General features: G+C 63.8%; 55 protein-coding genes and 2 pseudogenes. 38 read left to right on the top strand and 19 right to left on the bottom strand.

Annotated features, from left to right (window positions below; translation table 11 throughout):
- Positions 1 to 525 (top strand): annotated as a pseudogene (locus AC0V2Y_RS24555) (hypothetical protein); the annotation flags it as partial.
- 427 nt (positions 526 to 952) lie between these two features.
- On the opposite strand, the gene AC0V2Y_RS24560 reads toward AC0V2Y_RS24555, so the two are convergent.
- Both AC0V2Y_RS24560 and AC0V2Y_RS24565 read right to left on the bottom strand, forming a co-directional pair.
- Positions 953 to 1,249, bottom strand: coding sequence for a flagellar protein FliT (locus tag AC0V2Y_RS24560; protein ID WP_475417442.1), 297 nt, complete (start codon positions 1,247 to 1,249; stop codon positions 953 to 955).
- Between the two features lie 179 nt (positions 1,250 to 1,428).
- Positions 1,429 to 2,256 (bottom strand): HDOD domain-containing protein, encoded by an 828-nt coding sequence (locus AC0V2Y_RS24565; protein ID WP_475417443.1) that lies wholly within the window; start codon positions 2,254 to 2,256, stop codon positions 1,429 to 1,431.
- 155 nt (positions 2,257 to 2,411) lie between these two features.
- Here AC0V2Y_RS24565 and AC0V2Y_RS24570 point away from each other — a divergent pair, with 155 nt between their 5' ends.
- The 3 genes from AC0V2Y_RS24570 to AC0V2Y_RS24580 all read left to right on the top strand — a co-directional run bounded on the left by AC0V2Y_RS24570 (position 2,412) and on the right by AC0V2Y_RS24580 (position 5,540).
- A complete protein-coding gene (locus AC0V2Y_RS24570) occupies positions 2,412 to 4,481 on the top strand; it encodes a M13 family metallopeptidase (RefSeq protein WP_475417444.1) in 2,070 nt (689 codons plus the stop codon).
- Between the two features lie 68 nt (positions 4,482 to 4,549).
- On the top strand, positions 4,550 to 5,200 hold the full coding sequence (locus tag AC0V2Y_RS24575; RefSeq protein WP_475417445.1) for a class I SAM-dependent methyltransferase: 651 nt from the start codon (positions 4,550 to 4,552) through the stop codon (positions 5,198 to 5,200).
- A gap of 154 nt (positions 5,201 to 5,354) precedes the next feature.
- Positions 5,355 to 5,540, top strand: coding sequence for a CsbD family protein (locus tag AC0V2Y_RS24580; protein ID WP_116743435.1), 186 nt, complete (start codon positions 5,355 to 5,357; stop codon positions 5,538 to 5,540).
- Positions 5,541 to 5,615: 75 nt separating this feature from the next.
- On the opposite strand, the gene AC0V2Y_RS24585 is transcribed toward AC0V2Y_RS24580, so the two are convergent.
- The 3 genes from AC0V2Y_RS24585 to AC0V2Y_RS24595 all read right to left on the bottom strand — a co-directional run bounded on the left by AC0V2Y_RS24585 (position 5,616) and on the right by AC0V2Y_RS24595 (position 10,263).
- Positions 5,616 to 7,826: a S9 family peptidase gene (locus AC0V2Y_RS24585; RefSeq protein ID WP_475417446.1), complete on the bottom strand. Its 2,211-nt coding sequence runs from the start codon at positions 7,824 to 7,826 to the stop codon at positions 5,616 to 5,618.
- A 190-nt stretch (positions 7,827 to 8,016) separates the two neighbouring features.
- Positions 8,017 to 8,856, bottom strand: a complete 840-nt coding sequence (locus AC0V2Y_RS24590; protein WP_475417447.1) for a PhzF family phenazine biosynthesis protein — start codon at positions 8,854 to 8,856, stop codon at positions 8,017 to 8,019.
- A gap of 15 nt (positions 8,857 to 8,871) precedes the next feature.
- On the bottom strand, positions 8,872 to 10,263 hold the full coding sequence (locus tag AC0V2Y_RS24595; protein WP_475417448.1) for an MATE family efflux transporter: 1,392 nt from the start codon (positions 10,261 to 10,263) through the stop codon (positions 8,872 to 8,874).
- A gap of 192 nt (positions 10,264 to 10,455) precedes the next feature.
- Between AC0V2Y_RS24595 and AC0V2Y_RS24600 the strand changes: the two genes are divergently transcribed.
- The 6 genes from AC0V2Y_RS24600 (at position 10,456) to AC0V2Y_RS24625 (ending at position 15,454) form a co-directional block, all read left to right on the top strand.
- Positions 10,456 to 11,133 carry a beta/gamma crystallin family protein gene (locus AC0V2Y_RS24600; protein ID WP_475417449.1) on the top strand — a complete coding sequence of 226 codons (678 nt, stop codon included), beginning with the start codon at positions 10,456 to 10,458 and terminating at the stop codon, positions 11,131 to 11,133.
- A gap of 178 nt (positions 11,134 to 11,311) precedes the next feature.
- On the top strand, positions 11,312 to 12,187 hold the full coding sequence (locus AC0V2Y_RS24605; protein ID WP_475417450.1) for a beta/gamma crystallin-related protein: 876 nt from the start codon (positions 11,312 to 11,314) through the stop codon (positions 12,185 to 12,187).
- Positions 12,188 to 12,289: 102 nt separating this feature from the next.
- Entirely contained in the window at positions 12,290 to 13,282 is a 993-nt protein-coding gene (locus tag AC0V2Y_RS24610; RefSeq protein WP_475417451.1) for a beta/gamma crystallin-related protein, read from the top strand.
- Between the two features lie 159 nt (positions 13,283 to 13,441).
- On the top strand, positions 13,442 to 14,122 hold the full coding sequence (locus AC0V2Y_RS24615) for a beta/gamma crystallin-related protein (protein ID WP_475417452.1): 681 nt from the start codon (positions 13,442 to 13,444) through the stop codon (positions 14,120 to 14,122).
- Positions 14,123 to 14,218: 96 nt separating this feature from the next.
- Complete coding sequence (locus AC0V2Y_RS24620; protein ID WP_475417453.1) at positions 14,219 to 15,139, top strand: DnaJ C-terminal domain-containing protein; 921 nt, start codon at positions 14,219 to 14,221, stop codon at positions 15,137 to 15,139.
- A gap of 3 nt (positions 15,140 to 15,142) precedes the next feature.
- Complete coding sequence (locus tag AC0V2Y_RS24625; RefSeq protein WP_034759737.1) at positions 15,143 to 15,454, top strand: chaperone modulator CbpM; 312 nt, start codon at positions 15,143 to 15,145, stop codon at positions 15,452 to 15,454.
- A 3-nt stretch (positions 15,455 to 15,457) separates the two neighbouring features.
- Here AC0V2Y_RS24625 and AC0V2Y_RS24630 read toward each other — a convergent pair whose 3' ends face one another.
- Positions 15,458 to 15,685 (bottom strand): hypothetical protein, encoded by a 228-nt coding sequence (locus AC0V2Y_RS24630; RefSeq protein ID WP_475417454.1) that lies wholly within the window; start codon positions 15,683 to 15,685, stop codon positions 15,458 to 15,460.
- A gap of 169 nt (positions 15,686 to 15,854) precedes the next feature.
- Complete coding sequence (locus tag AC0V2Y_RS24635; RefSeq protein WP_099410583.1) at positions 15,855 to 16,772, bottom strand: LysR family transcriptional regulator; 918 nt, start codon at positions 16,770 to 16,772, stop codon at positions 15,855 to 15,857.
- Positions 16,773 to 16,906: 134 nt separating this feature from the next.
- Here AC0V2Y_RS24635 and AC0V2Y_RS24640 point away from each other — a divergent pair, with 134 nt between their 5' ends.
- The 3 genes from AC0V2Y_RS24640 to AC0V2Y_RS24650 all read left to right on the top strand — a co-directional run bounded on the left by AC0V2Y_RS24640 (position 16,907) and on the right by AC0V2Y_RS24650 (position 18,727).
- Entirely contained in the window at positions 16,907 to 17,512 is a 606-nt protein-coding gene (locus AC0V2Y_RS24640) for an FMN-dependent NADH-azoreductase (RefSeq protein WP_475417455.1), read from the top strand.
- Positions 17,513 to 17,626: 114 nt separating this feature from the next.
- Positions 17,627 to 18,181: a nuclear transport factor 2 family protein gene (locus AC0V2Y_RS24645; RefSeq protein ID WP_475417456.1), complete on the top strand. Its 555-nt coding sequence runs from the start codon at positions 17,627 to 17,629 to the stop codon at positions 18,179 to 18,181.
- 321 nt (positions 18,182 to 18,502) lie between these two features.
- The gene (locus AC0V2Y_RS24650; protein ID WP_475417457.1) at positions 18,503 to 18,727 is read left to right on the top strand and encodes a hypothetical protein; all 225 of its coding nucleotides are present in this window, start codon (positions 18,503 to 18,505) and stop codon (positions 18,725 to 18,727) included.
- Here AC0V2Y_RS24650 and AC0V2Y_RS24655 read toward each other — a convergent pair.
- The gene (locus AC0V2Y_RS24655) at positions 18,709 to 18,948 is read right to left on the bottom strand and encodes a TIGR02450 family Trp-rich protein (RefSeq protein WP_475417458.1); all 240 of its coding nucleotides are present in this window, start codon (positions 18,946 to 18,948) and stop codon (positions 18,709 to 18,711) included. The two genes, AC0V2Y_RS24650 and AC0V2Y_RS24655, sit on opposite strands and share 19 nt — an antisense overlap.
- Positions 18,949 to 19,020: 72 nt before the next feature.
- Here AC0V2Y_RS24655 and AC0V2Y_RS24660 point away from each other — a divergent pair, with 72 nt between their 5' ends.
- Positions 19,021 to 19,884 carry a cysteine hydrolase family protein gene (locus tag AC0V2Y_RS24660; protein ID WP_475417459.1) on the top strand — a complete coding sequence of 288 codons (864 nt, stop codon included), beginning with the start codon at positions 19,021 to 19,023 and terminating at the stop codon, positions 19,882 to 19,884.
- A gap of 79 nt (positions 19,885 to 19,963) precedes the next feature.
- Entirely contained in the window at positions 19,964 to 21,154 is a 1,191-nt protein-coding gene (pncB, locus tag AC0V2Y_RS24665; protein WP_070221805.1) for a nicotinate phosphoribosyltransferase, read from the top strand.
- Between the two features lie 167 nt (positions 21,155 to 21,321).
- Here pncB and AC0V2Y_RS24670 read toward each other — a convergent pair whose 3' ends face one another.
- On the bottom strand, positions 21,322 to 21,621 hold the full coding sequence (locus tag AC0V2Y_RS24670; RefSeq protein ID WP_070221804.1) for an antibiotic biosynthesis monooxygenase family protein: 300 nt from the start codon (positions 21,619 to 21,621) through the stop codon (positions 21,322 to 21,324).
- 66 nt (positions 21,622 to 21,687) lie between these two features.
- Positions 21,688 to 22,035 (bottom strand): hypothetical protein, encoded by a 348-nt coding sequence (locus tag AC0V2Y_RS24675; protein WP_475417460.1) that lies wholly within the window; start codon positions 22,033 to 22,035, stop codon positions 21,688 to 21,690.
- Between the two features lie 194 nt (positions 22,036 to 22,229).
- Between AC0V2Y_RS24675 and AC0V2Y_RS24680 the strand changes: the two genes are divergently transcribed.
- From AC0V2Y_RS24680 to AC0V2Y_RS24695, 4 genes are all read left to right on the top strand, one after another.
- Positions 22,230 to 22,811 (top strand): DJ-1/PfpI family protein, encoded by a 582-nt coding sequence (locus AC0V2Y_RS24680; RefSeq protein ID WP_287777691.1) that lies wholly within the window; start codon positions 22,230 to 22,232, stop codon positions 22,809 to 22,811.
- Positions 22,812 to 22,875: 64 nt separating this feature from the next.
- Entirely contained in the window at positions 22,876 to 24,108 is a 1,233-nt protein-coding gene (locus tag AC0V2Y_RS24685) for a GAF domain-containing sensor histidine kinase (protein WP_475417461.1), read from the top strand.
- 3 nt (positions 24,109 to 24,111) lie between these two features.
- Positions 24,112 to 24,789 carry a response regulator gene (locus tag AC0V2Y_RS24690; RefSeq protein ID WP_475417462.1) on the top strand — a complete coding sequence of 226 codons (678 nt, stop codon included), beginning with the start codon at positions 24,112 to 24,114 and terminating at the stop codon, positions 24,787 to 24,789.
- Positions 24,790 to 24,955: 166 nt separating this feature from the next.
- Positions 24,956 to 25,651 carry a Crp/Fnr family transcriptional regulator gene (locus tag AC0V2Y_RS24695; protein WP_070221800.1) on the top strand — a complete coding sequence of 232 codons (696 nt, stop codon included), beginning with the start codon at positions 24,956 to 24,958 and terminating at the stop codon, positions 25,649 to 25,651.
- Here AC0V2Y_RS24695 and AC0V2Y_RS24700 read toward each other — a convergent pair.
- On the bottom strand, positions 25,644 to 26,837 hold the full coding sequence (locus AC0V2Y_RS24700) for an MFS transporter (protein ID WP_475417463.1): 1,194 nt from the start codon (positions 26,835 to 26,837) through the stop codon (positions 25,644 to 25,646). The two genes, AC0V2Y_RS24695 and AC0V2Y_RS24700, sit on opposite strands and share 8 nt — an antisense overlap.
- A gap of 91 nt (positions 26,838 to 26,928) precedes the next feature.
- Here AC0V2Y_RS24700 and AC0V2Y_RS24705 point away from each other — a divergent pair, with 91 nt between their 5' ends.
- Positions 26,929 to 27,381, top strand: a complete 453-nt coding sequence (locus tag AC0V2Y_RS24705; RefSeq protein WP_475417464.1) for a winged helix-turn-helix transcriptional regulator — start codon at positions 26,929 to 26,931, stop codon at positions 27,379 to 27,381.
- Positions 27,378 to 28,598 carry a D-amino acid dehydrogenase gene (locus AC0V2Y_RS24710; protein WP_475417465.1) on the top strand — a complete coding sequence of 407 codons (1,221 nt, stop codon included), beginning with the start codon at positions 27,378 to 27,380 and terminating at the stop codon, positions 28,596 to 28,598. Before AC0V2Y_RS24705 ends, AC0V2Y_RS24710 begins: the two co-directional genes overlap by 4 nt.
- Here the strand turns inward: AC0V2Y_RS24710 and AC0V2Y_RS24715 are convergent.
- Together AC0V2Y_RS24715 and AC0V2Y_RS24720 are read right to left on the bottom strand one after the other, a co-directional pair.
- Positions 28,573 to 29,652, bottom strand: a complete 1,080-nt coding sequence (locus AC0V2Y_RS24715; RefSeq protein WP_475417466.1) for a hypothetical protein — start codon at positions 29,650 to 29,652, stop codon at positions 28,573 to 28,575. The two genes, AC0V2Y_RS24710 and AC0V2Y_RS24715, sit on opposite strands and share 26 nt — an antisense overlap.
- A 66-nt stretch (positions 29,653 to 29,718) precedes the next feature.
- Positions 29,719 to 30,753: a MerR family transcriptional regulator gene (locus AC0V2Y_RS24720; RefSeq protein WP_475417485.1), complete on the bottom strand. Its 1,035-nt coding sequence runs from the start codon at positions 30,751 to 30,753 to the stop codon at positions 29,719 to 29,721.
- Between the two features lie 340 nt (positions 30,754 to 31,093).
- Between AC0V2Y_RS24720 and AC0V2Y_RS24725 the strand changes: the two genes are divergently transcribed.
- The 13 genes from AC0V2Y_RS24725 to AC0V2Y_RS24785 all read left to right on the top strand — a co-directional run bounded on the left by AC0V2Y_RS24725 (position 31,094) and on the right by AC0V2Y_RS24785 (position 43,661).
- Entirely contained in the window at positions 31,094 to 32,104 is a 1,011-nt protein-coding gene (locus tag AC0V2Y_RS24725) for a zinc-binding alcohol dehydrogenase family protein (RefSeq protein ID WP_475417486.1), read from the top strand.
- Between the two features lies 1 nt (position 32,105).
- Positions 32,106 to 33,242, top strand: coding sequence for a mannitol dehydrogenase family protein (locus AC0V2Y_RS24730; RefSeq protein ID WP_475417467.1), 1,137 nt, complete (start codon positions 32,106 to 32,108; stop codon positions 33,240 to 33,242).
- Between the two features lie 114 nt (positions 33,243 to 33,356).
- Positions 33,357 to 34,274 (top strand): GntR family transcriptional regulator, encoded by a 918-nt coding sequence (locus tag AC0V2Y_RS24735; protein WP_475417468.1) that lies wholly within the window; start codon positions 33,357 to 33,359, stop codon positions 34,272 to 34,274.
- Between the two features lie 25 nt (positions 34,275 to 34,299).
- Positions 34,300 to 34,635, top strand: a complete 336-nt coding sequence (locus AC0V2Y_RS24740; protein ID WP_475417469.1) for a UxaA family hydrolase — start codon at positions 34,300 to 34,302, stop codon at positions 34,633 to 34,635.
- Positions 34,632 to 35,855, top strand: a complete 1,224-nt coding sequence (locus AC0V2Y_RS24745; RefSeq protein WP_475417470.1) for a UxaA family hydrolase — start codon at positions 34,632 to 34,634, stop codon at positions 35,853 to 35,855. Before AC0V2Y_RS24740 ends, AC0V2Y_RS24745 begins: the two co-directional genes overlap by 4 nt.
- Positions 35,856 to 35,866: 11 nt before the next feature.
- Positions 35,867 to 36,883 carry an aldo/keto reductase gene (locus AC0V2Y_RS24750; RefSeq protein WP_475417471.1) on the top strand — a complete coding sequence of 339 codons (1,017 nt, stop codon included), beginning with the start codon at positions 35,867 to 35,869 and terminating at the stop codon, positions 36,881 to 36,883.
- Positions 36,880 to 37,710: an amidohydrolase family protein gene (locus AC0V2Y_RS24755; RefSeq protein ID WP_475417472.1), complete on the top strand. Its 831-nt coding sequence runs from the start codon at positions 36,880 to 36,882 to the stop codon at positions 37,708 to 37,710. The genes AC0V2Y_RS24750 and AC0V2Y_RS24755 overlap by 4 nt, the downstream gene beginning before the upstream one ends.
- 113 nt (positions 37,711 to 37,823) lie before the next feature.
- Complete coding sequence (locus tag AC0V2Y_RS24760; protein WP_475417473.1) at positions 37,824 to 38,153, top strand: L-rhamnose mutarotase; 330 nt, start codon at positions 37,824 to 37,826, stop codon at positions 38,151 to 38,153.
- Positions 38,154 to 38,228: 75 nt separating this feature from the next.
- The gene (locus tag AC0V2Y_RS24765) at positions 38,229 to 38,984 is read left to right on the top strand and encodes an SDR family oxidoreductase (RefSeq protein WP_475417474.1); all 756 of its coding nucleotides are present in this window, start codon (positions 38,229 to 38,231) and stop codon (positions 38,982 to 38,984) included.
- A 188-nt stretch (positions 38,985 to 39,172) separates the two neighbouring features.
- Positions 39,173 to 40,039 carry a fumarylacetoacetate hydrolase family protein gene (locus AC0V2Y_RS24770; RefSeq protein WP_475417475.1) on the top strand — a complete coding sequence of 289 codons (867 nt, stop codon included), beginning with the start codon at positions 39,173 to 39,175 and terminating at the stop codon, positions 40,037 to 40,039.
- A gap of 81 nt (positions 40,040 to 40,120) precedes the next feature.
- Positions 40,121 to 41,653 carry a sugar ABC transporter ATP-binding protein gene (locus AC0V2Y_RS24775; protein WP_475417476.1) on the top strand — a complete coding sequence of 511 codons (1,533 nt, stop codon included), beginning with the start codon at positions 40,121 to 40,123 and terminating at the stop codon, positions 41,651 to 41,653.
- A 19-nt stretch (positions 41,654 to 41,672) separates the two neighbouring features.
- Positions 41,673 to 42,647: an ABC transporter permease gene (locus AC0V2Y_RS24780; RefSeq protein WP_034759656.1), complete on the top strand. Its 975-nt coding sequence runs from the start codon at positions 41,673 to 41,675 to the stop codon at positions 42,645 to 42,647.
- Between the two features lie 78 nt (positions 42,648 to 42,725).
- Positions 42,726 to 43,661, top strand: a complete 936-nt coding sequence (locus AC0V2Y_RS24785) for a substrate-binding domain-containing protein (RefSeq protein WP_475417487.1) — start codon at positions 42,726 to 42,728, stop codon at positions 43,659 to 43,661.
- Between the two features lie 342 nt (positions 43,662 to 44,003).
- Here AC0V2Y_RS24785 and AC0V2Y_RS24790 read toward each other — a convergent pair whose 3' ends face one another.
- From AC0V2Y_RS24790 to AC0V2Y_RS24800, 3 genes are all read right to left on the bottom strand, one after another.
- Positions 44,004 to 44,948 (bottom strand): SMP-30/gluconolactonase/LRE family protein, encoded by a 945-nt coding sequence (locus AC0V2Y_RS24790; RefSeq protein ID WP_475417477.1) that lies wholly within the window; start codon positions 44,946 to 44,948, stop codon positions 44,004 to 44,006.
- A gap of 75 nt (positions 44,949 to 45,023) precedes the next feature.
- The gene (locus tag AC0V2Y_RS24795) at positions 45,024 to 45,266 is read right to left on the bottom strand and encodes an Imm32 family immunity protein (protein WP_475417478.1); all 243 of its coding nucleotides are present in this window, start codon (positions 45,264 to 45,266) and stop codon (positions 45,024 to 45,026) included.
- Positions 45,263 to 46,021 carry a hypothetical protein gene (locus AC0V2Y_RS24800; RefSeq protein ID WP_475417479.1) on the bottom strand — a complete coding sequence of 253 codons (759 nt, stop codon included), beginning with the start codon at positions 46,019 to 46,021 and terminating at the stop codon, positions 45,263 to 45,265. Before AC0V2Y_RS24800 ends, AC0V2Y_RS24795 begins: the two co-directional genes overlap by 4 nt.
- A 249-nt stretch (positions 46,022 to 46,270) precedes the next feature.
- On the opposite strand from AC0V2Y_RS24800, the gene AC0V2Y_RS24805 reads away from it, so the two are divergent.
- Positions 46,271 to 46,513, top strand: coding sequence for a hypothetical protein (locus AC0V2Y_RS24805; protein WP_034781982.1), 243 nt, complete (start codon positions 46,271 to 46,273; stop codon positions 46,511 to 46,513).
- A 441-nt stretch (positions 46,514 to 46,954) separates the two neighbouring features.
- On the opposite strand, the gene AC0V2Y_RS24810 is transcribed toward AC0V2Y_RS24805, so the two are convergent.
- Positions 46,955 to 47,194, bottom strand: a complete 240-nt coding sequence (locus AC0V2Y_RS24810; RefSeq protein WP_475417480.1) for a hypothetical protein — start codon at positions 47,192 to 47,194, stop codon at positions 46,955 to 46,957.
- 77 nt (positions 47,195 to 47,271) lie between these two features.
- Here AC0V2Y_RS24810 and AC0V2Y_RS24815 point away from each other — a divergent pair, with 77 nt between their 5' ends.
- From AC0V2Y_RS24815 to AC0V2Y_RS24825, 3 genes are all read left to right on the top strand, one after another.
- The gene (locus AC0V2Y_RS24815; RefSeq protein WP_475417481.1) at positions 47,272 to 48,873 is read left to right on the top strand and encodes a diguanylate cyclase; all 1,602 of its coding nucleotides are present in this window, start codon (positions 47,272 to 47,274) and stop codon (positions 48,871 to 48,873) included.
- A 129-nt stretch (positions 48,874 to 49,002) separates the two neighbouring features.
- Positions 49,003 to 49,842: a hypothetical protein gene (locus AC0V2Y_RS24820; protein WP_475417482.1), complete on the top strand. Its 840-nt coding sequence runs from the start codon at positions 49,003 to 49,005 to the stop codon at positions 49,840 to 49,842.
- A 13-nt stretch (positions 49,843 to 49,855) separates the two neighbouring features.
- Positions 49,856 to 50,305, top strand: coding sequence for a hypothetical protein (locus AC0V2Y_RS24825; RefSeq protein ID WP_475417483.1), 450 nt, complete (start codon positions 49,856 to 49,858; stop codon positions 50,303 to 50,305).
- Positions 50,306 to 50,350: 45 nt separating this feature from the next.
- On the opposite strand, the gene AC0V2Y_RS24830 is transcribed toward AC0V2Y_RS24825, so the two are convergent.
- Both AC0V2Y_RS24830 and AC0V2Y_RS24835 read right to left on the bottom strand, forming a co-directional pair.
- The gene (locus tag AC0V2Y_RS24830; protein WP_475417484.1) at positions 50,351 to 50,770 is read right to left on the bottom strand and encodes a hypothetical protein; all 420 of its coding nucleotides are present in this window, start codon (positions 50,768 to 50,770) and stop codon (positions 50,351 to 50,353) included.
- Positions 50,767 to 51,142, bottom strand: a pseudogene (locus tag AC0V2Y_RS24835) (hypothetical protein); the annotation flags it as partial. The gene AC0V2Y_RS24830 and the pseudogene AC0V2Y_RS24835, both read right to left, overlap by 4 nt.

The following is a 51,142-nucleotide window of genomic DNA, read 5'->3' on the forward strand; positions in this document are numbered from 1 at the left end:
CTGCGCCCGCCGCCATTGCGCCGCGCCACGGCGCCCGTGGCCGCCTGCGCGCCGCAGGCGGATGCGGGGCAGGCGGCAGCGTGCATGGCGCTGGACGAGAAAAATACGGCCTTGAATGAAAAGCTCGGCGAGCTGGAAGGCAAGATCGGCGTCTTGCAAAAGGCGCTGGCCCTGCCTGCCGCCGCCACGGCCGCCGTGCCGCCCGCTGCCGCGCCAGCCGTGGCGGAAGCGCCCCATGCCAAGCCCAAACCCCTGCACGCGGCGCCTGCGGCCGACAAGGAAAAGAAATCGGGCGGCAACGGCTTGCTGTGGCTCGGTATCGGCACTGTGCTCTTCCTGCTGCTGACGGCGCTCATCGTGTATGCCGTGCGCAAGCGCAGGCAAGCGGTGGAACCGGGCGCGCCGTCGAAATACTGGGTCTTGCTGCGCAAGCCGTTCGGCCGCAGGAAGAAGGAGGTGCCCGTGTTGACGGAGGCGGTGGAGGAAGGGGCGGCCGAGCCGGAAGCGGAGCCGTTCTCGCGTTAAATTGTGTGCGGGGCCGTGCTAAAAATTGATATAAAAAAAGATATTCAAAAAAGACAGAAAATGTACGTCTATCGTGTTGCCTATTTTTTAAAGATGGTGATATGATTAATTCAGTGGACTTGCTCTACGACAAAACAGCCCCAGCCTGGCGCAGTCACCAACGATAGTGTGGCGCGGCAAACCAGGTGTAGCGTTGCATAAACGCCTGGGTCTGGAAGCGGTTTGCGATGCCGACGATGTGCTCGCGAACGCCGGATGCAACCGGCAGCGAGGCGACGCCAGGAGATACCTGGGGCTCGCCTTCCACATTCCCCACCTTGCTTTTTGAGCGCCGCAGATGGCGCTCCCTGGCAAGGCGGCAGACGTAAAAAAAGCACCCTCGGGTGCTTTTGTCGTTTCTGGCGCGGCGACTTGCCTGCCTCTTGGCTTACATGCGGGCGCGCGAACCTGGCATGGCGTTCGACAGCTGCGTCATCCACGGTTCCGTGATGGCGCGGATTTCGCGGTCATTGGCCAGGATTTGCTTGAGCAAGTCGATCTTGCGCAGGCGCGAGGCGCCGGCCAGGGCAGGTACCTTGCCCGCCATGGTTGCGCTGGCGGCGCTGGCGCACTGGTTTTCCAGGGCATCCAAGTCATTCCAGTCGCTCGAACGTGCGGCCACGACCATTTTATTGGTCATTCCTGCAATATTTTCATACATCGAGAGAACGTCGTTGGAGGTCATGAGCACACCCGTAACTAGTGAATGGATTACCGCTTGTCTAGATTAACGGCGGGTCCAACGGGAACTTGAGGGTGTTTTTGAAAAAAAAGTGAAAATAATTTGGATGTTTTCTGGCTGGCCGCCGGCATCGTCCGCAAACCCCCATGGATGCCGGGGTGGCGATGCCGGCAGCGGTGGATTTATTTGACGAGTTCTTCCAGTCCTGCGCTCAGTTCGGCCGGCGGCGGCATCCTGTCGACCAGCACGGACGGTGGCAAACCGAGCGCTTCGGCCACCTCGTTGGGATAGCAGGCGATGATTTCTTCATTGCTCAAGGCATTTTCCTCGATGCGCGCGCGCCAGGCGGCCAGGTGGATGATGGCGGCCAGGCGGTTCAACGGTGCCTTGGCCAGCGGAGCGGGAAAGGCGGCGATGGCCTCGGCAAAGGCGGGCGGAAACTTCCAGCGGCGCGCCAGTTCGGCGCCCACCTGCGCATAATCGTAGCCCAGCGATACCCGTTCCGCGTCGAGCCGGCGCGCATCGAGCGGCGGGGCAATCTTGTCGAGCTGCATGGCTTGCTCGGGCATGGCGGCGTGGATCACCAGTTGCCCGATCGCATGCATCATGCCGATGGTGAAGGCCAGGTCCTGGTTGTCGCCCGTCTGCCTCGCGATCCAGCGGGCCGACACGGCGCTGTGCAGGCTGTAGCGCCAGAATTGCGGTAAATTCAGGCCCGGCACGGCCTTGAAACCGCTGACGAGGCCGGAACTGATGACGAGAGTGCGCACGGTAACAAAACCGAGCATCAGCACGGCGTCTTCCACCGTGCCGATGCTGCGCGAGACGTGGTAATAGGCCGAGTTGGCCAGCCGCAGCAGCTTGGCGCTCAAGGCCGGGTCCGCTCCCAGCTGGCGCGCGATGTCTTCGGTGGCGATGGCAGGATTGTCGAAACTGCGCACCAGTTCATCGACGATCTTCGGGGCGGCAGGCAGGGCGTGGGGATGCTGGAACAGCGCTTCCAGTTGCATGGCAATCTCCTTGGCGTTCGCGCGGTACGGCGTGCAGTCGTGCAACTATATGCCGATTTTTTTGTCCGCATGCAAAAAATTTAGGGGACGGTTTTTCACCTAAAAAGGCAGGGTTTTCAGGGTATGATTTTGGCTATTACATCGAAAGGATCGCCATGCACGGTTTGCGTTTTTCCTGGTCCCGGACGCCAGTCCAGGCTGCCATTATCCTCATCCTGGCCGGCGTCTTGCTGACCGGTTTGCCTGTCCAGGCGCATGGCCAGCAAGGGGCCGCCAGCGCCGCCGTCCCCGCTGCCGCGAAGGCCTTGCCCGGCGACGATTTCTACGATTACGTGAATGGCGACTGGCTGCGCAGCACGGAGATTCCCGCCGACCGCAGCAGCTGGGGCTCGTTCGCCATCCTCGCCAACGCCACCAACGAGCGCATCATTGGCCTCGTCGAAGGCCTGGCCGCGGCGCCGCAGGCCGATGCATCGGCGCGCCAGGTCAGCGATTTCTACCGCTCCTGGATGGATGAAGCGGCTATCGAAGCGAAAGGCTGGGCGCCGATCAAGCCGCTGCTCAAGAAGATCGATGGCATACGCGACCGGGCAGGGCTGGCCCGCGCGCTGGGCGAGAGTCTGCGCGCCGACGTCGATCCGCTCAATTCCACCAATTTTTATACGGAAAACCTGTTCGGCCTGTGGGTGGCGCAAGACTTGAACGACACCACGCGCAATGTGGCCTACCTGCTGCAGGGCGGACTGGGCTTGCCCGACCGCGCGTTCTACCAGAGCGACAGCGCGCGCATGCAGGGCTTGCGCGCGGGCTACCAGGCGCATATCGCCGCCATGCTCCAGCAGGCCGGCTACCGCGATGCGCCGGCCCGCGCCGCGCGCGTGTTTGCGCTGGAACAGCAAATTGCCGCAAGTCACGCCAGCCGCGAGGATTCGGCCGATGTCGCCAAGGGCAATAATGCGTGGCGCGCCGCCGACTTCGCCAGCAAGGCGCCGGGCCTCGACTGGAAAGCCTTTTTCCAGGCGGCAGGGCTGGGCCAGCAGACGGATTTCATCGTCTGGCATCCGACGGCCATGACGGGCAGCGCCGCGCTGGTGGCGAGCGTGCCGCTGGCCACCTGGAAGGATTTCCTGGCCTTCCACGCGATCAACCATTTCAGCACCATCTTGCCGAAGGCGGCCGCCGACCAGCGCTTCGCCTTCTATGGCAGCGTCCTGAGCGGCACGCCGCAGCAGTCGCTGCGCAGCAAGCGGGCGCTGGCCGCGACGAATGCGGCCCTGAGCGACGCCGTCGGCAAGCTGTACGTGGAACGCTATTTCCCGCCTGAATCGAAAGCCCGCGTGCAAGACATGGTGACGAATATCGTCGCCGCCTTCTCGCGCCGCATCGACAAGCTGGACTGGATGGCGCCGGCCACCAAGGCGCAGGCGCAGGAAAAACTCAAGACCCTGTACGTGGGCGTGGGCTACCCGGAACGGTGGGAAAACTATGCGGGCTTGCGCGTGGTGCGCGGCGATGCGCTGGGCAATGTGCAGCGGGCGGAACAGTTTCATTACCGGCAGGAGCTGGCCAAGCTGGGCCAGTCGCCCGACCGCAAGGCCTGGGCCATGCCGGCGCAGCTGGTCAATGCCGTCAACTTGCCGCTGCAAAATGCACTGAACTTTCCGGCCGCCATCCTGCAGCCGCCATTCTTCGACCCGCAAGCGTCCGATGCGGCCAACTATGGCGGCATCGGCGCCACCATCGGCCACGAGATCAGCCACAGCTTCGACGACCAGGGCGCGCAGTTCGACGCCCAGGGCAAGCTGCGCGACTGGTGGACGCCGGCCGACCTGGCGCATTTCCAGTCGGCATCCAAGCATTTGGTGGCGCAGTTCGCGGCCTACAAACCGTTCCCGGACCTGGCCGTGAATGGCCAGCTGACCCTGAGCGAAAACCTGGCCGACCTGGCTGGCGTGGCGGCCGCGCATGACGCGTTCACCCTGTCGCAGCAGGGCAAGCCGGCGCAGCCGGACGCGGACCGCGCGTTCTTCATCGGCTACGGCGTCAGCTGGCGCAGCAAGGCGCGCGAAGCGGCGGCGCGCCAGCAAATCCTCACGGATGGCCATGCGCCGGCGCAATACCGCGCCGCCACCGTGCGCAACCTCGACGCCTGGTACCCGGCCTTCGACGTCAAGCCGGGGCTGCAGCTGTACCTGGCGCCGGAACAGCGCGTACGCGTCTGGTAATCATGGACGGTGCCGGACGCCCGACGCGCCGGCACCGTAAAATGGCGGAACATATCGACAGGACCGCCATGAAACCGACCCCGCCGCACGACCAGCAAGACCCCATCCACGCCATCACGGGCCGCACCCTGGCCCACTACGATGCCAGTGCCGAGCAGTTTTTCGAAGGCACGCGCGACCACGACGTCAGCCAGAATATCGGCGCGCTGCTGAACGCCATCGGCAAGCCGGCGCCGCTGGCCATCCTCGACCTGGGCTGCGGCCCCGGGCGCGACCTGAAGGCGTTCACGGCCCTGGGCCACCACGCGACGGGCGTCGATGGCTGCCCACGTTTCGTCGAGATGGCGCGCGCCTACAGCGGCTGCACCGTGTGGCAGCAGGATTTCGTCGACCTCGACCTGCCCGCCGCGCACTTCGACGGCGTGTTCGCGAATGCCGTGCTGTTCCACGTGCCCAGCGCCGCCTTGCCCGGCGTGCTGCGCGCCCTGCACGCGTGCCTGAAGGAGGGCGGCGTGCTGTTCAGCTCGAACCCGCGCGGGCAGAACCAGGAAGGCTGGAATGGCGCGCGCTATGGCAGCTATCACGACGAAGCGACGTGGGCCGCGTACGTGCAGGCGGCCGGTTTTACCTTGGTCGAGCAGTACTACCGCCCGCCGGGCTTGCCGCGCGACCAGCAGCCGTGGCTGGCCACCGTGTGGCGCAAGGATTTGACGGCCTGATCGACGATGTTGGCACTGTGTTAGGAACCGTACAGAGCCTTTGATCCCCACTGCGTACTATGGACACATCGACACGCAACAAGCAGCGTGTGAGCCGCAGTACCGGCCCTTTGGGGCTGGACAACAGATGTACCAACTACAGTGAGGATCCATCATGAACAAAGATCAAGTCGAAGGTAAACTGAAGGAAGTCGGCGGTAAAATCCAGGAAGCCGCTGGCAAAGTCGTCGGCAGCGAAGAACAGCAAGCCAAGGGCCTGGCAAACCAGGTCGAAGGCAAAGTGCAGAAGAAAGTTGGCGATGTGAAAGATGCAGTAGAGACCATCACGCGCAAGCCTTAATTCTGGCAGCAAGAATGTAAAAACCGCCGCCTGTCGCGAGACAGGCGGCGGTTTTTTATTTGATGCAGCGCAAGCTTACTGTGCCGGCTTCATCAGGTTCTGCTTGAAGAACAGCTCGATTTTCTTGTACACGTGGCGCTGGCCCGCGCGCGACGAGATGCCGTGCTTGGCGCCCGGATACGTCATCAGGTCGAACTGCACGCCGCGGTTGACCAGCGCGTCGATCAGTCGCGTGCTGTTGCTGAACAGGACGTTGTCGTCGGCCATGCCGTGCACCAGCAGCAGCGGCGACTTCAGGCCGTCCAGGTGGGCGAACACGGTGCTGGCCTTGTAGCCCTCCACGTTTTCCTTCGGCATGCCGAGGAATTGCTCCGTGTAGTGGGTGTCGTACAGCGACCAGTCGGTCACGGGCGCCACCGACACGCCCATGGCGATCTTGTCGGACGCGGCCGACAGCAAACGCAGGGTCATGAAGCCGCCGTAGCTCCAGCCGAACACGCCGATGCGTTTAGGATCGACGAAGCTTTGCTTGCCCAGCCAGTCGATGCCCACCAACTGGTCCGCCACTTCGGCCGCGCCCAGCTTGTGATAAATCGCGTCCGTGAACGCGCGCTCGCGGCGCGACGAACCCCGGTTATCGAGGCGGAAGACGACAAAACCCTGCTGCGCCATGTACTGGTCGAAGTTGTTGCCCCAGCGGCGCGCCACGTGCTGCGAGTGCGGGCCGCCATACGTCGACAGGTAGACGGGGTAGCGCTTGCCCGCGTCGAAATTCGATGGCTTGACGATCGAATAGTGCAGGGTTTGGCCATCGTTGGCCTTCAGGGTGCCGTACTCGGTCGGCAGGTGGTCCGCCTTGTACTTGGCGTACGGGTGGCTGGCGTTGAGCGCGTTTTCTTCCAGCCAGCCCACCATGGCGCCGTCCGGGCGGCGGATGCTCACTTGCGGCGGCGTGGCCGGGTCGGAATACGTGTCGACGAAGACTTCGCCATTGCGCGAGAACGTCGTGTCGTGCCAGCCGTCCGCTTTCGTCACGCGCTGCGGCTTGTCGGCCGTGCTGCCGTCGAGGGCCAGGGCGTAGGTCTGCTTGTCGATCACGGCGTCGCGGTTCGACGCGACGAACACTTTACCGGTCTTCTGGTTCACGGCCAGCACGCTGTCGATGCCCCATGCGCCGGAGGTGACGGGGTGCAGCAGCTTGCCGCCCATGTCGTACAGGTACAGATGGTTGCGGCCCGTGCGCTCGGACGACCACAGGAAGGTGCCGTTGGACAGGAAGCGCAGGTCGTCATGGATGCTGACCCAGGTTGTCGATGTTTCCGTCAGCAGGGTGCGCTGCGCCAGGGTCGCCGCGTCGACGGCGACCAGGTCGAGGGTCTTCTGGTCGCGCGACTGGCGCTGGTAGACGAGCGATTTGCCGTCCGCGCTCCAGTCGGCGCGCACCAGATAGATGTCCGGGTTCGTGCCCAGATCCACCTGGCGCTGCGCGCCCGTTTCCGGCGAGACGATCAGCAGCTGCACCAGCACGTTCGGGTCGCCCGCGGCAGGGTAGCGCTGCTCCACGACGTCGGTGCGGTCGGCGAAGATTTCAAAGCGGCGCACGACGGGCACGGGCGCTTCGTCGTAGCGTTTATAGGCGATGGCGGAATCGTCGGGCGCCCAGTAGTAGCCGGTGCGCTGGCCCATTTCTTCCTGCGCCACGAATTCGGCTTCGCCGTTGCGGATCGTGCCCTTGCCGTCGGTGGTCAGCTGACGTTCCTGGCCCGACTTCAGGTCGATCACATGGATGTTCTGGTCGCGCACGAACGACACGTAGCGGCCTTTCGGCGAGATTTTCGGATCGAGCACATTGCCCTTGGTGACCAGGCGCGCCTTGTCCGGGTGGGCCGCGTCGACCAGGTACAGATTGTCGGCCAGCGGCACCAGCAGCTGCTTGCCGTCCGGCGACCAGCTGTAGCTGAGAATGCCGTTCAGGCTGGCCGTGCGCTCGCGTTCGCGGCGCGCCTGCTCTTCGGGCGAAATCGTTTCATTCGGCACCAGCGCCTTCGAGTCGACCAGGCGGTGCGTGCTCTTGTCCTTCAGCTTGAATTCCCACAGGTCGAGCTGGAACTGGTTGTCGGCGCGGCCGCGCAGGAAGGTGACGCGCTCGCCGTCGGGCGAGACTTTCAGGTTGCGCACGCCGGGGCCGGCCAGCGCCGGATCGGCGTGGATGCGTTCCAGGGTCAGCTTTTCAGCCGATGCGGGAACGCTGGCCATCGCGGCCAGAAAACAAAGAATAAAACGCATGGATGTCTCGGTAGTTGGAAGAAGAAGGGCACTGCATGTACAGGCGAGCTTGAGCGTTGCCTAAGCGTAAGACGATACCAGAGCATGCGTGTTTATGCGATAGCGCCAGCCACGGAATAAACCGTTGCTGGCCGTATTTCCTTCGTCAAAAATATCCAGCAGCCGCCCATTCCATGGCGCTTTGCCCCGTTCAAGCCAATATCGTGCCTTCGATTACGGTCAGGCATGCGCCGCCTATCCAGGCGTGACCAGCGCGGAAACTGACGGACACGCGGCCGTCGCGCTGCAGGCAGGTGCTCTGGCGCACCGTGTAGTCGCTGCCCGCCAGCAGCTGCGCGATACAGGCGTTGGCGCTGCCCGTGACGGGGTCTTCCACCAGCGCGCCGTGTTCGCTGAGCAGCGCGCGCACTTCGTAGTCGGCCGGTCCGCCGGCGGCGTGCGGGCCGTACAGCGCCAGGCCGTCGGCGCCGGCGGCGGCCAGCAATGGCGTCAGCGCGGCGATGTCGGCGCGCACGGCCAGGCAGGCGGCGGCGCTGGCCAGCGGCACGCACAGCCAGCGGATCCCCATGTCGGCGACGGTGGCGCCCGCGGCCGGTTCTCCGTCCAGCGCTGTTTGCAGCAGCGGCAGCAGCGCCGGGGTGAGCGCGCGCGTGGCGCAGGGCGGCGCCTGGAACGCCAGCATGCCGCCGGCGCCCCGTTCTATCTGTACCAGGCCGACGCCGCATTCCTGCACGATGCGCGTGCCCTTGGGCCGCATGCCCGCATCGAGCAGGGCGTGCGCCGTGCCCAGGGTCGGGTGGCCGGCAAACGGGAATTCCATCTCGGGCGAAAAAATCCGCACGCGGTAATCGGCCGCCGGGTCGCGCGGCGCCAGCACGAAGGTGGTTTCCGACAGGCCCGTCCAGCGCGCGATGGCCTGCATCTGCGCGTCGTCGAGGCCATTCGCGTCGAGCACCACGGCCAGCGGATTGCCGAGAAACGGCACGCTGCTGAAGACATCGACTTGCTTGAAGGGGCGTTGTTGCGGCATGGGGTGCTCCTTGTCTCAGGCTGCGCGCAGGCGCTGCAGCGACAAACGGTTCAAGTACCAGGTCAGCAGCACGGCGGCCACCGTCAGGCCCGTGACCAGGCCGATCCAGAAGCCGGCGGCGGCCATCGGTTCGGCCGGCGACCAGATGAAGCCTTGCGGCGCCAGGCCCAGCACATAGCCGATCGGCAGCGAGAAGCCCCAGAAGGCCAGCAGCTGGATCAGCATCGGCTGGCGCGTCACCTTGTAGCCGCGGATGGCGCAGGAAGTGGCCACCTGCGTCGCGTCGGACAGCTGGAACAGGGCGGCGAACAGCAGCAGCTGCGCGCACAGTTCCTGCACCTGCGGGTCGGACGTGTAGGCTTGCGCGATCTGGTGGCGGAAGATGGTGATGACGGTGGCCGAGACGATGGCCGCCGTCAGCGACATGGCCACGCCCACCCAGGAAATGAAGCGCGCGCGGCGCAGATTGGCTTCGCCCACGGCATGGCCCACGCGCGTGACGAGCGCGATGCCGAAGGTGAGCGGCACCATGAAGACGACGGACGAGAAATTGAGGGCGATCTGGTGCGCCGACACCTGGATCACGCCGAAGCGCGCCACCAGCAGGCTGATGACGCCAAAGGCGCTCACTTCGGCAAAATACGTGACGCCGATGGGCAGGCCCAGGCGCAGCATGGGGCCGATGGACGACAACTGCGGCCATTCCCAGTGCGTGAATGGATACGTGGCGCGGTAGGCGGGCGCGATCCGGATCCACGCCAGCATGGCCAGCAGCATCATCCACACGCAGCAGGTGGTGGCCACGGCGCAGCCCACGCCGCCCAGCTTCGGCATGCCCCAGTGGCCGTAGATCAGCAGGTAGTTGACGAGAATGTTCAGCGCCAGCGCCGCCAGCGCGATGACCATCACGGGCTTGGTCTGGTTGATGCTGGTGCTGTAGCCGTACAGCGCGCGGTAGGCGGCGAACGGCGGCAGCGCGCAGCTGATGATGTGCACGAACAGCTTGGCCTTGGCGGCCACGGCCGGTTCCAGCATCAGGTGGTCGAATACCAGCGCCGCCATGTTCGTCAGCAGGCAGGCCACCAGGCCGACCAGCAGCGCCTTCCATAGCGACTGGCGCACGATGTGCGGCACCCGGTCGTGGCGCGCGGCGCCGATTTCATGCGCCACGAGGGTATTGATCGCCATCATGATGCCGCTCACCGTCACCAGTACGATGGACCAGATGGCCGCGCCCAGCGACACGGCCGCCAGTTCCTCGGGATTCGTGTGCCCCGTCATCGCCACGTCGGCCGCGCCCATGCCGACGGTGGCCAGCTGGCCGATCAGGATGGGCCAGGCCAGTTTCCACAGCGACGAGACTTCAGTGCGGATGGCGGGCAGGGTGAACGAGGTAGTGTGTGGCATGGTCTGCAAGCTTGACTAAACACAAGATTCTACCGGCATTCGCCCTGCTTGTCCGCCGTGGCCCCCCCCCCCAGCGGCCTGCACGGTAATCATTTGTTACAGCTAAGTGGGCCAGTCGCGGATAGACTGCGCGCTCTATTTGGCAAAATGACCAAATAGTCAACCGCAATATCCTGACTATGGAGCAAGACCATGTTGAAGAAAGCCTTGAACTGCGCCCTGTTGCTGGGCGCCGCCATGACGGCCGAACTGGCCGGCGCCGGCGAACTGACCCTGTATTCGCGCGACGATTATCACGGCCGCTCGCAGACCGTGCGCGACGCCGTCGCCGACCTCGAAGATCTGCGTTTCAACGACACGACGCAAAGCATCCGCGTGCGCTCGGGCCGCTGGGAGGCGTGCGAGGAAGCCGATTTCCGCGGCGCCTGCTTCCTGCTGGAGGCGGGCGAGTATCCCTCGCTCGATGGCCGCGCCAACAAGATCACGTCGCTGCGCGAAGTGCGCGGCGGCTGGGACGGCCATCGGGGCCGCGACCGTGACGGTGACCGCGACCGGGGGCGCGACTGGGACGACCGCCGTGACCGTGACCGCGAGCGCGGCCATTTGCCCGGGCGCTCGCTGGGCGGCGAGCTGACCTTCTATACGCGCGACGATTTCGCCGGCCGCAGCTTGAGCGTGAGCAACGCTTCGGCCGATTTGCGCGAGCGCGACTTCAATGACACGGTGCAAAGCGTGCGCGTGCGCTCCGGCTATTGGGAAGTGTGCGAGGACGTGGGCTTCCGTGGCCGCTGCCGCACCTTGGCACCGGGCGAGTACGCGAGCCTGGAACGCATGAGCAACCGCATCTCGTCGGTGCGCGAAGTGCGCTGACGCCGGGCAGGCGGTACGCGAAGTGGCAATAACAGGCCCGCAGGGGCTTGTTATTGCTTTTGGTAACAATTTATTGTGCTTTTCCCATACTTTGTTACACCGTTTTTTCTGCGGATGGCTACACTGACATCAGTTGTCATGTCGATCACTTACCTTTGCCACCACCGGAGACCGCCCCATGAATCGCCCGCTCGCCTTTGCTCTGCTGTGTGCCAGTTCGCTGTTTGTCCACCTCGCGGCGCAGGCCGGCGAGATCCGCCTGTATACCGATGATAATTTCAAGGGGCGCGTAGTCGTCTTGCGTGACACGACGGACGACTTGTCGCGCGTCAATTTCAATGACACCGTCTCGAGCATCCAGGTCGATTCGGGCAGCTGGGAAGTGTGCACGCATGCCGATTTCAAGGGCGATTGCAAGACCCTGGAACGGGGCGACTACCGTTCGATGCCCGGCATGAACGATAAGATTTCCTCCGTGCGCGAAGTCGGCACGGGGCAGGGGAGCGGCGGTAGCGGCGGTGGCCGCCGCGCGGCACTGGAGCTGTTCGCCGATGGCGGCCAGCGCGGTGCGTCGGCCGGCGTGAACTCGGACCGCGACGACCTGGTCGACATCAGCTTCAACGACCGCGCCAGCAGCGCGCGCGTCGAGTACGGCTACTGGCAGCTGTGCAGCGATTCCAACTACCGTGGCAGCTGCCGCGTGTTCGGGCCTGGCAGCCACGATGACCTGGGCAGCCTGAACGGACGCGTGTCGTCGGCGCGCCTGGTCGATCCGCGCGAGGAGAACCGTCCGCAAAATGACGAGGGCCTGGTGGTGCTGTATGGCCGCGCGTTCCTGAAGGGGCCCGGGCTGCAGGTGAATCGCGACGTCAGCGACCTGGTGCGCCTGAACTTCAACGACCAGGCCGCATCCCTCGCCATCAACGAAGGCACCTGGGAAGTCTGCACGGACTCGCAGTTCAACGGCAGCTGCGAGCGCATGGGGCCGGGCAAGTATGAAGTGCTGAACACGACGTTTGACAAGCGTATTTCCTCGCTGCGCCGCCTGTACTGAGCGCGTGATCGGGCCTTCCGCGTGGCCTTGTATTTGTTACACTAGCATCCTGGCGCAACCGCCAGGCAAATCATCACCAAAGAATGAAGAATGGAGTTAATCATGACGGGCCCTTTCAAACACACGCTGGCATGCGCGGCCACCTTGCTGCTATCGCTGGGGGCCCATGCGGCCGCCCATGCGGGCGATATCACCTTGTTCGAGGACGTCGATCTGCGTGGCCGCGCGGTGAACCTGCGCGAGACGACGGACGATTTGTCGCGCATGGGCTTTAACGACAAGGTATCGAGCATCCTGGTGCGTTCGGGTACCTGGGATGTGTGTACCGATGCTGGTTTTCGCGGCAATTGCCGCACCCTGGGGCCGGGCGAATACCGTTCGATGCCGGGCATGAACGACGCCATCAGTTCGGTGCGCGAGTCGGGGCGAGGCGATGGCAACAATCCGGGACGCCCGGGACGCGATCCGGACCGGGGCCATGGCGGCTATGGCCGTGGCGGCACCCTGGAAGTGTATTCGGGTGCGGGCCAGAATGGCGGCTCGGCGCGCCTGAACCGCGACACGGACGATTTCGTCAGTATCGGTTTCAACGACCGCACCACCAGCATCGTCGTCTATAACGGCTACTGGCAGCTGTGCAGCGACTCGAACTACAACGGCGTGTGCCGCATCTTCGGCCCTGGCCGCCACGACGACCTGGGACGCGGCCTCGACGGGCGCGTCTCGTCGGCGCGCATGGTCGACGAGCGCGAAGCGCGCCGCCAGCAGCAGTACGATAATCAGTACCAGCGGCCGCAGTACGACCAGCCGCAATATCCTCAATACCAGCAGCCGCAATACCAGCAGCGCGGCGCCGTCCTGCTGTTCCCCGAAGCGGGCATGCGCGGCGAACCGCTGGCGCTGGACCGCAATGCGGAAGACCTGGTGCGCTACAACTTCAATGACCGCGCCTCGTCCATCGTCGTCAACGAGGGCCAGTGGGAAGTGTGCAGCGATTCGAACTTCCATGGTCGCTGCGAAGTGATCGGGCCGGGCGAATATGGCCGTCTGAACAGCATGGAAAACCAGATTTCCTCGCTGCGCCGCGTGCGCTGATCCCGTCCTGACGTCGTGCAGACAGGCCGCCTGCCGGGTTGATCCCGCCAGGCGGTTTTTACATTCGCTGCCGTGCGCTGACATTTGCTTGCCCTTTGTTACACTCGCCGCCTGCCGCCTGGTCTACACTGGCGAAAATGTCTCAGTATTGGAGTTGTCATGGTTCGATCTTTCCGGCCCGCGCTGTTGTGCGCCGCCACCTTCCTCGCCCCCCTCGCCGCATCGGCGGGCGAAATCACGCTGTTCCAGGACGCCGGTTTCCGCGGCCGTCCCGTCACCCTGCGCTCCGACACGGGCGACCTGTCGCGCATGGGCTTTAACGACAAGACCTCGAGCATCATCGTGCGCTCGGGCACCTGGGAAGTGTGCAAGGACGCCAATTACCGTGGCAATTGCCGCGTGCTGCAGCCTGGCCGCTACGACAGCATGCCGGGCATGAACGATGCCGTTTCCTCCGTGCGCGAAGTGGGCCGCCCGGGCCATGGCGGCGGCGATCACCGCCCGTATCCACCGCGCCCGCCGCGTCCCGAGCCGGAGCGTCCTCATCCCGGCTATCCCGGCCACGGCGGCGGACACCGTCCCGACATGAATGGCGCCGTGCTGCTGTTCCCCGACGCCGGCATGCGCGGCCGGCCCGTGCGCCTGGACCGCGAGGTGCACGACTTGAGCCGCTATGGCTTCAACGACCGCGCCGAATCGATCGTCGTCAATTACGGCCGCTGGGAATTCTGCGTCGATGCCAACTTCCGTGGCCGCTGCGTGGTGATGGGGCCAGGCAGCTACGGCCGCCTGCACGGTGGTCTCGACCGCCGCATTTCCTCGCTGCGCCGCGTGCGCTGATTCCGCTGCCGGGCGGCGGCGTATTGTGCGCACGCTGTCCACGGCCCAATTCGTGTACTCTTCCCATAGGCAGTTCAACCATGGGGAGCAAGCACGGTGGAATACAAGGACTACTACAAGGAGCTTGGCGTCGAGAAGACGGCGACCGAGGCCGACATCAAGAAGGCGTACCGCAAGCTGGTGCGCAAATACCATCCCGACGTAAGCAAGGAACCGGACGCCGACAAGCGCACCAAGGCCCTCAATGAGGCCTACGGCGTGCTGGGCGACGCGGAAAAGCGCGCCGCCTACGATGAACTTGGTCGTAACCAGGGCGCGCAGGGCCAGCCCTTCCGGCCGCCGCCGGACTGGGGCTCGGGCTACGAATCGTCGGGCGCCGACGACAGCGACTTCTTTGCCGACCTGTTCGCCCACGTGGGCGGGCGGCGCCGCGCCGGCGGCAGTTTCCAGATGCAGGGCGAGGACAGCCACGCCGCCATCACCATCGATTTGCAGGACAGCTACCAGGGCGCCAGGCGCCACATCGTCATGCGCGTGCCCGAAGCGGATGCGCAGGGCCATGTGGTGACGCGCGAGCGCACGCTGGAAGTGACGATACCGAAAGGCGTCACGGAAGGGCAGCAGCTGCGCATGAAGGGGCAGGGCAATCCCGGCAGCGGTGGCGCGCCCGCCGGCGATTTGTACCTGGAAATCCGCTTCCGGCCCGACGCGCGCTACAAGGTGGAAGGGCGCGACGTGTTCGAGACCGTGCCCGTCACGCCGTGGGAGGCGGCGCTGGGCGGCGACATCGACGTGCCGACGCCGTCGGGCACCGTGTCCGTCACGGTGCCGCCCAATTCGCAGACGGGGCGCAAGCTGCGTCTGAAGGGGCGCGGCATTCCCGCCGCCCAGCCGGGCGACCTGTATCTGCTGCTGGAAGTGGTGCTGCCGCCGGCGAACGACGACAAGGCGCGCGAACTGTATGCAACCATGGCGCGCGAGATGGCTTTCAATCCGCGCCAGAAGCTGGGAGGGTAAATCATGACAAACAAGGTAATTGGCGAACTGCTCGAAGACCGTGCCCTGAGCCTGGAGGAACTGGCGCGCGCCTGCGCGGTGGAGCCGGACTGGGTGGTGCAGCACGTGCAGACGGGCGTGCTGCTGCAGGACGGCCCGCCGGCGGGCCAGCTGACGGCATGGCGCTTCACCAGCCTGGACCTGGTGCGCGCGCGCCGCCTGCACGAAATCGAATCCGTGTTCGACGCGAACGCGGAACTGGCCGCGCTGGTGGTCGATCTATCGGAAGAAGTGGCGCGCCTGCGCCGCCGCCTGCACGTGCTGGGCGTCGAATAGCTTTTATTCGGGCTCGCCGTGGCGTGCCACGGTGAGCCTGGCAATATAAAACTGCCCATCGACGACGACCCGGTGCGGGATGCCGGCCACGTCGAAGCCGGGGCCGCCGTCTTCCATCCACTCCTGCGCCAGCGCGTCGAACTGCTGCGGCGTCATGCGCAGCATCTGCGCCGTGATGACGAAGCGCGCGCCTGGTTTTTGCTTGTTGACGAAGTCGTCGATGCCGGCCATGTGAATCCTTGTAATTAAAAGTTAACTCCGGGTTGACCCCGGGTTGACCCCGTTAACGGCCGGGGTCAGACCCCCGGACACGTTGGCACTGAGCTTTGCGTTGGCGGTGTTGAGGGTCTGACCCCAGATTCCCGCTGCGGGCCACTATCATACCTTCGCGCTCACTTATCTAGAACCCCGCTTCTGGTAGCAGCGGCAGCTGCTCCGCAAACCGCTCCGTCAGCCACTTGCCCGCCTGGCCCGGCGGCGTGTCGGCGCGCTGGATCAGGTAAATCGGGTAATTCTCGCCATTGTCGACGGCCAGCGGCAGGTGCACCAGCCGTCCCTCCGTCAAATCCTCGCGCACCATCGCTTCGGGCATGTTGCCCCAGCCCAGGCCCGCGCGCAGCAGCGCGTGTTTTGACCCCAGGTCGCCCAGGCGCCAGTTGCGCAATCCCAGCACGCCGAAATCCTGGCCTTCCGTCAGCACGCTGCGGTCACTGAGTACCAGCTGCACGTGTTCGCGCGCCACGCTGGAAGGAATCGGGCCGGCCAGCTGCGCCAGCGCGTGGCTGGGCGCGGCCACGGGAATCAGGCGCACGTGGCCGACGGCCAGGCGCTCGAAGACGCTGGCCGTGGCCGTCATCCAGCCGCCAAGGCCGATGTGGCAGCTGCCATCCATCACCAGCTGCGCCACGGCGCCCATGGCTTCGATGCGCAGGCGCAGGGCGACGGTGGGGAACTGCGCCTGGAACGCCTCGAGCACGCGCACCAGCACGCAGGTGGGAAACATCACGTCGACCACCACCGACACTTCCGCCTCCAGCCCGCCGGCCAGCGCCTTGGCGCGCGCGCGCATGCCATCGACCTTCAGGGCCACGGCGCGCGCGTCGGCCAGCAGGGCCTTGCCCGCATCCGTCAGTGTGGGCTTGCGCTTGCCGCGGTCGAGCAGCACCACATTCAGTTGTTCTTCCAGGTTGGCGATGGTGTAGCTGATCACCGACTGCGTGCGGTGCAGCTGGCGCGCCGCGTGGGCGAAGCCGCCCGCGTCGATGACGGCGACGAACACGCGCAACTGGTCGAGCGAAGGCTGGCCCGGTTCTCTCATGATGATTCCTTATCTAAAAATTCGATGATAATCATTTATATTTACATGGTTTTCTCGATGGTAGACCTGAACTATGCTGTATGCAAGGGCTGCGATGCGGCCCATCCCGTCACCCGTTTTCCCAGGAGCACTTCATGAGCAAGGTCTTGTACATCAATAGCAGCGTGCGCAACAGCGGTTCCCTGTCGCGTCAATTGTCGGGCGAATTCGTCGCGAAACTGGCCGCGCAAGGCGCCAGCGTCGTCGAGCGCGACCTGTCCGCGCAACCGGTGCCGCACCTGACGGAAGAAGTGATGGGCGCCTTCTTCACGCCGGCCGAGCAGCGCAGCGCGCAGGCGGCAGCGGCGGTGCAGTTGTCCGATACCCTGGTCGACGAATTGCTGGCGGCCGACGTGCTGGTGCTGGCCGCGCCCATGTACAACTTTTCCGTGCCGTCGACCCTGAAGGCGTGGATCGATCACGTGGCGCGCGCGGGCCGCACTTTCCAGTACACGGCGACGGGCCCCGTCGGCCTGGCCACGGGCAAGAAAGCGGTGATCTTCACGGCCAGCGGCGGCGTCTACAGCGAAGGCCCGGGCGCCGCGTATGACTACCTGAGCACCTATCTGCGCACGGCGCTGGGCTTCATCGGCATCACCGACATCGAGTTCGTGCAAGCGGAAGGCGTGGCCATGGGCGAGGATGCCGTCGCCAGCGCGATCGCCAAGGGCCGCGCCTCGATCGAGGCCCTGGCTGCCTGAGGTCTACTCCGCCGTAGTTCCAAAGAGGGATTGCCAATCTGACATGGTTGACATAAGCTTGCCGGCGGCACGCCCCGTGCCAGGCCGGCGAGCCGTTCGCCATGAAAGTCCCCCATGCACAAGTTGGCAAGCGCAGTACTGTTCGGCTGTTCCCTGTTTTCGGCAGGCATGGCGCTGGCGCAGACCGCACCCGCTGCACCGCCTGCGCCGCCCCACGTGGGCCGCCACGCCTCCACGCCCGAGGATATCCGCGTCATCGAGCAAGTCGTCGCCGACTTCCAGGCGGCCCTGATCGCCAAGGACGTCAAACTGCTGTCGTCGCTGATGTTGCACACCAACATCCTGTTCGCCTCGCCGGCCGACGATGCTTTCATCAAGAAAATACGCGACACGATGGACGTCCACTTCGACGGTGTCGGGGCGGGCGGCTACGCCGCTTTCGCCAGCTTCATCAAGCGCGAACCGCAGCGCACGGAAGAAAAATTCTACAACGTCAAGATCACCCAGGACCGCCATGTGGCGTGGGTCAACTTCGACTACGAATTCCTCGTCGGCGGCAAATTGTCGAACTACGGCGTGGAAGCGTGGCAGATGGTCAAGCGCGATGGCGACTGGAAAATCCTCAGCGTCGTCTGGTCCATGCATCCCGCCGCCGAGGCAGGAAAATAGCCGCCCGTCATGCCGCGTCAGTCGCGCGGCAGCGCGCGGATTTCCACCGTGCCCCCCGCGTTCAGTACGGGGTTTCCGATCAACAATTTTTTTGCATCGTCTATACTTTCAGTGGACGTGCCGCCATGCCTGGCGATCAGGCAAGCGTTCAAGTTTTCCCTGTGCCGCGTAATAAAAAGCAGATAAGTAAGTGAGTATCCTGAGCAATCGCGAGCGCATGGTTTTCCCCCTTTTACCGCGTCAGTCCGTAGAGACAAGCTGTCCGGCCATGTCATTTTTGGAGCGCACATCGTGCCGATAAAGTATGTTGATTTTTATGAGGTGAATTACACGGCAGAGCGCTTGCGGGGCTGCAAGCTATGGGGCGCCTACGTCGCCATCTATGCCCCTTCGCCCAACCCCATGCACCGTGTGAACCTGGTGAAAAAGCGCCGGGTGTCGGCCGACCACCAGTTCACGACGGAAGCCGATGCCATGGCGGAAGCGGGCGAGGCGGCCGTCAAACTGGTCGAGCGGCGCCAGCGCCGCTATGTCCTCCACCCCTGATGCCACTGCGCGGGATCCCGCAGCGCGCGGCAGGGCAGGATGTGCACGCGGCCCGAATGCACGGCTTCCAGTTCCACATGCGTGGCCGCTTCATCCGGCGTGGCTGGGGCGCACAGCTTGATGACGAGAAAATGTTTTTCCTTGTTGACGGGCGTGACGGCCGTCCATTTGCTGTTGAGTAACTTGTTCGGGCGCAAGTTATTGCGATTGGCAAGGTGCATGGCGGGCTCCTGATTGGCGTGATGGCGATGTTGCCATTATCATGCAACTTCCTGCCACGCACGAGGACCGCCATGAAACGCCAGCTGCACTTGCTCGTCATCGACCCGCAAAACGATTTTTGCGACTTGCCTGCCACCTGGCTGCCGCCCGATGCGGCGCCGGCCTTGGCCGTGCCCGGCGCCCACGCCGACATGCTGCGCGTGGCGCAGCTGGTCCGCGAAGGGGGCGGCGGCTTGACGCAGATCAGCGTGACGCTCGACGCCCACCACCGCTACGACATCGCCCACCCCGCCTTCTGGCGCACGGGCGATGGCGGCGCCGTGCCGCCGTTTACGCAGATCAGCGCCCAGCAAGTGCGCGACCGCCTGTTCCTGCCCGCCGCCAGCGGCGCCTTGCCGCGCGCGCTGGCTTACCTCGACGCCTTGCAGCAGGCGGGGCGCTACCAGCTGATGGTGTGGCCCGTACACTGCGAGATCGGCAGCTGGGGCCAGAATATCCACGCGGCCGTGCGCGCCGCCTACAACGCCTGGGAAGTGGCCAACTTGCAAGTGGTGGCCAAGCTGAGCAAGGGTTCCAATCCGTGGACCGAGCACTACTCGGCCGTCATGGCGGAAGTGCCCGATGCGCAGGATGCGGCCACCCAGCTCAACCGCGCTTTCCTCGACACCTTGCTGCCGGCGCAGCAACTCTACATCTGCGGCGAAGCGGGCAGCCATTGCGTCAAAGCCAGCACCGAGCATATCGCCGATTATCTGGAAGCGCAGCAAGGCAAGGCGGCCCTGTCGCGCCTGGTCTTGCTGACGGATTGCATGAGTCCCGTCACGGGCTTTGCGGCGCAGCAGCGCGACTTCCTTGCCGCCATGCATGAGCGCGGCGCGCGGCTGGCCACGTCCGCCGATGTTTTGCCCGAGTTGTTGGCCAACGCAGGCGATTGATGCTTTCCTGCAAGCGAACCCTGCTGAAATGCTTGCGGTGGCGTACTATTCTGGCTTCAGGAAGTTGGAGAAAACACACATGACCCCGATAGTGCGCAGTTTGCTGGAAACCGATCTGTATAAATTTACAATGTGGCAAGCCTTGCTGCACGGTCATCCGAATACCCATACCGAGTACGAATTTGTCTGCCGCAACGCCACCGCCTTTCCCCTGGCCGAACTGAAGGGCGAGCTGGAAGAACAGCTCGACCACCTGTGTTCGATGTCGTTTGCCGACGACGAGCTGGCCTATTTGCGCACCTTGCGCTTCATGAAGAGCGATTTCGTCGACTTTTTGACGGTGTTCCGTTTTCAGAGAAAATTCATCGACGTCAGCACGGACGGCGACACCCTGATCGTGCATGCGGCCGGGCCGCAGGTGCATGTGATGGGCTTCGAGATTTTCGTGCTGTACATTATCAACGAACTGTACTTCCGCCGCTTCGACCTCGATGCGGCCATGCGCGAAGGGCGCCACCGCCTGGGCTTGAAAGTGGCGGCCGTCAAGGAATTCGGCAAGTTGCCACGGCGCAAGCATCCATTTGAATTTTCCGACTTCGGCGTGCGCCGGCGTTTTTCCGGCGCCTGGCATGACGAGGTGGTGCAACGGCTGGCGCGCGAAGTGCCCGAATATTTCAAGGGCACGTCGAATGTCTACCTGGCGAAAAAGCTCGGTATCGTGCCGATCGGCACCATGGCGCATGAATACATGCAGTCGTTCCAGTCCTTCGGCGTGCGTCTGCGCGACTTCCAAAAGGCGGCACTGGAAGACTGGGTGCAGGAATACCGTGGCGACCTGGGCATCGCCCTGACGGACGTGGTCGGCATGGATGCCTTCCTGGCCGACTTCGACCTGTATTTCGCCAAGCTGTTCGACGGCTTGCGCCACGATTCGGGCGACCCCGTCGAGTGGGGCGAGAAGGCGCTGGCCCACTACGCGGCCCTGCGCATCGACGCCAACACCAAGCGCCTCGTGTTTTCCGACGGCCTGGACCTGGACAAGGCCTTCGCCCTGTATCAGCACTTTGCCGACCGCATCATGACGGGTTTTGGCATCGGCACCAATCTCACCAACGACGTCGGTTTGACGCCGCTCAATATCGTCATGAAACTGGTGCGCTGCAATGGCCAGTCCGTGGCGAAATTGTCGGATTCGCCGGGCAAGACCCTGTGCAAGGATGAAACCTTCCTCGCGTATCTGCGGCAGGTGTTCCATCACCCTGCCGTCTAAGCTGCGCCCAGGCGTCTATGCGTGGCGTAGGTCCGATTAGCGGGGCCGCCGAGGCGCGGCAAAGCCGCGCGTAATCGGACAACTGCGCGGCCAACTGCGCGGACAACTTCGCGGCCAAACTCGCCGACAAGCTCGGCGGGCAGACGGCGTGCAGTGTGAGCCCCGACTTAAAACCCCGTGACCACCGTGTTCATGTGCTCGACCTGCGGCGGGGCGGCAAAGAATTCGCCCACCAGGCCGCGCCATGCCTGGAAGTCGTCGCTGCCGCGGAAATGCACGGTATGGTCTTCGAGGGTCGTCCAGCCGACCACCAGGCGGTAGGCGTCGCCGTTTTCGATAGAACGCTCCAGGCGCATCGATTCGCAGCCGCGCGCGCGCTGAAACAGGGGCACGGCTTTCGCTACGGCCGCCTCGAAGGCTTCATGCGTGGCCGATTTGATCTGGATGTGGGCAATTTCAAAAATCATGGCAAGTTCCGCTGTGGAATGAAGGAACGCTGATCTTGCCATAATTTCGCCGCGCGGGGGAGGGCGTCAGCCTGCCAGCACCTGTTTGCCTGCACCTGCGCCCGCGCGCTGGCTGCCCGCGTGGCTGGCCGTGCGCTGTTCGATGTCGCAGCCATTGCATGCCTGCACGATGGCGTGCGCCCGTTCCCGTTCCTGCGGAGTGCCGATGGCGACGACGAGGCGGAACATGCCGCGCCACGCCGCCTTGCCCTGCACGGGAACGGCCTCGTCGTCGACCGTGTCGAGCTGCACGGCGTGCGCGGAAAAGCCATCGCCCAGCAGGGTGCTGCGGGCCTGCTGCGCATCGGCAAGATGGTCGAAGATACGGATCAGGGCAGGCGCAGGGTTGGCAAGGGGGCTGGTGGAGGTGCTCATGGCCAGGCTTTCAAGAGGGTCGTCTGTATTTGACCTGTGAGCCTTTAAATAATTCTGCCTCAGCCTCCAAATGTCTGCATTCAGTGGCAAAAGTTTGATAAATATCCAGTATGGCTGCCAAGTCGCGCTAAGATACGCCTTGCGGTGCATCCTGCAGGCAGGGATGCGGGATCAATCTTTCATAGGAGAACTAAATGGCAGCGAAGAAAATTCTGTTTTTGACCGGCGATTTTGCAGAAGATTATGAAACGATGGTGCCGTTCCAGGCCCTGCTGATGCTGGGCCATACCGTGCATGCCGTCTGCCCCGGCAAGAAAAGCGGCGAGACGATCAAGACGGCCATCCACGATTTCGAGGGCGACCAGACCTACACGGAAAAGCCGGGCCATTTGTTCACCCTGAACGCCAGCTTCGACGAGATCGACCCGGCCCACTACGACGCCGTGATGATCGCCGGCGGCCGCGCGCCCGAATACCTGCGCCTGAACGAGAAAGTCATCGCCGCCGTGCGCCATTTCGCCGAAGCGGGCAAGCCCGTCGCCGCCGTCTGCCACGGCGCGCAATTGCTGGCCGCCGCCGATGTCATCCGTGGCAAGCGCATTTCCGCCTATCCCGCCTGCGCGCCGGAAGTGAAACTGGCGGGCGGCACGTATGCCGATATCGCCGTCACGGACGCCGTCACGGATGGCCAGTTCGTCACGGCGCCGGCCTGGCCCGCCCATCCGGCCTGGCTGGCGCAGTTCGTCAAGCTGCTCGGTACCGAGATCCATTTGTAACCTTCACCAGTCCGGCAGGCCGCAGCGCTTGCCGGGCGTATCACTTTTCAGATTCGAGTTCTTCATGCATGCGCCGCGCAGTCAACCTTCCCGCAAACAACTTCCAGCCTCGCGCTGGCGCCAGCGCCGCCTGGCGCAAGCCGCATCGGGCCTGAGCGCCGCGCAGGAACGCCAGCTGGCCACCCTGCATGACATTTCCACCTTGCTGGCGGGACAGCACGCCATCGATGCCCTGTGCCGTGGCTTCCTGCGCCACGTGATGCAGTTCGCGCAGGCCGAAGGCGGCACCGTGCGCATCCTCGATCCGCAGCAGGACACCGTGCACATCATCGTGCACGAGGGTATTTCCGACGCCATGGTGGAAGAGGAACACTGTATCCGCAACAACGATTGCCTGTGCGGCGCGGCCGTGGCGCAGGGCGTGATCCAGATCCGCGATTTCCGCCAGGTCGATGCGCTGCAGCGCTACCGTTGCCAGGACGAAGGTTTCATTGCCATCGCCGTCTTCCCCATCCTCGCGCGCGAGCAGGTGGTGGGCAGTTTTTCGCTGCACTTTGCGCGCCCGCAAGCCGTGCATGCGCAGCAGCAGGGCTGGCTGGAGACGCTGGGCCAGAGCCTGGGCATCGCCATCGAAAACCAGCGCCTGATCGCGCGCGAAAAGGAATTCGCCGTGGCGCGCGAACGCAGCCTGCTGGCCGAGGGCTTGCACGACAGCATCGCGCAAAGCCTGAACTTCATCAGCCTGCAAGTGCAGATGCTCGACGATTCCGTGCGCCGGGGCCAGCTCGACGAAGCGGCCGAAGTGCTGCCGCTGATGCGCATGGGCGTCGAGCAAAGCTACCAGGACGTGCGCGAATTGCTCGTCAATTTCCGCACGCGCTGGCATGGCAGCGACCTGGAAAGCAAACTCAGCGAAGTGCTGGCCAAGTTCGAGCTGCAGACGGGCGTCGCCGGCACGCTGGAGATGAGCGGCAACGGCGCGCCGCTGGCGCCCGAGCAGCAGTTGCAGATCCTGTTCATCGTGCAGGAAGCGCTGTCGAATATCCGCAAGCACGCGCAAGCGAGCAACGTGGCGTTGCGCGTGGAAAGTGGGCGCGACTTTGCGCTGCAGGTACGCGACGATGGCGAAGGCTTTGCCGCCAACCTGCGCGACAAGAAAACGGAATTGCAGATCGGCTTGCGTATCATGCAGGAACGGGCCGAGCGGCTCGGTGCGCAATTTGCCATCGACAGCACGCCCGGCGGCGGCACGACGATCTCGCTGGCCCTGCCGGCGGCGCGGCGCCAGGCCGCGTAACAGATGAATCATCCTTATCAGGCAACAAACATAGTGAACGCACCAATCAAAATCCTGCTGGTCGACGACCACACCTTGCTGCGCAGCGGCGTCAAGCTGCTGCTGCAGCGCAATCCTCAATTCCAGGTGGTGGGCGAGGCATCGAACGGGCTCGACGGCGTGCGCCTGACGGCCGAACTGCGGCCCGACGTGGTGCTGATGGACTTGAACATGCCCGGCGTGTCCGGCGTCGAGGCGCTGCAGATGATCTTGCAGGACATGCCGCAGATGGTGGTGCTGATGCTGACCGTGTCGGAAAACGCGGCCGACCTGGGCGCGGCCCTGCGTGCAGGCGCGCGCGGCTACTTGCTGAAAAATATAGAAGCCGAGCAGCTGGGCCAGGCCATTTGCCGCGCCGCCGCCGGCGAATCCGTGATTGCCGACGCCATGACGGCCAAGCTCGTGTCGCAGTTCCGCGCGGGGCAGAACGCCCCGCAGGAAGACTATGACAAACTGACGCCGCGCGAACGCGAAGCCATGGCGTGCCTGGCGCAAGGGCTGAGCAACAAGGAAATCGCGCGCCAGCTGGACGTGGCCGAAAGCACGGTGAAAATCCACGTGCAAAACATCCTCAAAAAGCTTAAGCTCAGCAGCCGCGTGCAGATCGCCGTGTATGCGGTCGAGCGCGAACTCGGTAAATAAAGATCAAGCAAAGCGCAAATACCGTGCCAAAAAGCCACAAGGAATGCGCGATTGTTTGATCTGCATGGCGTTCCGGCCTAGACAACCCTAGTTCCTTTGACGTATGGCCTTGACCGTGCCTGCGCATTACACTCTTAGTCATTCGCTAATCTAATAAGAGAGTGTCATGCATAAGGTCAACGTCGATGGCTTGCTATCGAGCCAGGCTCTGTTCCGCCATATTTCCCCTTCGCAATTAGAGCAATTGCGCCAGGATGTCGTGCGTGTCGAAGTGGAAAAAGGCAAAGTGTTGTTCCGCAAGGGCGAAGTGGCGGAAGGCGCCTACGTGGTGGTCTTCGGCCTCGTCAAGCTCAGCGTGTTTTCCATGGAAGGGACGGACAAGGTCCTGGAATTGATCCGCCCGGGCCAGAGCTTCGGCGAAGCCATGATTTTCCTCGATGAACCGTATCCGTTCTGCGCCGAAGCGCTCGAGCACTGCCTGCTGCTGCGCATCCCGCCGCACGCGCTGCTGCGTCTGCTGGACCAGTCGCCCCGCATCGCGCGCCAGATGATGAACAGCCTGTCGCACCACCTGATGGGCTTCATTCGCAACGTGGAGCGCTGCTCCGTGCAGAACGCCACCCAGCGCGTGGTCGAGTATCTGCTGCAGGCATCGGACCAGCAACGTTCCAACGAGGTCAAGCTGGACCTGAAGAAAAGCCTGCTGGCATCGTTCCTGAACCTGGCGCCCGCCACCCTGTCGCGCGTGCTGCACCAGCTGACGGATTTGCACCTGATTAAAGTCAGCGGTTCGCTGATCCAGATCCAGCCGGATGCACTGAAGACGTACCGCCACGGTTCCGCCGCGGCGATGCTCAATTAAGTTTTTCAGCAGGCAAGGTCAGCCGCCAGAACAGCAGGGCGAGCAAGCTGACCGCCGCGCCCAGCGCGCATACCCCATGCCAGCCCGCCAGCGCATACACGCTGGTGGCGGCAATCGCCCCGAGTCCGCTTCCCACCGCATAAAACAGCATGTAGCACGCCACCAGGCGGCTGTGCGCGTCGCTGTCCTGCTTGAAAATCAGGCTCTGGTTCGTCACGTGGATGGCCTGGCCCGCCAGGTCCAGCGCGATGATGCCGACGATCAGGGGCCACAGGGCAGCACCGGCAAAGCTGAGCGGCAGCCACGCGGCCAGCAGCAGCAACAGGGCCGCGCCCGTTGTCCACTGCGCGCGGCCCTTGTCCGCCATGGCGCCCGCACGCGCCGCGCCCAGCGCGCCGATCACGCCCACTAAGCCGAAAGCGCCGATGGCCGCATGCGTATAGCCTTGCGCCGTCAGGGGCAGCACCAGGGCGCTCCAGAAGATATTGAAGACGGCAAACATCAGCAGGGCCAGCATGCCGCGCACGCGCAGCACCTTGTTGTGCAGCAGCATGTCCGCCATCGAAGCGAGCAGGGCGCCGTAGGCCAGCTTTTGATCGGATGGCTGCGCCGGCGGCAGCTTGCGCCACAGCAGCAGCAACAGGGCACAGGCGATGGCGGCCGAGACAAAATACACGGCGCGCCAGTCGGCCAGGTCCGCCACCACGCCGGACAGGGTGCGCGCCAGCAGCAAGCCGATCACCACGCCGCCCTGCGCCATGCCGACGACCCTGCCCCGCTCATGGCTGGCCGCCGCGCTGGCCGCATAGGCGATCAAGCCTTGCGTCATGGCCGTGCCCAGCAAGCCCACCAGCAGCATGCCGCCCAGCAAGGCAGCCGTGGAACGGGCGCAGCCCAGCGCCGCCAGCGAGACGGCAAGCAAGCCCAGCTGGAACAGGGTCAGGCGGCGCCGGTTCAGCATGTCGCCCAGGGGAACCAGCAGCAGCAGGGCCAGCGCGCAGCCGATCTGCGTGGCCGTGATGACCATGCCGCTGGCGGCCTCCGTCATGCCGAATTCCTGCGCCAGGGTGGCGAGCAAAGGCTGGGCGTAATACACATTGGCCACGCTGAGGCCGGCCGCACAGGCAAACAGCCAGACGAGAGGGGAAGGAAGTGCTGTTGTGATGGGGGTGGTCGTGTCGCGCATGGGCTTGCCTATAAGTGGTTGCAAATTAAAACCAGTTGGAGTCTACGGTGATTAGTTTTAAAATGCAACCACTCAATCCTGGAGCATGCCGATGGCCAAGCGCAAGAGCCTGAAAACCGACCCCTGTCCCGTGGCGCGCGCGCTCGACGCGATCGGCGAGCGCTGGTCGCTCTTGATTGTGCGCGACGCTTTCGACGGCATGCGCCGGTTCGGGGAATTCCAGAAAAGCCTGGGCGTGGCGAAGAACATCCTGGCCGACCGCCTGCACACGCTGGTGGAAGAGGGCATTTTTACGATTGCGCCCGCCTCGGACGGCACGGCCTACCAGGAATACGTGCTGACGGCCAAGGGGCTGGCGCTGTTTCCCGTCGTCGTCGGCTTGCGCCAGTGGAGCGAGGCGCAATTGTTCGACCCTGGCGAGGCGCATTCCACCTTGCTGCAGCGGGGTTCAGGCTTGCCCGTGCGCCGCATGGACGTGCTGGCCGAGGATGGCCGCGTCCTGCAGGCGGGCGATACCGTCGTGCAGAAGGTAGGGGCGCCATGAGCCGCACGGTGGCCGTCATCGGCGGCGGTATCACGGGCGTCACCACGGCGTACGCGCTGGCGAAACGGGGCGTCGCTGTCACCCTGGTCGAGCGCCACCGCTATGCCGCCATGGAAACGTCGTATGCGAACGGCGGGCAATTGTCGGCCTCGCACGCGGAAGTCTGGAACCACAAGGCGACGATATGGAACGCGCTGAAATGGATGGCGCGGCGCGATGCGCCGCTGCTGCTCAATCCGACTCCCGGCTGGCACAAGCTGAGCTGGTTTGCGGAGTTTCTCGCCGCCATGCCGCACTACGAGCGCAACACCATCGCCACGGCGCGCATGGCGATTGCCGCGCGCACACATCTGTTTGCCTGGGCGGAAGAAGAGAAGATAGCGTTCGACCACCGCCGCGCCGGCATCCTGCACGTGTACCGCGACCAGCGCGGCTTCGAGCGGGCGGCCGGCGTGTCGCGCCTGCTGGCGCAGGCAGGGCTGGAGCGGCGCGCCGTCACGCCGCAAGAAATGCGCGCCATCGAACCGACCCTGCAGGGCGACTTTTACGGCGGCTATTACACGGACAGCGATTCCACGGGCGACATCCACAAATTCACCAGCGGCCTGGCCGACGCCTGCGCCCGCCTGGGCGTGGCTTGCCGCTACGGCACGCAGGTGACGGCGCTGGCGCGCGAGCACGGCCAGGTGCGGGTCATGACGGGCGAGGACAGCGCCGTGTTCGACGCCGTCGTCATCTGCGCGGGCACGGCCAGCCGGGCCATGGCGGCCATGCTGGGCGATCACGTAAACGTGTATCCCGTGAAAGGCTATTCGATTACCGTGCAGCTCGATGACGCCGCCAGCCGCGCGGCGGCACCGTGCGTCAGCCTGCTCGACGATGCGACCAAGCTGGTCAGCAGCCGCCTGGGCGAGGACCGGCTCAGGGTGGCGGGTACGGCGGAATTCAATGGCTTCAATGACGACATCCGCGCCGACCGCATCCGCCCGCTGCTGCAGTGGGTCGAACAGTGCTTTCCTGGTGTGAATACCCGCAAGGTGGTGCCGTGGGCGGGCCTGCGCCCTATGTTGCCGGCCATGCTGCCGAAAGTGGGGCCGGGCAAGGCGCCGGGCGTGTACTACAACACGGGCCACGGCCACCTGGGCTGGACCCTGGCGGCCGCGACGGCGGAGATGGTGGCAGAGGCAGTGCTTAGTTCTTCGGCAATAGATCGCTGAGCGCGGCGCGGCCCTTGACGGTGAGGAAGGGGGCAACCTTGCTGTAGGGCAGTAAAAAATCGTTTTCGCAGCCGCTGCCGTTCGAGTCTTCCCAGAACGACACGCCTTCGGGTTTCAAGGAGAGGTGGAAGCGGCCGCGGCCGTCGTAATCCGTGCCCTTGCATTCGGCGTCGATTTTCACGTCCTTGAAGAGGGCCTGGCGCAGGCGGTCCGGCAATTCGGCCTTGTCGTCGCCATCGCTGGCGCTGGCGCCAAACCAGTTCCACACGTCCGTCTCCTGGCCCGTTTTGACGTCCCAGGTGCGGAAGCGGATGGAGATGCCGCTGGCGCCATAGCCGGCCGCCCAGCGGTAGAATTTGACCGTCACCCAGCGCGGCGACCAGTAGGTGGGCTCCGCATATACTTCGTCTTCCGTCGTGAAACCGTTGCGGCCCAGGTATTCGCGGCGCGTGGCATAGAAATCGGCCAGGTCTTTCTTGTTCTTCGCCAGCACGGCGCGCAGCTGCGCGTTGATTTTTGCGATGCCGTCGCCGGGCGCCATCAGTTCCACGGTGATGGTGTCGCCCACTTGCAGGTTGCGGTATTGCTTGCCTTCGAAGGTAACGGGTTTGCTGACCTTGGTGTTGGGAAAGTCTTCCAGCGCCAGGTTGTAGGCGTCGCTGGCGCAGGACGGGTGTTCGCGCTCGCCCGCCGCTTCCAGCAAGCTCAAGGCCAGGGGCAGGGTCTTGCCGCTTTTCGGCTCGGTCCACGTGCCGGTGAGCTTGCCGCCCTGCGGCGCGTTAAGGCGCCACATGCCCGTCGTGTCACCCTTGGCGTCGGACTCGCTCCAGTCGCTCTTGCCGTTCGCCATGGACAGCATGATCGGTGTCTTGTAGCGCGTGTAGTAGTAATTGCCGCTGCGGTCAGATCCTTGCGTGGGGCTGGGCTGGTTGAGGCAGGCGACGATACTTGCCTTGCCCAGGGTGCCTTGCCACACCCCTTGCACGGGCGTATCGGCCGCCATGGCGGAATTCAGGGCGGGCAGGGTCAGGCAGGCAAACAGAAAGCGGCGCATCGGTGGTTCCTCTCGTGGGCGATGGCCGATTCTACATGGCCCCGCCCACGAGATGCCACACGTCAACTATGTACGTGGTCGCTCCTGCGCCACGATAGCCATCGCCGCGCCCAGGTATTGCACCATGGCGGCGTCAACGAAGCTGCCTTCCATCAAGCGCGGTTCCTGCTGGTGCGCCTGGCGGAATTTCAGCTGCGTGGCCGGGTCCGTGCCCGCATACGAACGGAACAGATCCAGCCATTGCCGCGCCAATTGCAGCACGGCCGGGTCGGTGGGCGGCGTGCGCGCATCGATGGCGGCGCGCACGGCGGCGATCAGGGCCGGCCACTCGCCCGAGCGCCTGCCGTAGTTGGCGAGTAAATACGCATATTCCTGCTCGTCGAGGAAAGGCTTGTACAGCGCCATGCGCGAGGCGTTGAAGGCGGCGAGGATGAACTGCATCAGCTCAGCATCGATGCTGGTCGTGGCCTGCATCGATGGCTCCTGCGCATGCATATCGTTCAGGCGCGCGAACAGGCCAGGGTGGGCGCCCGTGTCGCGCACCAGCTTGACCATCCATTCCGTGGCCAGCGCCTGTGCTGGCGCGTCGCCGGGGCCGGCGCCCGTGGCCTGCAGTGCGCGCACTCTTGCCACCAGCGCCTTCCATTCCTGTTCCACGGCGCTATCTGTCAGCAGCGGCAATTGCTGCAGTTCTTCAGGACTAAAATATTTGTCGTACATGGTCATCAACTCCATAGTGGTAAGCCACTCGGCCAGTTCCGGTGCCTGTCCCTGCGCCAGTTGCGCCTGCAGGGTGAGCAGGCGCTCGCGCAGGGTGGACGCCTGCGCGATCTGGCGCTCCAGCATGGCGATCTGCTGCGCCACGATGGAATGCAAAGGCAGGTCCGGGCCGGCGAGGGCATTGGCGATATCGGCCAGCGACAGCCCGAACTTGCGCAGCGCCATGATCCGGTGCAGCCGGTCCATGTCGCCGTGCTGGTACAGGCGGTAGCCAGCTTGCGTGCGCGCCGAAGGCGAGAGCAGGCCGATGCTGTCGTAGTGGTGCAGGGTGCGGATGGTCAGGCCCGTGAGCCTGGCCAGTTCACCGATTTTCAACAGCATCGTCTTTTCCTTGTCTTCAGTGCGTGCTGCCACGATGGCGCCTGACGTCACGTCAGGGTCAAGCAGGAATGTAGCAGAGGAGCCGAAAAAATCGGAAAAAGAATCCGTTGACCTCCATTTTTTTGTACGGTATATTTATAAAACCGAATGACGGCGGCAGCTAAAGAATGGGGTTCGGGCCAGGCGGCATGATGGCATGATCGTTGTGCGGCGCAGCAAGACGCGTCACTGGCAGGGCTGGAAAGACAATCCGCGCAGACGGATTTTTTTTCACAGTTGGTTTGTACGTTAAATATAATATGCCGCCGGCAAGATCCGGACGGCGAGAGAGACGACCATGATGAAAAGTATCGTTTGCGATACGCCCGGCAGTTTGCGCATGGAGCAGCGTCCCGTGCCCGTGCCCGCCGAGGGCGAAGTGCTGCTGCGCATACGCCGCGTCGGCATCTGCGGCACCGACATGCATATCTTCCGCGGCACCCAGCCTTTCCTCAGCTATCCGCGCGTGATGGGCCATGAATTGTCCGGCCATATCCACAGCGCGCCGGCCGGCTCGCGCCTGGCCGTAGGCGACCAGGTCTACGTGATGCCCTACCTGTCTTGCGGTACTTGCGTGGCCTGCCGCCAGGGCAAGACCAACTGCTGCACCCGCATCGAAGTGCTGGGCGTGCACCGCGACGGCGGCATGACCGAATACCTGGCGCTGCCCGAGCGCTTCGTCTTCAAGACGGAAGGCATCTCGCTCGACGACGCGGCCATGATCGAATTTCTCGCCATCGGCGCGCATGCCGTCAAGCGCGGCGCGGTCGATGCGGCCAAGCGCGTGCTGGTGGTGGGCGCCGGCCCGATCGGCATGGCCGTGATGCTGTTCGCATCGTTGAAAGGCGCCGACGTGACGGTGCTCGACGGCCGCGCCGACCGCCTGCGGTTCTGCCGCGACGCGCTGGGCATCGTCCGCACGGTGCAGCTGGGCGAGGGCGACAAGGAGCTGCTGTCGGACGCCACGGGCGGCGAATTCTTCGACGTGGTGTTTGACGCCACCGGCAATATCGCCGCCATGGAGCGTGGCCTGGATTTCGTCGCCCACGGCGGCTCCTATGTGCTGGTATCGATCGTGCGCGACCGCCTGTCGTTCTCCGACCCTGAATTCCACAAGCGCGAAACCACCTTGCTGGGCAGCCGCAATGCCACCGTCGACGATTTCGAGGACGTGGTGGCGGCCATGCAGGCGGGGAAAGTACCCACGGCGCTGCTCAATACCCACCGCACCACGCTCGACGAATTTACGGGCGTGCTCGATCGCTGGATGCAGCCCGAGGCGGGCGTCATCAAGGCCATCGTCGAGGTCTGAGATGAGCGATCTCAACCCCATACTTCAATTCGGCACCAGCCGCTTCCTGCAGGCGCACGCCGACCTGTTCGTCAGCGAAGCGGCCAGCCTCGGCGAGGCGCTCGGCCAGATCACCATCGTGCAAACGACCGGCAGCGCGCAGGGCGCGGCGAGGGTGGCGGCGTTTCGCCGGCCCGGCGGCTATCCCGTGCGCATCCGCGGCTGGCAGGACGGCGCCCAAGTCGATGAAGAGCGCCGCACCCACGCCGTCACACAGGCGTGGCAAGCGGGCAGCGACTGGCGGCAGGTGCGCGATGCGGCCGTGGCCGCGCGCGTGATCTTGTCGAATACGGGCGACACGGGCTACCAGCTGGACGAATCCGATCACGCCGGCATGCTCGACGGCGCGGCCGTCCCCGCCAGCTTTCCCGCCAAGCTGCTGGTGCTGCTGCACGGGCGCTTCCTGGCAGGCGCCGCGCCCCTCTCGATTTTTCCGTGCGAACTGGTGGCCGACAACGGTCATGTACTGCGCCAGGTGATCGTCAGATTGGCGCGGCAGTGGCGCTGCGATGCCGCGTTCATCGGCTACCTGGAAACGGGCTGCCTGTGGATCAATTCCCTCGTCGACCGCATCGTTTCGGAACCGATCGAACCGGTAGGCGCCGTGGCGGAACCCTATGCGCTGTGGGCCATCGAAGCGCAGGAAGGCATGCTGCTGCCGTGCCGCCACCGGCAACTGGTGGTCACAAACAGCCTGCGCGACTATGAACGGCGCAAGCTGTTCTTGCTGAACCTGGGTCACACCTATCTGGCGCAGCTGTGGATGGAGCGGGGCAGCCCGGCCGGCATGACGGTGCGCGAGGCGATGGATGATGGCGCCATGCGCGCCGCGCTGGAAGCCATGTGGCACGAGGAAGTGCTGCCCGTGTTTGCCGCCATGGGAGAACAGCATGGCGACGCCGCGCTGGCCTACGTGGCGCAGGTCAGGGAGCGCTTCTGCAATCCCTTCCTTGCGCACCGCCTGGCCGACATCGCCCAGCACCACGCCGGCAAGATTGCGCGCCGCATGGCGCCCGTGGCGGCGCTGGCGCGGCAGTTCTGTCCCGCCCTGGGGCAGCCGCGCCTGCGCGCCATGCTGGCGCCGGGAGCGCAGCCATGAACGCCGCCGTCACCGCAGTTGTTTCTTTTTTTGCATGCCGATCCAATCCGATATCGACTAAAATGGCCCACTCATCCACTTTACCTTTCGCTGGCATAGCGCGTTCATTCATCCATGTCCAAACCCGCCACCGTCTTCAAGCGCAGCACCAATCTGCTGTTGCAATTTCTCGCCGAGAATGTCGCAGTGGGCGAGATGCTGCCGACGGAGCAGTTCCTGACCACTATCTGCCAGGGCAGCCGCACGGCGGTCCGCAGCGCGATCGCCTACCTGTCGACGCGGCGGCTGATCGCCAGCCCGGCGGACCGGCGCCTGCTGCGCAAACCCATACCGGGCGACTACTTCGACATCTCCGAATTGCAGTCGGGGGCAGAGCGCATCCAGCAAGTGCTGATGGAGCGCGTGTACCAGCGCGACATGCCGCCCGGCGCGGAATTTTCGGAAGCGGAGCTGGCGCGCGAGGCGGGTGCCAGTACCGTCAGCGTGCGCGAATTTCTGATCGGATTTTCGCGCTTCGGCCTGATCGAGAAGAAGCCGCGCGGCGGCTGGCGCCTGTGCGCGTTCGACAGGTCTTTTGCCACCGAACTGGCGGACATGCGGCGCATGTTCGAGATGGCGGCCGTGGAGCAGTTTGCGCACCTGCAGCATGGCGACCCGGCGTATGCGGAACTGGCGCGGCTGATCAAACAGCACGAGAAGCTGGCGGCCAGGATAGACACGCGCCACAACGCCTTTCCGGCGCTGGACCGCGAGTTCCACACCTTTTTGATTGGCCTCTTGAACAACCGCTTCGCGCAGGGCTTCTACGATATCGTCTCGTTTGTCTTCCACTATCACTACCAGTGGGACAAGGGCGAGGAAAAGGGCCGCAACCAGTACGCGGTGCAGGAGCATCTGGCGATCCTGCATGCGCTGGCGGAGCACGACATACCGAAGGCGCTCGAGTGCATGCGCTCGCACCTCGATTCCTCGCGCCGCACCATGCTGTCCTCGATCGGCACGCGGGAAAAACTGAGCCAGCCGGACGCCTAGCCGTCTTTGGCGGGGAGGGTGCGCCATGAGCCTCGCTTCCCGGCCTGCCAGCCTGCTCCTGATGTCGCCCGAGGATAACTGCCTGATCGCGAGGACAGCATTGGCCTGCGGCGACGTCGTCGCCATCGATGGCTTGCCCGTCACCCTGGCGCAAGACATCCAGATCGGCCACAAGGTGGCGCGCTGCGCGCTGGCCGTGGGCGACAAGGTGCTGCGCTACGGTGCCCTGATCGGCAGCATCACGGCTCCCGTCGCCATCGGCGAGCATATCCACACGCACAACCTGGCAAGCGACTACATCCCCACGTTTACCCTGGGCCAGGACGGCCACCATTTCCTGCACAAGGACGACCAAGCATGAACGCTCCAACGACGACACCCGCCCTGTCGGGCTACCTGCGCGCCGATGGCCGCAAGGGCATCCGCAATATCGTGGTGGTGGCCTATATGGTCGAATGCGCGCACCACGTGGCGCGCCTGATGGTCAACGCGTTTCCCGGCCAGCCCGTGCACCTGATCGGCTTTACGGGCTGCTTCCCCAACGAATACGCGGACCAGGTGATGCGCCGCCTGCTGACGCACCCGAACGTGGGCGCCGTGCTGCTGGTGTCGCTGGGCTGCGAAGGCTTCAACAAATATGGCCTCTCCAGCGCCGTGGCCGACAGCGACCGCCCCGTGCACACGATCACCATCCAGGAAAACAGCGGCACCCGCCCCAGCGTGAGCAGCGGCGTCGAATGGATAGGCTGGGCTCTCGATCACCTGGCGCGGCAGGAGCGCGTGCCGATGGGGATCGATGAACTGGTCGTCGCCACCATCTGCGGCGGCTCCGACAGCACCAGCGGCATCAGTGCCAACCCGGCCGTCGGTGTCGCCTTCGACACGCTGATCGCGGCCGGCAGCCCCTGCATCTTCGAGGAGACGGGCGAACTGGTGGGCTGCGAATACCACATGCAGCGGCGCGCCGTCAGTCCGGAGCTGGGCAATGCCATCGTCGACACCGTGGCCAAGGCCGCGCGCTACTACACCATCATGGGTCATGGCAGCTTCTCGCCGGGGAACGCCGATGGCGGTCTGACCACGCAGGAAGAAAAGTCGCTGGGCGCCTACGCCAAGAGCGGTTCCTCGCCCATCGTCGGCATTCTGAAGCCGGGCGACCAGCCGGCCGGCGGCGGCCTGTACCTGCTCGACGTGGTGCCGGACGGCGAGCCGCGCTTCGGTTTCCCGAACGTGTCGGACAACGCGGAAATCGTCGAACTCATTTCCTGCGGCGCCCACATCACCTTGTTCACGACCGGACGCGGCTCCGTGGTGGGCTCGGCGATTTCGCCCGTCATCAAGGTGTGTGCCAATCCGCAAACCTTCGAGCGCCTGGCCGACGACATGGATATCAACGCCGGCAAGATCCTCACGGGCGCAGCCACCTTGGAAGAGGTGGGCGCGGAGATCGTCGCCGCCGTGCTGAACGTGGCCAACGGAGAACTGAGCCGCTCGGAAGACCTGGGCCACCAGGAGTTCGTGCTGACCTATAAACAATTCGACGCGGTGGGGCCAGGCTGCTTCCCCTTGCGCGCTGCTTGAGGACCGGGTTCATGGATGTCACACAATTGCGCAGCTTGCCGCGTGGCGGCCTGTCGCTGCCCTGCATCGGCATGGGCTGCGCGCCGCTGGGCGGCCTGTACCAGCCGGTCAGCGACGCGCAGGCACGCGCCACCCTCGATGGCGCCTGGGACGCCGGCGTGCGCTTCTTTGACACGGCGCCGTTCTACGGCTATACCCAGTCCGAGCACCGTCTCGGCGCGGCGCTGCGCGAGCGGCCCCGCGACCGCTTTGTCGTCAGCACCAAGGTGGGACGGCTGATGCGGCCCGACGCCTGCGTGCGCCCCGGCGACGACGGCTTTGCCGCGCCGCTGCCGTTCCGCCCCCATTACGACTACACGTATGACGGCGTGCTGCGTTCGCACGACGACAGCCTGCAGCGATTGGGGCTCGAGCGCATCGATATCCTGTTCGTGCACGATATCGGCAAGGCCACGCATGGCGAACGCGAGCAGCAATACTGGCGCCAGCTGACGACCGGCGGCGGCTTTCGCGCCCTCGATGAACTGCGCGCCGGCGGCCAGGTGAAGGCCGTGGGCCTCGGCGTCAACGAATGCGAGATCGTGCTGCGGGCGATGGCGGAATTCGACCTCGATTGCACCCTGCTGGCCGGCCGCTACACCTTGCTGGAGCAGTCTTCGTTGTCGCCATTGCTGGACCTGTGCGTGGAACGCGGCAACGCCATCGTGATCGGCGGCCCGTTCAACTCGGGCGTGCTGGCCGGGAACGGCAAATTCAATTATGCCGATGCGCCGGAGGTCATACTCAAGCGCGTGGCGCGCCTGGACGCCGTCTGCCGCGCATTCAACGTGCCGCTGCAGGCCGCCGCCCTGCAGTTCCCCCTCGCGCATCCGGCCGTCGTTTCCTGCATCCCGGGCGGCCAGGACCTGGCGCAGCTGCGGCAAAACCTCGACTGGTTCGCCACGCCCTTGCCGGATGCCTTGTGGACGGCCTTGCAGGAAGCTGGCCTGATCGATGCGCACGCACCCGTGCCCAAGGGAGCCGCATGATGCGCATCGACGCCCACCAGCACTTCTGGCAACTGGCCGCGCGCGGCGGGAGCTGGCCGCCGCCATCCTTGGCCGCCATCCACCGCGATTTTGCTCCCGCCGACCTGGCGCCCCTGCTGGCCGAACATGGCATCGCTGGAACGGTGCTGGTGCAGTCGCTGCCGTCGTGCGCCGATACCGATTACCTGCTGGCGCTGGCGGAAAAGACCAGCTTTATCCGTGCGGTCGTGGGCTGGACCGATCTGCTGGCGATGGATGCGCCGGCGGCGATTGCCCGCCTGGCGTCGCACGGCAAGCTCAAAGGCTTGCGCCCGATGCTGCAGGACCTCGACGACGATGCATGGATCGCCGATCCCGCGCTCGCGCCGGCGTTGAGGGCCATGGCGGCACACGGCTTGCGGCTGGACGCGCTGGTGCTGCCGCGCCACCTGCCGGCACTGCTGCGATGCGCGCTTGCTTATCCATCGCTTGCCATCGTGATCGACCATGCGGCCAAACCGCCGATCGCCGAAGCTGAATTTGGCCACTGGCGCGAAGACATGGCGCAGCTGGCCGCGCTGCCGAACGTGCACTGCAAGCTGTCCGGGCTGGTGACGGAAGCGAGGCCTGGCTGGAACGTGGACGAGCTGCGCCCCTATGCCGCACATGTGCTGGACGTGTTCGGCCCCCGGCGCGTGATCTGGGGCAGCGACTGGCCGGTAGTCGACCTGGCCGGCGGCTATGCGGCCTGGCTGGCCGCCAGCGAGGCGCTGCTGGCGCATCTCGATCAGCAGGACAGGGACGATATTTTCGGCCTCAATGCTTGCCGGTTTTATGGGCTTAAATGAGGTGGCTGGCTTGTCGGCTTACGCCGTTCCGGCTAAGCCGACCTACGAACACCGCGATGCCAACTGTAGGTTGGCTTAGCCGGTACGGCGTAAGCCAACAAAAAGGAGCTGAAATGCAAAGAATGGGCATGGTCATCGGCATCGCGCCGGACCGCATCGCGGAATACAAGACCCTGCACGCCGCCGTCTGGCCGCAGGTGCTGGCCAAGCTGGCAGCCGCGCATGTCGGCAATTATTCGATTTTTTTGCGCGAGCCGGAAAACCTGTTGTTCGGTTACTGGGAATACCACGGCGAGGATTTTGAGGCCGACATGGCGGCCATCGCCGCCGATCCGGAAACGCAGCGCTGGTGGACCTTTTGCGCCCCCTGCCAGCAGCCGCTGGCCTCGCGCGCCGAGGGCGAGCACTGGGCGATGATGGAGCAGGTTTTCTACCTTGCTTAGCAAGAATCCGGGGTCAGACCCGCCGGGTCTGACCCCAGCAGTTAAGGTGTTGGGTTAAAAATAAAAGGAGACAACATGACCGCCAGACTACAAGGAAAAATCGCCCTGCTCACCGCCGCCGGCCAGGGTATCGGCCGGGCCACGGCCGAAGCGTTCGTGCGCGAAGGCGCCACCGTGATCGCCACCGATATCAACCAGGCCCAGCTCGACGCGCTGAAGGAAGCGACTGGCTGCGCCATCCGCCTGCTCGACGTGACCGATGGCGCGGCGATCACCGCGCTGGCCGGCGAGATCGGCCCCGTCGATATCCTGTTCAACTGCGCCGGCTTCGTCGATGGCGGCACCATTCTCGATTGCGATGATGCGGCCTGGGACCGTTCCTTCGACATCAACGCCCGCTCCATGTACCGGCTGATGCGCGCCGTGCTGCCCGGCATGCTGGCCAGGGGCGCCGGCGCCATCGTCAATATGTCATCGGTGGCGTCGAGCGTGAAGGGGGCGCCGAACCGCTTTATCTACGGCACCTCGAAGGCGGCCGTGGTGGGCATGACCAAGTCGGTGGCCGCCGATTTCGTCACGCGCGGCATCCGCTGCAATGCGATCTGCCCCGGCACCATCGAGTCGCCCTCGCTGAAGGAACGCATTGCCGCCCAGGCGGCGGCGACGGGCGTGAGTGTCGATGAAGTGCAAGCCGCTTTCGTGGCCCGCCAGCCGATGGGCCGGGTGGGCAGGGCAGAGGAAATCGCCGCCCTGGCCGTGTATCTGGCTTCCGACGAATCCGCTTTTACCACCGGTATGGTCCACGTCATTGACGGCGGCTGGTCTAACTAAGGACATCCGACCAAACCTACTGCGCGTCGCGATATGCGGCTTGCGATGCTCACTGTACATTCGTACAGCTGCGCTTCTCGGCCACATCTCGCTTCCGCTCGCTACGGTTTTGTCGGGTGTCGTGAAGGCGCGGGCCTGATTGCTACCGAACTTTTTATGTTGTTTGATGTTTACTTGAAAGTTTAATCATGAAACTGATGCGTTATGGCGCCAAGGGCGCTGAAAAACCTGCCTTGATCGATGCTGACGGCGCCGTGCGCGACCTGTCCGGCGTGCTGCCCGATATTACGGCCGCGACCCTGGGCAAGGATGGCCTGGCGACCCTGGCCGCCGTCGATATCGGCAGCCTGCCGGTGGTGGCCAACCCCGGCCGCATCGCGCCGCCTTGGCAGGGCGTGGGCAAGTTTTTATGCGTGGGCCTGAACTACGCCGACCATGCGGCCGAATCGGGCATGGCCGTGCCGTTTGAGCCGGTGCTGTTCATGAAAGCCACCAGCGCCATCATCGGCGCCAACGACGCCGTCGTGCTGCCGCAGGATTCGCAGAAAAGCGATTGGGAAGTGGAGCTGGGCGTGGTGATCGGCACCACCGCGCGCTATGTGAGCGAAGCGGAGGCGCTGTCGTACGTGGCCGGCTACTGCGTTGTCAATGACCTGTCCGAACGCGAATACCAGCTCGAGCGCGGCGGCCAGTGGGACAAGGGCAAGGGCTGCGATACCTTCGGCCCCATCGGCCCCTGGCTGGTCACAAGCGATGAAGTGGCGGACCCGCAAAACCTGGGCCTTTGGCTGGAAGTGAACGGCAAGCGCGTCCAGGACGGCAATACCAAAACGATGGTCTTTGGCGTGGCGAACCTGGTCAGCTACATCAGCCGCTTCATGACCTTGTACCCGGGCGACATCATCAGCACCGGCACGCCACCGGGCGTGGGCATGGGTCAGAAGCCGTCGGCCGTGTACCTGAAACCGGGCGACAGCATGCGCCTGGGGATCGACGGCCTCGGCGAACAGCGGCAGACCGTGCATGCGTGGAATCCGCAGCTGATCGACAGTTAATACGGCAGCAGACCGGCGTGCCGCCAAGATGCTCAGACATCGGCGCGCCGGCCTATGGCAGTGGAGTGGAGGAGACACACCATGAATCAATCCGAAGAGATACTGGCGCTGAACAAGGTCAGCAAGCGCTTTCCCGGCGTGCTGGCGCTGGACAACGTCAGTTTCAGCCTGCGCAAGGGCGAGGCCCATGCGCTGTGCGGCGAAAACGGCGCCGGCAAGTCCACCCTGATGAAGGTGATGAGCGGCGTGTACCAGGCCGACGAGGGGGAACTGGTCTACAAGGGCAAGGTGTGCTGTTTTGCCAGCAGCGTGGATGCGGAGGCGGCCGGCATCGCCATCATCCACCAGGAACTGAACCTGATCCCGCACCTGAGCGTGGCGGAGAATATTTTCCTGGCGCGCGAACCGGTGCGCGGTATCTTCATCGACCGCAAGAAGATGCGCGCTGATGCGCAGGCGCTGCTGGATCGCTTGAAACTGCGCATCGACCCGCGCCAGCTGGTGAAAAACCTGTCCTGCGCGCAGCAGCAGATGGTGGAAATCGCCAAGGCGCTGTCGCTCAATACGGAAGTGCTGATCATGGACGAGCCCACGTCGTCGCTGACGGAAAGCGAGACGGGCCAGCTGTTCGACATCATCAATGAACTCAAGCGCAACGGCGTGAGCGTGGTCTACATCTCGCACCGGCTCGAAGAAATGCAGCACATCATCGACAGGGTGACGGTGCTGCGCGACGGGAAATTCGTCTGCACCGACGATTTTGCCAGCACCACGCTGGACGCCATCGTGGCCAGGATGGTGGGCCGCACCCTCGATGAAAAATTCCCCGACCGCGTCTCGACGCCGACGGCTGAAGTGCTGCTGCGCGTGAGCGATTTGCACCGCAAGGATGTCTTCGGCCCGCTGAGCTTTGATTTGCGGCGCGGCGAGATCCTCGGCTTTTCCGGCCTGATGGGCGCTGGCCGCACGGAAGTGGCGCGCGCCATCTTCGGCGCCGATCCGCTCACCGGCGGCGCGATCCACCTGGGCGACACGCAAGTATCGATCACCAGCCCCATCGACGCCATCGGACACGGCATCGCCTACCTGTCGGAAGACCGCAAGAGCCACGGCCTGGCGGTGCGCATGTCGGTGGCGGCCAACCTGACCCTGACGAATGTTTCGGCGCTGGCCAACCGTTTCGGCTTCATCGATTTTGCCAGGGAAGAGGCGGTGGCGCAGCAGTACATCGCTGCGCTGGGTATCAAGACGCCGACCTCGCAACAGGTCGCCCGCAACCTCTCGGGCGGCAACCAGCAAAAGATCGTCATCAGCAAATGGCTGTACCGCGAATCGAAAATCATCTTCTTCGACGAACCCACGCGCGGCATCGACGTGGGCGCCAAGTTCGCCATCTACCAGCTGCTCGACAAGCTCGCATCGGAAGGCATCGGCGTGGTGTTGATCACGTCCGAGCTGCCCGAGATCATGGGCATGACGGACCGCGTGGCCGTGTTTCATGAAGGGCGCATCAGCGGCATCGTCAATACGCGCGAGTCGTCGCAGGAAGAGATCATGCAGCTGGCGTCGGGGCGCGTAGCCAGTCCCGTTCCTGGCCAGACGGCAGTCCACTAAAAACAGAAAGCTTAAAAAAATGAATAAAGAACTGATCCAAAAATTCGCCGCGCTGGGCAGCCTGTCGCTGTTGCTGCTGGTGTTTTCCCTGACCAGCAACGCCTTTTTCTCCGTCAGCAACGGCATGAGCGTGGCCTTGCAAGTGACGTCGATCGCCTACCTGGGCATAGCCGCCACCTGCGTTATCATCACGGGCGGCATTGATCTGAGTTCCGGCTCCGTGCTGGCGCTGGCCGGCGTGGCCGCCGCGCTGCTGGTGAAAAGCGGCGTGCCCGTGCCGGTCGCCATGCTGGGCGGCGTCGTGGTGGGCGCCATGTGCGGCGCCGTCAACGGCTTTTGCATCACGCAGTTGAAACTGCCGCCCTTCATCGCCACCCTCGGCATGATGCTGATCGCGCGCGGCCTGGCGCTGCAGGTGACGGGCGCGCGCGCCATTTCCGGCCTGGGCGAGTCGTTCGGCGAACTGGGTAACGGCGTGCTGTGGCGCATCGAGCGAGACACGGGCGGCACCTTTCCCGAAGTCGTGTTTCCCGGCATTCCGTATCCGGTGGTGCTGATGGTGGTGATCGCCGTGGCCGTGTCCATCATGCTCAGCCGCACCACCTTCGGCCGGCATATCTATGCCGTCGGCTCGAATGCGGAAGCGGCGCGCCTGTCGGGCGTGAAGGTGGGTCGCGTGACCCTGCTGGTGTACACCCTGTCCGGCGCCCTGTCGGGCCTGACGGGCTGCGTGCTGATGTCGCGCCTGGTGACGGCGCAGCCGAACGAAGGCGTGATGTACGAACTCGATGCGATCGCCAGCGCCGTCATCGGCGGCGCCTCGCTGATCGGCGGCATCGGCACCATTTCCGGCACCGTCATCGGTTCCTTCGTCATCGGCATCCTGCGCAACGGCTTGAACATGAACGGGGTATCGAGCTTTATCCAGCAAATCATTATCGGACTGGTCATCCTGCTGACCGTCTGGATCGATCAGAAGCGCAACCGCGCCTGAAGCAGCAAGCAGTACGCCATGAAGTCAATCCACCAAATCTATAATTAAATGAGGACGACAATGAACACCATCAAAGCCATGTCACTCGGTCTGTTGACCGCAGCCTTTTCCCTGAGCGCCAGCGCCGCCTTCGCCGCCCCGGGCGAGATCGCCGTGATCGTCAAGACGACCAATTCCAACTACTGGCAAAACGTCAGGAAGGGCGCCACGGCCAGCGCCGCCGACGCCAAGGGCTACAGCCTGACCTTCCAGGGGCCGGCCTCGGAATCGGCCATCGCCGACCAGGTCAGCATGGTGGAAAACGCCGTCACGCGCAAGGTTGCCGGCATCGTGCTGGCCGCGTCGGACCCGGACGCGCTGGTGCCGGCCCTGAAGAAGGCGTGGGAAGCGAAGATTCCCGTGGTGCTGATCGATTCGCTGGTGGCCGACAGCGGCAAGCGTTATTACCAGTCCTTCCTGTCGACCGACAATGAAGCGGCTGGCGAGCAAAGCGCCAAGGCCCTCATTTCGCAGGTCGGCAAAACGGGCAAGATCGCCGTGATGTCGTACGTGGCGGGCGCCGGTTCCGAGACGGGCAGGGTGGGCGGCTTCAAGCGCTATATCGAAAAGAATTCGCAGCTGCAGATCGTCGGCACGTATTACTCGCAATCGCAGATGGCCACGGCGCTGAACCAGACGACCGACGTGCTGGCCTCGAATCCGGACTTGAAGGGCATCTTCGGCGCCAACGAGCCGACGGCCGTGGGTATGGGCCGCGCCATCGCGCAGGCGGGCAAGGCCGGCAAGGTGATCGCCGTGGGCTTCGACGGCAATGAGGACCTGAAAAACTTCGTCAAGGACGGCACCCTGTATGCGACCGCCGTGCAGGGTTCGTATTCGATGGGCGCGCTGGGCGTGAAAACCCTCGTCAGCCTGATCGAAGGCAAGAAGGTCGCACCGTTCGTCAACACGGGCGTGGTGATCGTCACCAAGGTCAATGTCGACCAGCCGGAAGCGAAGAACGTTTTATATTGAGCCTCAGCTCATCTTCAGGCGCTGCTTCAATTCCTTGAGCAATCGTGGCATGGCGGGACCACGTCGGCTTGCTATTTGGTTCGTCGGCTTACGCCGTTCCGGCTAAGCCGATCTACCCGGCCTACCCGGCCTGCGCATGCATCGTGGCGTAGCGTAAGCCGACATCGCGTCATGCGCCGCCAGGACCATGTCTATTTGGTTCGTCGGCTTACGCCGTTCCGGCTAAGCCAACCTACCCGACCTACCCGGCCTGCGCATGCATCGTGGCGTAGAGTAGGTCGGCTTGGCGCGCAAGCGCGTAAGCCGACATCGCGTCATGCGCCGCCAGGACCATGTGGCTTGCTATTCGGCCTTGCGGCGCTCCTGCGCCCGCTGCCATTCTAGGCCCGGGCGGTCGACGCGGAATTGCAGCAGCCGTCCCTGCACCACTTCCGTCACGTAGGCCGTGCGGCCATCGGGGCCGCCGAAGGTGATGTTGCTGGGCTTGGCGCCGGGCACGCTGATCTCGCGCAAGATGCGGCCCTGCGGCGACAATTTGACGACGCTGCCCTTGCCGTAGCGCGTCACGTAAAGGTTGCCGTCGACGTCCACGCGCATGCCGTCCATGCCGAAATCGTCGAACTTGATCAGCAATCGCTTGCCGCTCAGACTGCCGTCCGCAGCGATGTCATACATCCAGATATTGCGCTGCACGCTTTCATTCACATACAAAATCTTGCCGTCGGGGCTCACTTCGATGCCGTTGGCCGTACCCATGGTGTCGAGCGCCAGTGTCACTGTGCCATCTTGCGCGATGCGCCACACGCGGCCCGTGTTTTCCTTCCAGTTCGGGTCGCTCGCATACAGCACGTCGTCGGCCGTGATGGCGATATCGTTCGGCTGCGTCATGCGCGGCTCGCGCGCGTGGATGGACAATGCGCGCGTGGCCGGATCGACCAGGTAGATCGTGTGTTCCATGTAGTCGGCCAAATACATCTGCCCCCGGCTGCCGAAGCGGATGCCGTTGGCGATGCTGGTACCGGGCAGGGTCAGGTAGACCTCGCCAGCGCCGCCGGGGCTGACCTTGCCGATGGTTTGCTGGCGCGCAAAGTTGACGGCATAGATATTGCCGTCCGCATCGACGGCCGGGCCTTCGATGCCCTTGGTAAAGGAATGCGGGGCGGTCAAGGTGGTGGCGAGGAACAGCGTTTCGTGCGCGGGCGGGCTGGCGCAGGCGGACAGGCTGGCCAGCGCGGCGGCCAACACGGCGGCGCGCAGCGACGGCAGGGCGGTTCGGAAATCGGGCATCAAGGTTCTCTGTATGGCAAGGGTGGCGTATGTTACCCGACGCGCAGCAAGCGGGGCGCCATTCTCAGCCTCACCTCAGGCCGCCACGACGACGAGGTCGGGGAAGTCGTCCTGCCAGCCTTCCCACTCGTCTTGCAGATGGGCGTGCATGCCGGCCCGGTCTTGCGCCAGATCAAACGCGTCCGCGCTGGCCAGCAGAAAATGGGCAATGGCGCGCAAGGTGGCCGGGTCGGCCTGGATGGTCACGTCGGAACAGGGCAGGGGCCGTTCTGCGGCCTCGTCCTGCAGATAACAGTGCAGCGATAAATGTGTGCTCATGAGCTTCGGTGGTTGATGTAGGCGCCCAGCATGGCGTGTGCGTTCAGTGCGGCGCGGGCCGCTTCCAGTTCCCCGGGCTGCAAGTACCAGAAGATCCAGCCGGCATGTTCTTCACAGCGGCCATGGGCTTGCATCGCAGCGCGCAGCGCTTGCCGGCGCCCGGGCGGCAGCGCATCCAGCCCGGCTGGCGTGAAACCATTGATGGGATAGACATCGCGCAGGTGCGCATCTTGCAACCCGCGCCGCTTGATGGCGGCCCAGTTATTTGCGGGGCAAGGCGTGCCAAAGGTCATCGGGTGGGCCTCGTCGACCTGCCGGTAGCCGAGTGCGTAGCCGGTGCCATAGCCCTGCGTTTCAGCGTAGCAGTATACATATTCGCAATGGTCAAACAGGCCGGGTATGGCCCGCGCACCGTCGAACAGCGGCGCCAGCGCAAGCTTGCTGGCGCGTATGGACAGAATCAGCTCCGAGTCTGACGAATACATGGCCTGCGCGTCGCAGTTGACGGCCTCGTCAGCTTCGTCGGGCGGCACGATACGCGGCGAAAGCAGTCCGATGCTGTTGGTCTCTGGTGCGAACAGCATCTTCTCGTAATTTCGCTGTGAGAACTTGACGATCTTGCCGCGCTTGTTACCGTAGCGCTCGACGGGTTCGCCGATGTGCGCGAACCAGGCGAACAGCTGCGCGCTGGCCGTGGCGGGAATAAAGGGGCTATTTTTCTTGAATTCGCCTACGAGGAAGTGATATTGGTCCATGTGTCGTTGGAGTGTATGGGCAACGCGCATGATGCCATGCGCGGAACCACACGGCTAGCGTGCGCACAGCAGGAATGGTGCCGGACGGGCGGGAGAGAAAAAGATGCACGGCAGGACGGCGCAACGGCCGGCTTGAGGCGTATGATGGAAATACGGATGTGGTTGCCGCAAGGCAGTGCGACCGGCACGCGACAGCACGTCCTGCAGGTTTTTTTTTCGTGGTTTTGGCAGTAACAACGAGGAGACATCATGGATAAACCCGAATTCATCCTGGCCGCCAAGGCCATGGAAACCCTTGAGATGTATCAAACGTTCTACGGCCATTCGCAGGAATACCAGGCGCACCAGCAAGAGGTATTGAAACTGCTGCGCCACAAGGGCGCCTCCCTGCTGGTGTCCGAACATGGCCCGGCGAAGTTTCTATTGGCGTTCGCCGATGCGCTGGAGGCGGCGGGCTTGCCGGGCGAGTATGTGCCGTTGAGTCGAAGGTAGGAGGGCTGCAGCGCCATGTGCCTGGCCTTGGTTCTACCAAAGTCAGGCAGAATTCAGGCCAACAGATCGCTCCATACATCCCTTTTCCCGTACGCAGATCGAGTCCGAAATAGCATGCGTATGCTGCTCCTTTTGTATGAGCGCAGGTAATGCCCCCCCTGCGCCGCTCCCGGTAGTCTGCCGAGGAGCTGCATGCCTGCTCCTGTTTCACGTCGGGCCCGATCTGGGTAAATAGTTCCCGTGCCAATTCCCCTTTGTCCATGATTGCCACTTTTCGGTCGTTCCGCGTGGGCGGCAGCATTTCGGACAAGGTTCCACCATAGATCTGATAGTCACCCCGCAAGGGCCGTGGTTCGCCACTCCAGACCGGCTGCTTGTCAGCGGCTTGCGACGGTGAGAATAGCGCGAGCGCCATGGTGCAGCATGCAAGCCGAGTATTCATCAGTGCTCTCTGATTTCAATGTGCAGATGGTTATCGTGCCCTTGCAGAGACCGGACTCGCCCACCGGCGATCGTCTTTTGCACCTCGCCATCGTTAAAGAAGACCTTGGTGACCATGGGATGTTGCAGAAACAGGCGTATCAATTTGATGGTGGCGTTCCGGTCATACACGTCATCAAAGCGCGACACGCGTGCGGACTGGCCTGCCAGTTTGTCTTTACGTAATGGGCGTATATCCATTCTTTTGTGACGAAGTGTGAGTATGTCGCTGCCTATTTGGTGCACACTTTGCCGGATATCAAACCGGGAGTGTATCCATGACCAGGTCACGCAGCTTGCCGCCACGATTGTTGGGAGCGGGCTTCCGGGGATTTTCCTTGCTGCCGCTGGCGATCGCATTTGTCGTGCTGGTGTGCCTGTCGCTCCTGGCGACCCAGTTATGGATGACCTTGCGTGCACGGGAAGTGCAACTGCATGAAGCGGCCCGTGAAAGCGCCAATCTGGCGCAATCCGTTGCCCAGCATGCCTATGACACCATCAAGGAGGCCGATACGGTGCTGGTCGGCCTGGTGGAGCGGGTGGAAACAGATGGTGTCTCCGATCTTGAACTGGCCCGCATCCATAAATTGCTGGTCACCCGCGTAGCCGAGCTGCCGCAACTGCACGGCATCTTCGTCTATGCCAGCGATGGCAGCTGGCTCGTGAACTCTCAGAAAACCTTGTTGAGCAATCTGAATAATTCCGATCGCGATTATTTCAACTACCATCGAACGCATGCTGACCGGGGGCCGTATGTCGGTCCTCCCGTGCGCAGCAAATCGACGGGACACTGGATTGTTACCGTGTCGCGGCGGATCAATATGCCTGACGGAAGTTTCGGCGGCGTGGTGCTGGCGACCATCGATATGCATTATTTCAGGCTGTTTTATGAACGTTTTGCGATAGGCGAAAAGGGCGCCATTTTCATTGCGAATCGCGCGGGTATTCTTTTATTGCGCAGGCCATTCGATGAGAGTTTGCTGGGGCGCGATCTTTCTCAGTTTCCCTTATTTCATGATTATTTACCGAAAAGCCCCGTCGGCACGGCCGTGATCAAGTCGAGAGTCGATGGCGTGACGCGTATCAATAGCTATCGAAGAGTCGAAGAATATCCGCTGGTGGTCTCTGCCGCATTGTCACAGGATGAAGTCCTCGCTGCATGGCGCCTCGATACGTTGATGCAAAACGCCGTGGGCGGGATGCTGGTACTGTTGATCGCGTTTATCGGATACCGCGTGGTGCGGCTGATCGATTTGCGGGTAAAAAGCGAGGCAGGACTGGTCGAGGCGCGCAACGAGCTGGAATTGATCAATGAAACCCTGGCCCGCCTTGCCAGCCAGGATGGATTGACAGGGCTGGCGAACCGACGCCACTTCGATCAGTCGCTGCTTGCCGAGTTCAGCCGTGCGCAGCGTGAAAATAGCTCACTTGGACTGGTGTTGATCGATGTCGACTTCTTTAAACAATATAACGATATCTATGGTCATGTGGCCGGCGACGAATGCCTGAGAAAACTCGGCAAAGTGGTGGCCTACAGCATGCGCAGGCCGGGCGACCTTGCGGCACGCTATGGCGGCGAGGAAATGGTCATTTTATTGCCGGGGACGGATCTGCCGGGCGCATTGAGGGTGGCGGAAGACGTCCGCCAGGCCATGCAATCGCTGGGAATCGAGCATCGGTGCAATCCTCTCGGCGTGGTGACGGCCAGCGTCGGCGTGGCGGCGTTGATGCCGACGTACCTGGAAAACCAGGCGGTCGAGTTGGTTGAGCTCGCGGATAAGGCACTCTACAAGGCCAAGGCATCGGGGAGAAACCGGGTCTGCTATGCGTCTGCTTGCGACAGTGCCGAGCAGGCTGCGACGGCTTTGGCGTTTCGATAGCCTTTGATGAAGGCTGATGGCGTTGCGTCGGGTTTGCCCTGCGCTGCGCGTGCGCCAGCCTTGTCCATGTACAATCGGCAACATCCGGATCGACGTATCCGCCCCTTGATTGCGGAGCATGCCCCGAAGGTGACAAAAACATTGCAAACCTGGCTGTTGGCCTGGCGGGAAGCCTTCACGTGCGTCGGCCTGGGGCTGCGCGATACTCGTCATGGGGGACTGTGGTGGCGCTCCGCGCTGTGGTGCATGGCGGTCGTGGCGCTGTGGCTGGGACTGTATAGCTATTTCGGCCGTTTTTTTGTCGAACTCGGCGCCATGCTGGCGTTGGTGTCCGTCACCGGCCTGCTGGGCCTGGGCGTGATGGATGGCGTCGGGACACTGGCCAACGGGCCGGCCACCATCTCGCAGATGGGCAATATCGCCGGCGGTCTGGGCAGCGCCGCCAAAGCCATGCTGTCGATAGGCCAGATTGCCCTGGCGCTACTGGCGCTGGCTGCATTTTTCTATGTGATGGTCTTTATCGTCGGCGCCATCGGCACGGCGCGCGTGCCGCTGCGCTGGCTGTTGCTGGAACGCGCCAAGGCCGTGGCGGCGCGCCGCTATGCCGCGTGGCAGGCGCCGGCCGGCGTGCAACTATCCGCCGCGCGCCCCGCTTGGCGGCGGCGCCTGTTGCTGCTGCTTTCCCTGCTGATCCCCGTGTGGGCCATGTGCGTACTGATTGCGTACTTGCTGGCCTGGAACGTCCAGGCGATCTACGGCGCGGCGGCCGAAGGTGTGCTTGGCGCGGATCGGCAAGCGGCGCTGCGCCGCGAGCAGGGTCCGGCGATTGTTGCCCTGGGCCTGCTGCTGTGCTTGTTGATGCTCGTCCCGGTCCTCAATTTATTGGTGCCAGCCTTGCTGTGCAGCAGCGTGTGCCACTTGCAGCGCCGCGGCTGGCGTGCAGCGGACACATCAATCAACCTGGAGTGAACAAGGAGTAAGCATGAGTGAACACGCAAGTCGCGGCACCCTCGAGCGCGCCATTCAAATCGCCGCCGCCACCCATGCCGGCCAGACGGACAAGGGCGGCGCGCCGTATATCTTGCACCCCTTGCGCGTCATGCTGCGCGTCGCCCCCGGCGCCCAGCAGATCGTCGCCGTGCTGCATGACGTGGTGGAAGACAGCGACGGCAAAGTCACCTTCGACGACCTGGCGCGCGAAGGATTTTCCAAGGAAGTCATCGACGGCGTGCGCGCCGTGACCAAGGTCGAGGGCGAGTCGTACGTGGCCTTCATCGCCCGCGCGGCCTTGAACCCGGTCGGCAAGGCCGTCAAGCTGGCGGATCTGGCTGAGAATAGTGACCTGTCGAGGATAGAGGAGCCGACGCAGAAGGATTTGGAGCGGGTGGCAAAGTATCGAAGGGCTATTAAGCAACTCATATCGCAGCAATGATTTTTTCATGCCGAGATCGTATCCGAGTGAATCTGGCCGCCGGGATCACCGGGTACGGGCAAGAGCCTTGCGGATGGCTTGCTCGATGGGACGGTCTGTCAGCGCCAGGACGATGACCACGACAGCGGTAACAATCAGTCCCTCCAGTAAAGCTGGATCCGGGAAAAGTTGCTGATTGGCGATAGGAGCGGGCACTGTTGCACGCTTCCAGAGAAGCAGCGCCAGGGCGGCGCCAGCGGCGAGCAGCATCGCCGGTCGACGATGGTGCAAGCGGGCGATCTGCCCCATCAGCAGCAGCGCGATACCCCACGCAAAAGGATAGAAGCCGTGATCGAACAAGATCATGCGCTCATCATAGTATGCGCCGGTGTACCAGGCAAAACGGGAGAAGCCGAAAAGACCATAAGCGACGAGGGCCACTGCCAGCACGAGGAAACTGGAGGAAAGCAGGCGAGCAATTTTCATGGTTGGGATTTCTTTGCCAATGCTTCGAGATCGCGTTCGGCCAGATGGCGCTTCTGCTTGGTGACTTGGATAATCTTGCCTTTGCTGAAGATAACTCGCTGGCCATGCCTGTAATCCTGCTCACTATTTTTTTCGCCGCCGCCATTGATGTTCGGGTTGGCCTGGTCGGCGTGACCGATAACAACGGACGCAGACTTGCCCGCTTTGGCAAGTTGCGTCGAGAAGTCCGCCGTGATGTTGTCGTCGTCGGACTCGGTGCCGGCCGTCTTGCACCCATGTAGTTCAATCTTCGCGTTGGTGGTGAACTTCGCAAATGTAATCTCGCCAATGAGCGCCGATCCCTTCGTCCAGCCAGCGGCATTGAGAATCATC

Source organism: Janthinobacterium sp. BHSEK (assembly GCF_056174685.1).

What these genes read in the sequence shown, in the direction of transcription:
- AC0V2Y_RS24660 (WP_475417459.1), top strand. Translation starts at nt 19,021, where the DNA reads ATGAAACGCCAGCTGCACTTGCTCGTCATCGACCCGCAAAACGATTTT.
- AC0V2Y_RS24730 (WP_475417467.1), top strand. Translation starts at nt 32,106, where the DNA reads ATGAGCGATCTCAACCCCATACTTCAATTCGGCACCAGCCGCTTCCTG.
- AC0V2Y_RS24765 (WP_475417474.1), top strand. Translation starts at nt 38,229, where the DNA reads ATGACCGCCAGACTACAAGGAAAAATCGCCCTGCTCACCGCCGCCGGC.
- AC0V2Y_RS24625 (WP_034759737.1), top strand. Translation starts at nt 15,143, where the DNA reads ATGACAAACAAGGTAATTGGCGAACTGCTCGAAGACCGTGCCCTGAGC.
- AC0V2Y_RS24680 (WP_287777691.1), top strand. Translation starts at nt 22,230, where the DNA reads ATGGCAGCGAAGAAAATTCTGTTTTTGACCGGCGATTTTGCAGAAGAT.
- AC0V2Y_RS24610 (WP_475417451.1), top strand. Translation starts at nt 12,290, where the DNA reads ATGACGGGCCCTTTCAAACACACGCTGGCATGCGCGGCCACCTTGCTG.
- AC0V2Y_RS24700 (WP_475417463.1), bottom strand. Translation starts at nt 26,837, where the DNA reads ATGCGCGACACGACCACCCCCATCACAACAGCACTTCCTTCCCCTCTC.
- AC0V2Y_RS24615 (WP_475417452.1), top strand. Translation starts at nt 13,442, where the DNA reads ATGGTTCGATCTTTCCGGCCCGCGCTGTTGTGCGCCGCCACCTTCCTC.
- AC0V2Y_RS24675 (WP_475417460.1), bottom strand. Translation starts at nt 22,035, where the DNA reads ATGAGCACCTCCACCAGCCCCCTTGCCAACCCTGCGCCTGCCCTGATC.
- AC0V2Y_RS24575 (WP_475417445.1), top strand. Translation starts at nt 4,550, where the DNA reads ATGAAACCGACCCCGCCGCACGACCAGCAAGACCCCATCCACGCCATC.
- AC0V2Y_RS24710 (WP_475417465.1), top strand. Translation starts at nt 27,378, where the DNA reads ATGAGCCGCACGGTGGCCGTCATCGGCGGCGGTATCACGGGCGTCACC.
- AC0V2Y_RS24770 (WP_475417475.1), top strand. Translation starts at nt 39,173, where the DNA reads ATGAAACTGATGCGTTATGGCGCCAAGGGCGCTGAAAAACCTGCCTTG.
- AC0V2Y_RS24750 (WP_475417471.1), top strand. Translation starts at nt 35,867, where the DNA reads ATGGATGTCACACAATTGCGCAGCTTGCCGCGTGGCGGCCTGTCGCTG.
- AC0V2Y_RS24670 (WP_070221804.1), bottom strand. Translation starts at nt 21,621, where the DNA reads ATGATTTTTGAAATTGCCCACATCCAGATCAAATCGGCCACGCATGAA.
- AC0V2Y_RS24720 (WP_475417485.1), bottom strand. Translation starts at nt 30,753, where the DNA reads ATGCTGTTGAAAATCGGTGAACTGGCCAGGCTCACGGGCCTGACCATC.
- AC0V2Y_RS24585 (WP_475417446.1), bottom strand. Translation starts at nt 7,826, where the DNA reads ATGCGTTTTATTCTTTGTTTTCTGGCCGCGATGGCCAGCGTTCCCGCA.
- AC0V2Y_RS24600 (WP_475417449.1), top strand. Translation starts at nt 10,456, where the DNA reads ATGTTGAAGAAAGCCTTGAACTGCGCCCTGTTGCTGGGCGCCGCCATG.
- AC0V2Y_RS24645 (WP_475417456.1), top strand. Translation starts at nt 17,627, where the DNA reads ATGCACAAGTTGGCAAGCGCAGTACTGTTCGGCTGTTCCCTGTTTTCG.
- AC0V2Y_RS24725 (WP_475417486.1), top strand. Translation starts at nt 31,094, where the DNA reads ATGAAAAGTATCGTTTGCGATACGCCCGGCAGTTTGCGCATGGAGCAG.
- AC0V2Y_RS24825 (WP_475417483.1), top strand. Translation starts at nt 49,856, where the DNA reads ATGAGTGAACACGCAAGTCGCGGCACCCTCGAGCGCGCCATTCAAATC.
- AC0V2Y_RS24565 (WP_475417443.1), bottom strand. Translation starts at nt 2,256, where the DNA reads ATGCAACTGGAAGCGCTGTTCCAGCATCCCCACGCCCTGCCTGCCGCC.
- AC0V2Y_RS24560 (WP_475417442.1), bottom strand. Translation starts at nt 1,249, where the DNA reads ATGACCTCCAACGACGTTCTCTCGATGTATGAAAATATTGCAGGAATG.
- AC0V2Y_RS24800 (WP_475417479.1), bottom strand. Translation starts at nt 46,021, where the DNA reads ATGGACCAATATCACTTCCTCGTAGGCGAATTCAAGAAAAATAGCCCC.
- AC0V2Y_RS24735 (WP_475417468.1), top strand. Translation starts at nt 33,357, where the DNA reads ATGTCCAAACCCGCCACCGTCTTCAAGCGCAGCACCAATCTGCTGTTG.
- AC0V2Y_RS24695 (WP_070221800.1), top strand. Translation starts at nt 24,956, where the DNA reads ATGCATAAGGTCAACGTCGATGGCTTGCTATCGAGCCAGGCTCTGTTC.
- AC0V2Y_RS24810 (WP_475417480.1), bottom strand. Translation starts at nt 47,194, where the DNA reads ATGGATATACGCCCATTACGTAAAGACAAACTGGCAGGCCAGTCCGCA.
- AC0V2Y_RS24590 (WP_475417447.1), bottom strand. Translation starts at nt 8,856, where the DNA reads ATGCCGCAACAACGCCCCTTCAAGCAAGTCGATGTCTTCAGCAGCGTG.
- AC0V2Y_RS24805 (WP_034781982.1), top strand. Translation starts at nt 46,271, where the DNA reads ATGGATAAACCCGAATTCATCCTGGCCGCCAAGGCCATGGAAACCCTT.
- AC0V2Y_RS24745 (WP_475417470.1), top strand. Translation starts at nt 34,632, where the DNA reads ATGAACGCTCCAACGACGACACCCGCCCTGTCGGGCTACCTGCGCGCC.
- AC0V2Y_RS24705 (WP_475417464.1), top strand. Translation starts at nt 26,929, where the DNA reads ATGGCCAAGCGCAAGAGCCTGAAAACCGACCCCTGTCCCGTGGCGCGC.
- AC0V2Y_RS24640 (WP_475417455.1), top strand. Translation starts at nt 16,907, where the DNA reads ATGAGCAAGGTCTTGTACATCAATAGCAGCGTGCGCAACAGCGGTTCC.
- AC0V2Y_RS24795 (WP_475417478.1), bottom strand. Translation starts at nt 45,266, where the DNA reads ATGAGCACACATTTATCGCTGCACTGTTATCTGCAGGACGAGGCCGCA.
- AC0V2Y_RS24775 (WP_475417476.1), top strand. Translation starts at nt 40,121, where the DNA reads ATGAATCAATCCGAAGAGATACTGGCGCTGAACAAGGTCAGCAAGCGC.
- AC0V2Y_RS24570 (WP_475417444.1), top strand. Translation starts at nt 2,412, where the DNA reads ATGCACGGTTTGCGTTTTTCCTGGTCCCGGACGCCAGTCCAGGCTGCC.
- AC0V2Y_RS24685 (WP_475417461.1), top strand. Translation starts at nt 22,876, where the DNA reads ATGCATGCGCCGCGCAGTCAACCTTCCCGCAAACAACTTCCAGCCTCG.
- AC0V2Y_RS24715 (WP_475417466.1), bottom strand. Translation starts at nt 29,652, where the DNA reads ATGCGCCGCTTTCTGTTTGCCTGCCTGACCCTGCCCGCCCTGAATTCC.
- pncB (WP_070221805.1), top strand. Translation starts at nt 19,964, where the DNA reads ATGACCCCGATAGTGCGCAGTTTGCTGGAAACCGATCTGTATAAATTT.
- AC0V2Y_RS24605 (WP_475417450.1), top strand. Translation starts at nt 11,312, where the DNA reads ATGAATCGCCCGCTCGCCTTTGCTCTGCTGTGTGCCAGTTCGCTGTTT.
- AC0V2Y_RS24630 (WP_475417454.1), bottom strand. Translation starts at nt 15,685, where the DNA reads ATGGCCGGCATCGACGACTTCGTCAACAAGCAAAAACCAGGCGCGCGC.
- AC0V2Y_RS24780 (WP_034759656.1), top strand. Translation starts at nt 41,673, where the DNA reads ATGAATAAAGAACTGATCCAAAAATTCGCCGCGCTGGGCAGCCTGTCG.
- AC0V2Y_RS24690 (WP_475417462.1), top strand. Translation starts at nt 24,112, where the DNA reads ATGAATCATCCTTATCAGGCAACAAACATAGTGAACGCACCAATCAAA.
- AC0V2Y_RS24830 (WP_475417484.1), bottom strand. Translation starts at nt 50,770, where the DNA reads ATGAAAATTGCTCGCCTGCTTTCCTCCAGTTTCCTCGTGCTGGCAGTG.
- AC0V2Y_RS24790 (WP_475417477.1), bottom strand. Translation starts at nt 44,948, where the DNA reads ATGCCCGATTTCCGAACCGCCCTGCCGTCGCTGCGCGCCGCCGTGTTG.
- AC0V2Y_RS24760 (WP_475417473.1), top strand. Translation starts at nt 37,824, where the DNA reads ATGCAAAGAATGGGCATGGTCATCGGCATCGCGCCGGACCGCATCGCG.
- AC0V2Y_RS24635 (WP_099410583.1), bottom strand. Translation starts at nt 16,772, where the DNA reads ATGAGAGAACCGGGCCAGCCTTCGCTCGACCAGTTGCGCGTGTTCGTC.
- AC0V2Y_RS24815 (WP_475417481.1), top strand. Translation starts at nt 47,272, where the DNA reads ATGACCAGGTCACGCAGCTTGCCGCCACGATTGTTGGGAGCGGGCTTC.
- AC0V2Y_RS24580 (WP_116743435.1), top strand. Translation starts at nt 5,355, where the DNA reads ATGAACAAAGATCAAGTCGAAGGTAAACTGAAGGAAGTCGGCGGTAAA.
- AC0V2Y_RS24595 (WP_475417448.1), bottom strand. Translation starts at nt 10,263, where the DNA reads ATGCCACACACTACCTCGTTCACCCTGCCCGCCATCCGCACTGAAGTC.
- AC0V2Y_RS24785 (WP_475417487.1), top strand. Translation starts at nt 42,726, where the DNA reads ATGTCACTCGGTCTGTTGACCGCAGCCTTTTCCCTGAGCGCCAGCGCC.
- AC0V2Y_RS24755 (WP_475417472.1), top strand. Translation starts at nt 36,880, where the DNA reads ATGATGCGCATCGACGCCCACCAGCACTTCTGGCAACTGGCCGCGCGC.
- AC0V2Y_RS24655 (WP_475417458.1), bottom strand. Translation starts at nt 18,948, where the DNA reads ATGCACCTTGCCAATCGCAATAACTTGCGCCCGAACAAGTTACTCAAC.
- AC0V2Y_RS24740 (WP_475417469.1), top strand. Translation starts at nt 34,300, where the DNA reads ATGAGCCTCGCTTCCCGGCCTGCCAGCCTGCTCCTGATGTCGCCCGAG.